Here is a 57,671-nt window from a genome sequence, read left to right on the forward strand (position 1 = left end):
GGTGTCGCCCTTAACGTCCGAAGGGGCGCACGCCGGCCCTCCGATCGTTCGGACGTTAGCGCGGTGTCGCCCTTAACGTCCGAAGGGGCGCACGCCGGCCCTCCGATCGTTCGGACGTTAGCGCGGTGTCGCCCTTAACGTCCGAAGGGGCGCACGCCCGCCCTCCGATCGTTCGGACGTTAGCGCGGCGTCGCCCTTAACGTCCGAAGGGGCGCACGCCGGCCCTCCGATCGTTCGGACGTTGTGGGCCGCAGTCCTCACATCGGCGACACAGTTCGGCAATCGGCGGGCAACGTGCGCGGGTGATCCTGGCGGCATGGAATCGTTGCGTACGGCGCTCGTGGGTGGGGAAGCGTGTGAGGTGTGCGGGCGGCTGCCGCATCCGCGGCGGTTGCGGTTGACGGTGGCCAAGCTGCTGGCCGTGTTCCCGGTGGAGTTCGCGTTGCATGCGGCCGTGCTGGCGCTGCATCCGCCGTACATCGTGGCTGTCGCTGTGCTCGTAGTCACGACGACAGTGCTGGTGATCTGGGTGGTGGAGCCTTCGGCGATGCGGTTCCTGCGGAGCTGGCTGCATGCGCCGCAGGTGCGGGCGACCAGCGGCGTTGATGGCTTGTGGCGGATTCGGGTGACCGTGCCGGACAAGGTGGGGTCGCTCGAGCGCGTGACCCATCAGTTGGCCGCGGTGGACGCGAACATCCTCGGCCTGCACGTTCACACGGTTGAGGATGGCGTCCGGGACGAGCTAGTGGTGTCGGCGCCCGACTCGGTCCGGTCGGGTGCGCTGACGGCCGCGGTCGAGGAGGCGGGCGGGTATGACGTCCAGGTCTGGTCGACGACAGCTCTCGCGCTGATGGATGGGCAGACCAAGGCGCTGAGCTTGGCCGCGCGAGTGGTCGGCGACCCGACAGAGCTGCCGCACGCGGTCGCCGAACTCCTCGGTGCGCAGCTGGTGACCGATCGTGTCCTGCTCGCCGGGCCGCTGCCGGCGGATGGAACACTCCTGAAGATCCCGTCGCCCTGGGCCGGCATGTTCGCCTTCACTCGCCCCGGCGAGCCCTTCACTCCAGCCGAGTCCGCGCGCGCCCACCGCCTCGCGCAGCTCGCCGAACTCGCCTCCCGCACCCCGGCCGCTCAGTAGCCAGCGGGCGGGCAGACTCCCAGCGCCGTGGTCTCCTGCCACCACTTGTGGCCGGAGACAGGAAGTCGGGGCTGGAGACCTCAAGCCACAGGTCTCCAGCCAACACAAGGTGTCTCGTGCCACCAGTGGTGGCGCGAGCGGTCAGTTGGCTAGCGTTTGCGCAGGGGGCGGCGGGAGCGTTTGGTGCGCGGGGTGTCGAAGGTGACTTCGATGGTTTCGGCGGCCTTGTGGCGCTGGGCCTTGGCGTACATGGCGTAGGCGCGATGGTCGGCAGGAGTCAGGTCGGCGACCGAGTCGTTGAAGAGGGCCAGCAGTGACCGCGGGTAGAGCTGGTGGGCGATCACCGAGTTGAGCTCGGCGCCGATCACGGCGATCACGGCCGCGGCGTAGATGAGCCCGATCAGTCCGAGGGTCAGCGCGAAGACGCTGTTCACCGCGCTGGCCTTGGCCAGTACGTCGGTGACGTAGACGCCACCCAGCCGCTCGAGCAGGTGCCAGCCGACCGCGGTGAAGAAGGCCCCCGGGACGATCTGCCGGAAGGCGGGCCGTGGCCTGGTCGCCGGGCGCAGGCACAGGGTCAGCATCGCGGTGAGCACCAGGATCGAGCCGATCGAGACCAGCCACGCCAGCTTGTCGGTGACGATCCCGGCCAGCGAGGCCTGGCTACCGGCGAGGACGGTCAACGTGGCGAAGCTGAGCACGGTGAGACCGGCTAGCGACAGCAGCGCCCCGGACCGCAACCGACCCCGGAACGGATTGGGCCGCCCGTTGCGGGGCGTGCCCCAGGTGACGTTGACCGCGTTCTGCACCGCCTGGCCGAGCCCGATGATGCCGTACAGGGCGGTGATCGTGCCGACGATCACGGCCGGCGTACTGCCTTGCAGTCCCTGCGGGGTCGCCAGCTGGGTGCCGACGATCGGGAACTCCTTGAGCGCCGACTGCAGGACGGCCTTCTGCAGCTCTTCGTTGCCCTGGAGGACGAACCCGAGCACGGACGAGGAGATCAGCAGCAGCGGGAAGATCGCGGCGAACGCGTAGTAGGTGATGATGACGGCGAGGTAGCTGCCCTGGTCGTCGAAGAACTTGTACACCACGGCGAGCGGGAACCCGAGCCGCCGATGCCGCCGCTGCGCAGCATCCAGCCGCCCCAAAGTGCTCACACCCCTACGGTACGGTCTCCGTCCGTGACCCTACGCGTCGGGCCCGACCGGCGACGCGCGGTAGGTAGGGTCTTGGGTGGAGGTGGACGACCTTGCCGAAACCCAACATTCTGCTCATCGTCTCCGACGATCACGGCTATGCGGACCGCTCGACGCTGGGCCTGCATCCCGAGGTGAGGACTCCGGCCCTCGATCGGCTCGCGGCCGAGGGGGTGAGTTGCACGGACGCCTACGTGACGGCGCCGATCTGCAGCCCCTCGCGCGCCGCGATCATCTCGGGGCGGTACCAACAGCGGTGGGGAGCCGAGTGGTTCGAGTCGTCGTCGTTCCCGCCGGACGACGTACCGTCGCTGGCCGAGCGGCTGAAGGACGAGGGGTATCGGACCGGGTACTTCGGCAAGGTGCACTACGGCGGTGAGGACATCGGGGACCGGGCCTGTCCGCCACATCATGGGTTCGAGACGACGCTCTACGGACTGGCCGGTCAGTCCTTCGGCCGGCTGAACTACCTGCACCACTCACAGGAGGCACAGGCCGAGTACGGCGATCCGGCGGCGGTCCACATGGCAGTCCAGCCGCTGTTGTCGGGTGACGAGCCGGTCGAGCATGAGGGCTTCCTCACCGCCGAGATCGGTCGCCGGGCTGCCGCCTTTATCAACGAGGAGGCGGAACGGCCGTACTTCTGCATGGTGGCGTTCAACGCGGTGCACAACTTCTGCTGGCAGTTGCCGGACGAGGAGCTCGAGGCCAGGAACCTGCCGAAGTTCACCGACTGGACTCCTGACACCGGACAGACCTTCGGCGACTGGTACGACGACGCGATCGTGCCGAACCTTCCGCACGGCCGCGAGTATTACCTCGCGCAACTGGAACTCATGGATGCGGAGATCGGGAAGCTGCTCGCCACGATCGACAACGGCGAGGATGCCGGGAACACGATCGTCGTCTACGTCACCGACAACGGTGGCTCGACCTGCAACTTCGGTGACAACACTCCCTTGCGCGGTACCAAGTACACGCTGTGGGAGGGCGGCATCCGGATCCCCATGCTGTGGCGGTGGCCCGACGTTCTCCCGGCCGGGCAGACCTGCGCCAGCCTGCTCAGCACCTTGGACTTGGTACCGACGCTCACGGCCGCGGCTGGCGCCGTACCGGGCATCACCGACGGCATCGACGCTCTGTCTGCGCTGCGCGGAGCCGGGCCGGGGCACTCGGCGTTGCATTGGGATTGCGGGTTCCAATGGGCAGTCCGCGACTCCGACTGGAAGCTGAGCTGGGTCGACGACACCGAGGAGGCTCGGCACCTGCAGGCCTACGAGCACGCACCGATGGGCAAGGGCCTGTTCCTCGCGAACCTTGCCGACGATGTCTCCGAGCAGCGTAACCTGCTCGACTCCGAACCGGAGATCGCCGCCCGCCTGTCGACGCTCCACCAGGAGTGGCGCGCGGAGATCGACGTACCGGAATGACGAACCGCTCCGACCTGCAGGTGCAGGTCGGAGCGGCCGGGTTTCAGGTCAGGAGGACGGGCCCCAGACGATGGGGCTCGTGCCGAACTGGCTGGGTGAGGTGAGTGGCAGGGTGACGGAGGATGCGGCTCCGGGGGAGCGGCTGATGGCGAACTGGCCGTAGTTCAGGTTGGCCTGCTGCTGCGGGGTAGGCGCCATCGGGATGTGGAAGTTCGACGGCGTCTGGCTGGACAGGACGACCTGCAGCCGGTAGCCGGCCGGGATCAGGGTGAAGTTCGGCAGGACCGAGATGTCGACCTTCACGGTCTCGGTCGGGGTCAGGAACTGCTGGCTGGCCTGGGTGAACGGGTGACTGGCTTTGATCAGGGCGTTGCCGTCGCCGTACCAGCTCTTGCTGGTGTCGAGCTGGCGGAGGCTGGCCAGTTGGGTGCCGTCGGCAAGCTTTGTCGCGAAGCCGTACGGGTTGACCAGGTTGACCGTCGCGGTCACCTGCGCGTCCTTCGTGGTGGATTTGAGGTACGTCGTCACGTTGATCGGACCGTCGAGCACCTTCGGTTCGGTGAAGGCGGGGCTGTTGTAGGTCGCCGGGAACCAGGGGGCCGACCAGTAGATGGTGTCAGCGCCGGCCACGGTGGGCTGGTTCGCGGTCAGGGTCCCGCCGGTGTTCAGGTAGTACGACTCGGTGCGCAGGGACGGGGGCCACGCAGCGGAGTCGACCCACTTGGCTTGCTGGTTCTGGAAGAGGTGCAGCGGCGTGGTCGTGTCGGCCATGCCGGTCGGCTTGCCCTTGAGCCAGGTGTCGAACCATTCCTTGCGGATGTTGGCCAGTACGTCGCCCGACACGTTCGCACCGTGGGTCCACGGGCCGACGATCGCCTGGTACCGGCCGGTGACCGGCTGCCCGGCCTTGATCGGCGCGGTCAGCGGCCGGCCGTAGTAGGCGTTCTGGCCGGCGACGTAAGCACCGATGTTGCCCGCCGGGAAGAGATCGTTCCAGCCGGACTCCGACAGTGCGGGGATGCCGTTGGCAACGATCTTCGGCATCAACTGCTCGATGCTGAGGCTGTTCCAGTAGTCGTTGTTGTAGGAGCGCGGTCCACCGGTCTTCAGGTCGTTGACCGTCTGCTGGATCGGCTCGTTCTGCGCGTTGGACTGCGGGCCACGCGGGATGACCGTGGCGACCTGCGGGACGAACTGGGACGGGATACCGCCGGCCGCCGCGAGGTCTTCGTAGGACGACGAGTCCGTGCAGAACGGCGCTATCGCCTTCAGTGCGGAGTTCGGGCCGACGGCCGCGGCGGTGTACCACTGGTTCACGCCGAGGTAGGAGCAGCCGTCCAGGCCGACGGTACCGGCCGAGCCGTCCAGGGTGCGGGCGGCCCAGTTCACCAGGACAGCACCGTCCTTACCCTGCCGCTCGCCGAACCAGTCCAGCTGGCCACCGGAGGTTCCGGTGCCACGGACGGCGGAGACGACGTAGATGTAGCCACGCTTGACGAAGTAGTCACCTGCCGTGGTCGGGTCCATCAGTTGGGTGCCGTACGGGTTCTGGCTCACCAGCACCGGGAAGGTCCCTGGTGCACGCTGTCCGGTGGCGGGGTTGGTCGGGTAGACGATCTGGACGGAGATGGCGACGCCGTCATCCATCGTGACGGTCGCGGTGACCGGCGTACTGCGGCCGTAGGTTTCGGGTTCCGGTTGCGGGGTCCAGGCGGTCGCCGCGGTCTGGCTTGCGACGGCGGGTGGTGCGACGACCGGTGCCAGTGCGAACACCAGCGCTCCGGTCAGTGCGAGCAGACGTTTCCTCACTTCGAACTCCCTTGCTCCAGCGGGGGCGGGACAACTAGCTACATTGCGCGGAATCGGCCGAGAGCCCAGGCACGGTCACCTGGTTCGGCGATGAGATCGACGGGTTTGCCGTCGACCAACAGCTCGAGCGGCTCGATCAGGCCGTCGGCGACGGCCTCGTCCCAGGCCTGCGTGGGGCCGACGCCCCACGGATACCAGGGGACGAGATCGTCGACGACGACCAGACCGTCGGGTTTGGCGAGCCGGGCGGCGTTGCGGATATCGGCGGTGGCGACCTCGTACTCATGGCCGCCGTCGACGAAGACCAGGTCGAACTTTCCGGCCTCGTACGCCGGAAGGGTGGTGAGCGAGTTGCCGATGATCAACTCGTGCCGGCCGGGGTAGTTCTGGTCGACGTACTCCTTGGCGAGCACGACCGCATGCCGCTGGTCCAGCTCGAAGGAGACCACGGTGACGTCGGGTGAACTCTCCAGGAAGGCGATGCTGGAGAAGCCGACATTGAACCCGACCTCGGCGATCCGCAGCGCTCCGGTCCGGACGGTGACCTCTTGCAGGTACGTCGCCTCCTCGACGCTGGCTCCACCTTCGTAGAGCCGACCGCCGTTGCTGCGGACGTGTTCGTACACGTCCCACATGAGCCGTTCGATGCGGCTCATCTCGACATCGGGTTGCATGGTTGTCCTTCCTGTGCCAAGAGCTGGGCGGCTTGGGCGGCACCGCCGGCAGCCAGGTACGACTGCTGGATCCGGGCCGCGTTGCGGGCGTACTGGGGACGGGTGAGCACCGATGTGATCGCTTCACGCAGGTCGTCGGCGCCGGCGCGGTCGAACCGGACGCGGACCCCCGCGCCCGCGGTGACGACTTGCTGGGCGAGCATCGACTGGTCGTCGCGGATCGGTGCGACCACCAGCGGTACGCCGGCGTGCAGGCTCTCGCTGACGGTGTTCTGACCGCCGTGACAGACCACGACCGCGGCCCGCTGCAGGAGTTCGACCTGCGGGATCCGTTCGACCACGACGACGTCGGCGTGCGGCAGGTGTCCGGCGACGACGCCTTGGACCTCGGGCATCGAGGCCAGCGCGGCGACGCCTTCGGCGAGGAATCGCCGTCCGGCCTCGGCATTCGCCGTACCGAGGGTGATCACGACTAGTGGTCGATCGTCGAGCCGGTCCCAGGGGAAGTCGACCTTGGGCGGCTCGGCCATCGGCGTACCGACGTACTGGACTGTGAGGTTTGGCGACGGTGGTCCGGCGAGTTCCTGAGTGGTGAAGGCGAGGATGAGATGCGGTGAGAACCTCAGGTCGAGCGCCGGTACGTCGTTCTGTCGGCACAGCTCGTGGAGGAGTTCGGTGATCCAGGCATCGATCTTGGGGAACGCGGGTTCCGCGAGTTCGGTCGAGGTCGACGCGGAAGTTGCCCACGGCAACCCCAGGCCGGCCGCCACCACTGCACCCGCGAAGGCTTGCTGGTCGGCAACCACCACATGTGGAGCGAACTTGTCGACTGCGGCGCGGACGCCCGGGACCATCTCGTGGGCCAGCGGGATCAGGTAGGTCTCCCAGAGGTACTTCAGCGCGGCGAACCCACGGAGGTTGGCCGGGCGCAGATCGACATCGAACGGACGCGCGTCGCCGGCCGGATAGACCGGGCCCGAACCGACGAGCTCCGAAGTGGTCGGCTCGGGACCGCACCAGGCGACCTCATGGCCGTCCGCGCGCAACGCCGTCGCCACTGCCCGCAAGGGGGTGACGTGGCCGGTGAGCGGCGGGACCACGAGCAGGAACCTCATGCGGCTTGCCGTCCGATCCAACGCAGTACCAGCTCGCGTACTTCGCGGTGCCGTTCGACCAGCACCGAGTGCCCCTGGCCGTCGAAGACGTGCAGCTCTCCGTTGGGCAGTGTTGTCGTCAGGGCCTCGAGATCGTCGGACTGGTAGCCGTGGCTACCCAGGATGTTCAGTACCGGGCACTCGATGGAGGCGAGGTCGTCGAGGCTGAGCAAGGGACCGAGCGGCACCTCCTGCGCCATGTTGGTGGACATGATCCGGTCGGCCGCCTGCCGGGCGAGCCGCCGGTGGTGGGCGCTGAAGTTCGCCTCGATCCAGTCGTAGCTCTCCTCCTGCGCGAGGAACTCGATCGTGTAGCCGAGGATCTGGGTCATCTTGTCCGCCCACAGCTCGGTGGCCGGCTCGGACTCGATACAGACGATGCTGCGCACCTTGCCCGGATAGGCGGCGGCGTAGCTGAAGGCGAGCGTGCCGCCGAAGCTGTTGCCGACCAGGTGCACCTGGTCGACGTCGAGCTGGCTGAGCAGGTCGTGCAGGTCGGCCACGAAGTCGGCGATCGTGTAGCCGCTGATCGGCCGCTCGGTCTTGCCATGGCCGCGCAGGTCGTAGCTGATCACGTTGATCCCCGCGGCCGCGACCGGCGGCGCCAGGGTCAGGTAGAAGCTCGCCAGGCTGTCCGTGCCCATGCCGTGCAGGAACACGACCGTCTGTTCGCCGTCGGCCTGGACGAGCTGGACGTTGGTGCTCAACCCGTTGACCATCATCGTGGGCATCGGCCTCAGCCCCGCTGCGCGAGCCGGTCGGAGACGAACGTCGCGATGGCGCCGACCGTCAGTTCGATGACCTCGTCGAGATCCTTCTGCGCCAGGTGCTCGGCGAGATTCACATCCGGGCCGAAGTGCTCGGCGAGGATGCCCGCGAACGTGACAAGGTCGATGCTCTGCAGCCCAAGCTCCTCGTGGAACGTGCTGTCCGGAGTGATCTCCAGGTCCAGCAGGTCGAGGTCGCCCACCAACGGGGCGAGCAGCTCGGCAACGGTGTCGAACACGATGAGGCTAGTGGTCATGCGGGGCTCCCGAGGGGTGTCGCCAGGGCGTGGGCGCTGTTGCTGTCGGAGGTGACAGTGATGGACAGGGGTGGCAGGGTCCGGCCCTGCAGGCCGGACACGTTCTTCTCGTCGTCGTGCACGTGGAGCTCGGCCGGATAGATCGGCTCGCCGATCAAGGCCCGTACGGCGTCTTTGATCGCGATGCGGCGGAGTAGCCAGCCGCGTTGTTCGCGGGGTGGGCAGGTCGCGTACGCCGTTCGTTCGGCTCGGTTCAGGTAGACACCCGCGTAGAACTCGCGGGCCGCGAGACTCGGCCAGCGGTCGGTGACTGACGCCGTACCGTCTGGATGCATTGTGGATAAGCGATTGCGGTCCGGGTACGTGTAGACGCGGTGGGCGGATCGGTCGCAGGGGAAGCGGACGTCGCGCCAGCTGTCAACCCGTGCCAGGACTTGGCCGTCCTGGATCAGGTGGGCGGTCATTTCTAGGAGGTCTGGTTCGGCGCGGATCTCGGCGACGCACTCGACCTCGACTCCGGGCTCTGGTTCGGGGGCGTACCAGGTGACCCGCTTGATGCCGCGAGGGAAGGCGAGCAGGTTGTCGGTCTCGTTCGCGAGCATCCAGCACCCAAGCAGCTGGCCGACGTTGTCGAGCAGGGCGCCGGGTGCCGGTGGGACGACCAGCCGGCCTCGGATGTGGTTGCGGCCGATGCCATGCAGTACGGCGAGACCCCGGTACGCCGGTCCGTGGAACATCTCGCGGTAGGTATAGATCTCGGCCGCTGTGTGGGGCGGTTGGGTCTCGGTCGCGGTGATGACGGGGGCGGGCGGAGCGACCGGGTAGGACGGCGCGATCTTGACGGTCATCTGGGCGTACGAGCCGAGGTCGACGCGGACTTGACCGTCCTCACGATTCATGGCGACCTTGACCGTCGTGGCGGGTTCGGCGAGTAGCCAGCGCGCGAAGGTGGCGTCTTGGATGCCGATGGCAACAGTTCCCGGCCAGGCCTTCTCGACCTGGCGGCAGGCGATGTCGACGAGCGCGGTCGCGGGAACGACCGGCCAGTAGTCGGATTCGTCCGGCCAGCCGTCACGCTGCCGGAAGAACCGGTGGTCGCGCAGGTAGGGCATCGCTGTCAGCGAGACCTCCACCGTGGTCTCGGCGGTGCGGTTGCCCGCGTACGCCGCGATGACGCTCGCGGCGCTGCGGCGAGTCTCAGCCAGGAGCGCGGTGAACTCGGCGACGATCTCGTCGGAGACCCCGGCGGGCAGATCCACCATGGGTTCGAGCAGCCCGCGCGCGTTCGCCGGCAACGACAGCAGGGCGTTTGAGGTGTTGAGGCGGACGGTCCGCGGCTCCAGTACGTCGAACTGGGGCTGGGCGCCCTCGACCCAGAGCGCTGTCGCGACTCGGCGGAGCTGACTCAGTCCGGAGCGGAAGCCGGAGGCGGCCCCGATGACGAGGTGTTCGGCCTCCTGCAGGGTGTCGCTGACGAACGACCCGAGCTGGCCGGCCCCGACCTGGACGAAGACGCGGAAGCTGTCGTCGTACAGGGTCTTGATGAGTTCGCGGAAGCGGACCTTGCGGACGAGGTGGGTGAGGTACAGGTCGCGGATCGCTTGCGGGTCGGTCGGGTACGGCGCGACAGTGGTGGCTGACCACACGGGGAGCTGGCCGGGGTGGAAGTCGAGGTCCTGGATGAGGCTGGCGAACGGCTTCAGGTGTGGGGTGAGGAACGGGGTATGGAAGCCGGATCGGAACGGCAGGGTTCTGGCGATCACGCCCGCGCCGCGGCAGGTCTCGGCGAGCTGCTGGATGGCGTCTGGGGTTCCGCACGCGATCGTCTGCTGGGGAGCGTTGTCGTGCGACAGGACGACGTTGAGGCCGGAGTAGAGCGGTTCGGCGATGTCGGGGGAGCAGCCGAGCACGAGGAACTCCGTGTTGGGCACGGTGAAGCCGTCTGGCCAGTAGCGGTCGACTAGGTCCTTGGCCGGGCCGCTGTCATACATGCCCGCGACCTGCATCGCGGTCCACTCGCCGACGCTGTGACCTGCTAGTGCACCGGGAGTGATGCCGAGGCGGTCGAGGGCGTCGTTGAGGAGCATGCCTACGTGGGTGACGCTCTCGGCGTGGTCGAGGAGTGTCTCGGTCGACCAGTGCGGTGCGGGTCGGCCGAACTGGCGAGCGACGTCCGCACAGTTCGGCGTACTGTCGCCTTCCAGTCCTGGGAACAGGAAGGCCGTCTTCGCGTCGGTTGCCTGGAGCAATGGCTCGGTGGTGCACCAGATGTCCTTGGCGCCGCGCCAGGGCTTGCCCTCGGCAACGACCTTCGCGGCGACCCGGCGGGCCAGGGCGAGGGTTGATTCGGTGGGTCCGACGATGCCGATCCGGAACCGGCCGCTGCCCTCGGTGGTGCGGGGGCGGTCGAGCAGGTCGAGGAGTTCGTCGCCGGTCTGTGCCGCGATCCGCAGGATGCGTTCGGGCTCGTGGACCTGCACGCGGCGCTTGGGTGCGTGATCGGCCTCCTCCAGTACGACGTGCGCGTTCACGCCACCGAACCCGAAGGCGTTCACCGCTGCGCGCCGCGGCCAGTCGGTCTCCCAGTCCTCGGCCGCACTGATGGTGCGGAACCGCGTGGTCTCGACGAGGGGATTGGGGTCCTCGCAGTGCAAGGTCGGCGGCAGCGTGCGGTGGTGCAAGGCGAGAGCGACCTTGACCAGTCCCGCGATCCCTGCGGTCGGCAGGGTGTGGCCGATCATCGACTTGACCGAACCGATCACCGGGCGCGGCCCGTCGTCGGCGGGTCCGAAGACCTCCGTCAGCGTGGCGAGTTCGGCGGCGTCACCGGCCTTGGTCGCGGTGCCGTGTGCTTCAAGCAGGCCGATTGAGGTGGGATCGAGGTCGGCCGCCGACCAGGCCCGCTGCAGGGCGAGGACCTGGCCGGCAACCGACGGACTGAGGAGGCTCGCACCCTTGCCGTCGCTGGAGGTGCCCGAGCCACGGAGAACGGCGTACACGCGGTCGCCGTTGGCGCGGGCGTCGTCGAGGCGCTTGAGCATGACGATCGCGGTGCCCTCCCCGATCAGGAGACCGTCGGCGTCCTTGGACAGCGGGCTGATCCGCTGGCTCGGCGACAGGGCACCGATCTGGGTGAACATCGACCAGAGGGTGTCGTCGTGCGTGTGGTGGACACCGCCCGCCAGTACGACGTCGCACCGGCGCCTGATGAGCTCGCTGATCGCCTGGTCGACGGCAACGAGTGAGGACGCGCAGGCGGCGTCGACTGTGTACGCCGGTCCGAACAGGTCGAGGCGGTTGGCGATCCGGGAGGCGGCGAGGTTGGGGACCAGGCCGATGGCGGTCTGGGCGCGGAACTCACCGAGCGGCTCGAGGAGCGCCGTACGCAACCGGTCGAGTACCTCGGGGCCGGCAGACGGGACGAGTTCCTGCACGGTGCGGGTGATCTGGCGGACCGTGCGGACTCGCTGGTCGAACCGCAGCAGGCCGGGGGAGAGGTAGCCGCCGCGGCCGAGGATGACGCCGACCTTCGACCGGTCGCCGAGGCGGTCGAACCCGCCCGCGTCCTCGATCGCGGCCACGGCGGTCGCGAGCGCGGCGAGCTGGTCGGGTTCCATCCCGTCGACATCGGTGGGTGGGATGCCGAAGCCGAGTGGATCGAAGTCGACGGTGTCCGAGACGAAGCCGCCCCGACGGCCGTGGGTCTGGTCGGGCGCCGTACCGGTGGTGCCGTGGAAGCTCGGGTCCCAGCGGGCAGCCGGTACGTCGGTGATGGCGTCGGTGCCGGTGATGATGTTCTGCCAGTACTGGCCGGTGTTGGCCGCGCCGGGGAGGAGAACGCCCATCCCGACGATGGCGACCGGCTCCTGGCTCACCACAGCGATGCCGTGTACAGCACGGCACTCACGTCGGGGGATCCGTAGGCGAGCTCCCGGAGCAGGGCGGCGGTGCCTTCCTCGGGATCGATCAGCGCGACATTGCGGCGCTCGTATTCGCGTGCCAGCTCTGGGGTGACCATGCCGCTGTGGTCGTCGGCCGGTGCCCACGGTCCCCAGTGCACGGTGAGGGCGCGGCCGTTCCAGCGGGTGGCGAGGTCTTCCAGAGCGTCGTTGGCGGCGGCGTAGTCGGTCTGACCGCGGTTGCCGAGGACCGCGGAGATACTGCCGAAGAAGGTGATGAAGGCCGGCTGGATCTTCTCCTCGGTGAGTGCCGTGAGCAACGTGTTCGCGCCGGTGACCTTGGTCTCGAAGACTGTGCGGAACGAGGTGTCGTCCTTGAGCGCCATCAGCTTGTCGTCGATGACACCCGCGGCGTAGACGACGCCGTCGATGCGGCCGTGCCGGGTGACGACGTCCTTGACCAGCTGGTGCACGGCTTCGCTGTCCTGTACGTCGACGCCCTGGTACCCGGCCTGGCCACCGGCCGCCTTGATCTGGTCAAGTGTGCGGCCGATCTCGCGTTGGGCCAGGACGGTTCTGACGTGGCGCTCGATGTCCGCGATGGAACCGCCGCGGGCGATCAGCGTCTCCCGGATGGCTTGCGGGTCGTCGGGGAGGGCGGCGTCGTCGTGGTCCATCGGCCAGGGGGTACGGCCGGCGAGCTCGATCCGGGATCCGTTGGCGGCGAGGGCGATCGCCGTACGGGCGGTGATGCCGCGGGCGCCACCGACGAGGAGTACGACGGAGTCCGCGTCGAGGCCGATCGCCTGGAGCTCGCCGCTGCCAGGGCCGGCGCCCGAGTGAGCCAGTGAGCCAAGCTCTTCGTTGACCGGTACGTCGGTCCATCGGCCGTCATCGTTGTGGTGGGCAACAACCACGTCGTCCGCGGTGCGAGCTTCCGCCAGAACGATCTCGGCAGGGTGGTCGAGGTTGTCGAGCAGGACGAGGCGGGTGATCGCGTCCCGTTCTAGCGCTGCCGCTCGGAACAGGCCGCGGAGTCCGTCGCTCGTGGTCGCAACCGCCAGGAAGGTTCCACGAGCGGCCTTCAGCTGGCTGAACAGTCGCGGTGCGGGTGACTCGCCGGTGTCGGTCAGCGCGTCGAGCGAGACGACGAGATCGGCGTCAGCCCCCTCAACCGCTGTTGCCCCAGCACCGGTCAGCCGTTCACGAATGGATTCGGCGAGGTCATCCGGCCCCAACACGGTGAACGTCGTACCGTGCAGGCTCGTCCCTTCAGCCGGTGGGCAAGCCTTCGCCCGCGAAACATACCGCCGCGGCGCACCCCCTCCCACAACGTCCGAAGACACGCGGGCGCCCGTCTCCGGTCCTTCGGACGTTGCGAGGGCGGGATCCACAGCGTCCGAAGACACGCGGGCGCCCGTCTCCGGTTCTTCGGACGTTGTGGGGGTGAGGAGGAGTTCGAGTTGGGTGACGAGGCCGTTGGCGGTGCGTTGGCGGACCAGGAGGTCGGTGCTGTCGACGGCGGTCAGGCCTAGCTTGGTGAGGCCTAGTTTTGTCAGGAGCGTGCCGGCGATTTCGGTGCGTTTGATGGAGTCGATGGAGAGATCGGCTTCGAGGTCGAGATCGCCTTGGATCATGCTGGCGGGGAAGCCTGTGCGATCACTGATCACGGCGAGGACCGTGGCGCGGACGTCGGTGGCGACGGCTTCCGCCACCGGTTCTTCGACGACTGTCAGTTCCTGCACCGGTACGACGACCACGGCCGGGGCGGGGATGGGTTCAGACGGGCGGGGTGCGGCGGGCGCCGTACCGAGGTAGCCGAGCATGACGTCGCGTTGGCCGGCGACGAATTCGCGGCTGGTGCGGAGGAACTCGACGATCACCTGATCGCGCTGGGCCGGCTCGTTCATGATGGACCTCGGGATCTGCTGGGCGGGAGTGAGTCCGTTGGTGGGGATCTGTCCGTTCGGCTGGCGGACGACGGCACCGTTGACCGTCCACACATCCGTGCGGGGTTCGGGTGGGGTCGGGCGGCCGCGGAAGAGGCGGTCGGTGTCGACCGGGACGCCGGCCTTGGCGAGTGCGCCGAGGGTGGTCAGGAATCCGTTCAGGCCGGGTTCGCAGGCCAGGACCTGGTGTGGGCGGTCGCCAAGGATCTCGCCGGTCAGCCGCGACAGCACCCGGCCGGGCCCGACCTCCAGGAAGATCCGGGCCCCGGCGGCGTACATGTCCTCGATCTGGTCGACGAAGCGCACCGCGGACGGGATCTGCAGCGCGAGCTCCTCGCGGACCGAGCCAGCCTCGTACTGCTTGCTTGTGCGGTTCGACCACACCGGCAACGCCGGATCCTGGATCGGCGCGTCCCGCAGCGTCTTCGCGAACAGGTCGCCGGCCTCGGCAACGAGCGGGCTATGGAAGGCACACGACACCGGGATCCGCTTGGCCGCGATGCCGCGCGTGCGGAGGTGAGCAACGCTGTGGTCGATGGCGGACACGCTGCCGGAGATGACGATCTGCTCGGGTGCGTTGTGGTTCGCCACCACAACATCCAGACCAGCAAGGGTTTCGGCCACGTCGTCATACCGAGCCCGTACGGCGGCCATCGCGCCGGAAGGCATTCCCGCGATCGCCTCGGCCCGGGCCCGGCTCAGCTCGACCAGCGTCGCGGTGTCGAACGCACCGGCCACTGACAACGCGACCAGTTCGCCATAGCTGTGCCCGGCCAGGAAGTCGGGCCTAACGCCAAGCTCGGCCAGCAGCCCGCACACCGCGGACTCGACCAACCCAAGCGCGGGCTGGGCCACGCGGGTATCGGTCACTGCCTCGTTCTGTGCCGTGATGCGCGCATCGTCGAATGCGCGCGGCGGGAACACCGCCGACACCAGGTCAGGGTGCGACCGCATGCTGTCCGCGAGATCCGGGAAGTGCACGAACAACTCGGCGAGCATGCCCGTGCGCTGACTCCCTTGACCGGGGAACAGAAACGCGAGTTTGCCCGGCGTCGTCTCGCCAACAGTGATCGCGGGTAGCTCAGCCTTCCAGTCCCGCAACGCATGCGCGCGGTCCGGCGAGATCGGTCCCGGCGCGAGGACAGCGTGGAAGTTCGTCCCACCGAACCCGAACGCGCTCACCCCAGCCAGACCGTGCAGGCCGGGCGCCGGTCGGGCCGTTGTAGAGAAGGTGAACGGACTGCGGTCGGCATCCCAGGCGGTGTTCGGCGAATCGAGGTGCAGCGTCGGCGGTACCACCTCGTGCCAGAGCGCGAGCGTCGCCTTGATCAGTCCGGCCAGCCCGGCCGCGCACTTCGTATGGCCGATCTGGCTCTTCACCGACCCCAGCGCGATCGACCCTGGTTGGGCGCCCGCGTCGGTGAAGAACTCGGTCAGCGTCCGCAGCTCGGTCGCGTCACCGACCACAGTCCCGGTTCCGTGCGCCTCGACCAGGCAGACCTCGGCAGGCGATACACCGGCGTCTTCGTACGCGCGTTCCAACGCCCGCCGCTGTCCTTCCGGCCGCGGTGCGGTCAGCCCGAGCGCTTTCCCATCACTCGCAGCCCCGACTCCCTTGATCACGCCGTACACGCGGTCGCCGTCGCGTTCCGCATCAGTACGGCGCTTAAGCACCAGACAGGCAACACCTTCGCCGAGCGCGATCCCGTCCGCCGAGGCGTCGAACGGCCGGCAGCGGCCGGTCGGCGACAACGCGCCGGCGGAGGTGAAGTTCAGGTAGTCGTTGATGCCGTTGTGCAGGTCGACCGCGCCGCACAGCACCATCGAACTGCTGCCGGACCGCAGTTCCTTGACCGCGATGTCCAGTGCAGCCAGCGACGAGGCGCAGGCCGCGTCCACCGTGTAGTTTGCGCCGCGGAGATCGAGGCGGTTGGCGATCCGGCCGGAGATGACGTTGGCGAGCGTGCCGGGGAAGGAGTCCTCGGTCAGCTCAGGCAGTTGGCCGAGCAACTCCGCGGGCACCTCACCCAAGTAGCTTGGCAGCAGGGCTCGCAGCACCTCAGCGTTGGCGAGGTCGCTGCCAGCCTCCGCACCGAAGAGCACGCTGGTGCGTTCACGGTCGAACGGACGCTCGTCGTACCCGGCATCGGCGAGTGCACGGCGCGCGGTCTCCAGCGACACCAGTTGCGCCGGGTCGATGCTGGCCATCGACGTGGGTGGGATGCCGTAGGCCAGCGGGTCGAACTCGACCGCCGGCAGGAACCCTCCCCAGCGCGATGTCGACTGGTCGGCATAGATGGTGGAGTCCCAGCGGTCCGTCGGGACCTCGGTGACCGAGTCCACGCCGTTCAGGATGTTCGACCAGAACGCGGGCAGGTCGGGTGCACCGGCGAACGTGCAGGCGATGCCGACGATCGCGATGTCCCGGCTCTCGGCAGCGACCGGTTGGCGCGGCACCCGAGTGCGCAGCAGCTCGGCGGCGCCGTCGGTGACCGCGGTATGGAGGTCGGCGATCGTCGTACGGGCGTCGCGCAGGACCGAGACCTGGCCGGCCATGTACAGGCCCTGGTCGAGCTGGGCGTCGGCGTCCACGCTGACCAGCTGGGCGCCTTCGCGAGTGAGGCCTTTGGAGGCGATCCGGAGCCGGCCGGTGTTGAGCTCCTCGAGCTGTTGCCAGGCTTCCTGCCGCGGTACGTCCGCGAGTTCACTCTTGAGCGCCTCGAACTGCGTGGTGTACGGACTGGGCAGGCAGCGTGTGCTGTGCCCCGGCGCGGTCTCCAGGGTCACCGTCGCCTCAGCCTGGATCGCCTGCTCCTGGAACAGTTCAGTGATCGCTCCAGTGGTGACCGCTTCGCGGGTGAACAGGTAGGCGGTCCCCATCAGTACGCCGATGCCTGCGCCGGCCGTCGCCAGATCCGCGGCGGCGGCCGCGACGATCGCGGCGGAGCGCGCGTCATGGATGCCGCCAGCGAACAGGATCTCCAGGCCAGGCCCATGTCCCTGCAGTACGTCGAGCTGCTGCTCCCACAGCGCGAAGCTGGACCGCGGACCCACATGCCCGCCACACTCAGCGCCCTCGAACACGAACCGCTTGATCCCCGCATCGAGGAACTGCTGCAGCAGGATCGGCGACGGCACGTGCATGTACGTCGCGATGCCCTGGGCCTCCAACGCCTTGGCCTGAGCCAGCTTCCCACCGGCGAGCAACGCACACCGCGGCTTCGCAGCCAGTACGGCGGACAGCTGCTCCCCACGCTTATTGGCGTCGATGAACCCGAGCAGCCCGGCGCCCCACGGCCGGTCGCCGAGCGCGTGAGCAGTCTTCGCGAGCAGGTCAGTGGTCTGTACGCCGTTCGAGGTCGCCACCGCGACAAACGGGAATCCGCCGTGTTCGGCAACTGCCGCGGCGAAGGCGGGCTGATCGCTGACCCGCGTCATCGGGCCCTGCGCGATCGGCAGCGCGCTACCCAGTGTGCGGCAGAGCGGTACGCCTTGGTCGGCCTGTATTGGGAGATCGTCGACCGCGGCACGCAGGGAGCGGATCGCGGATTCGGTGGTGCGGTAGCGCTGCGCGAAGAGGGGAGCGAGTGACGAGTCCGGCAGCGACTGACGCCGTACCGAAGTTGCCTCGGGCAACAGCGCGAGCTGTTCATCGATCAGTACGCCGGCCGCTCCGCCCGCGACGGCTCCGACCGCCGTGCGGGGGCCGATGCCGGTCGCCCAGACGGGGACCTGGTCGCCGTACAGGTCGAGGAGTTGTTGCAGCAGGACGAAGGCCGACAGCTCCGCAGCGACCGCGACCAGGCCGATCGCTCCAAGCTCGACAGCCTGCGCTGCCTGCTGCACCGAGGCCACCTCAGCCAGCATCGGCAGGCCCGTTGCAGGTGACGCAATCCCTTGCAGGGTTAGCGAAACGCCGCAGTCTCGGATGACCTCGGACGGGATCGCGCGGCCGGTCGGCACGCGGACGCCGTACGGAAATCCGCGCAGCCGGGCGGTCGCCCGGGTCAGTTCGGCGGCGGTGCCGGACCCGGGCAGGTCGAGCACGGGGAACCCGCCGCCACGGGCGATGGCGGTGAGCTGCTGGGGGCTTGGGCTGAGCCCCAGGATTCTCGCCGGAAAGATGTCCCTCACTGGGCGTACCTCCTTGTTCACCGGCAGCAACATCCGGTCGAGAGCAAGGAGAACGCAGAGGACCTGAGAAATGCAATAGGGGGAAGCGTTAATTTCTCGCACCCTCTCCATCTGGAGATATGGGTTCGGCGACGCTTTGGGTATACATGTCAACTACCTGTAACCGGCACCTGGAGCTACCTGGAGCGGCTGTGGATCTGGTAGGACGCGTTGTCGTGGTGACCGGCGCCGCGCGGGGGATCGGCGCCGCGTTGGCCTGCCGGTTCGCTGCCGAAGGAGCCGCCGGAGTGGTGGTCTCCGACCTGGATCTGGAGGCCGCCGAAGAGGTTGCCGCCGGCATCGTTGCCCAGGGCGGCGGTGCGGTCGCGGTCCGGGCCGACGTCTCCTCGAAGGATGATCTGAAGGGTCTCGTGCTGGCCGCCAAGGAGCACTTCGGCACGGTCGATCTCTTCTGCTCGAACGCGGGCGTTGCCTACGGCACCGGTGTGCATGCCTCCGGCGACCAATGGGCGCGATCGTGGGAAATCAACGTGCTGCAACACGTGTACGCCGCTCAGTTGGTGGTGCCCGCGATGGCGCGTCGCGGTGATGGCTATCTGCTGATCACCGCGTCCGCGGCGGGGCTGCTCGGTGCGCCGGGCGATGCGCCGTACTCGGTGAGCAAGCATGCGGTGGTCGGGCTGGCCGAGTGGCTCGCCCTGACGTATCGTCCGAAGGGCATCAAGGTCAGTGCGTTGTGCCCACTCGGGGTGCGGACCGCGCTGCTCGAACCTGCCGTGCTGGCTGGTCATCCGGCCGCACTGGCGATCGCTGCGCAGGCCCCGATGATCGAGCCGGCCGAGGTCGCGGAGGCCGCCGTACAAGGGATTCGGAACGAGGACTTCCTGATCCTGCCGCACGAGTCGGTCCGCGAGCGGTATGCGCGCAAGGCCCAGGATCCTGGCCAGTGGATCGACGAGATGATCGCAGAAGGGCACTGAGCATGGAGTTTCGCAGAGTGGGCGCGAGCGGGCTCGCGGTGAGTGAGGTTGCCTACGGCAACTGGCTGAACCACGATGCCGACTGCGTTCAGGCAGCGCTCGACGCCGGGATCACGACCTTCCACACCGCTGCGGCGTGGGGCGCGGGAGCCGCGGAGGAGAGTCTGGCGGCGGCCCTCGCGAGTGCGCCTCGCGATGATCTTGTCCTGTGTACAGGGGTTTTCTGGCCGGAAGGCGCCGGGCCGAACGGTGCCGGTCTGAGCCGGAAGCACTTGGTGAAGTCGTTGCATGGCTCGCTTCGCCGCCTCGACACCGACTACATCGACATCTATCAGTTGCTGCGGTTCGACTACCAGACACCGCTCGAGGAGACCTTCCTCGCGCTGTCCGACCTGGTCAGGCAAGGCAAGATCCTGTACGTCGGCACCTCGGAGTGGAACGCCGAACAGCTGCAACGTGCTGGGGCGCTGGCCGAGAAGTACGACGTACCGTTCGTGGTCAACGAGCCGCACTACTCGATGTTGTGGCGAGTGGCGGAGTCCCAGGTGATGCCGGTCTGCGATCGGCTGGGCATCGGGCAGTTCGCCTCGGTTCCGCTCGCGCAGGGCGTGCTCACCGGCAAGTACGGTGACGGTCAGATTCCGCCTGATTCACGGGCTGCGGGCAACTATGTTCAGCAGCTGATGATCCGCGGCCTGCTCGTGCCTGGCGTGGTGGATCGCGTTGAGTTGTTGCGTGGCGTGGCTGAAGACGTTGGGCTGACGATGGCGCAGCTTGCGGTCGCTTGGACGCTACAGCACGACAGCGTGGCCTCTGCTGTGGTCGGCGCGAGTTCGCCTGCCCAGGTGGCGGAGAACGCCAAGGCTGCTGGGGTCAAGCTCGATCTGGACGTGCTCACGCGCATCGACCAGTTGCTGGGCGGCGCGATTCAGACTGACCCGCGACTGACCTGGTCGCCGCCGGCCGGCCTCGGCTAACCCTCGCGGACCAAGCGATCCGCGAGCCGGAGCAGGATCGTCAGCTCCTCTTCGGTGGCAACCTCGAAGAGGTTCCGGCGGACCGATCGGGTGTGGACGGCATCGGTCGCCTCGAGCGCGTCACGCCCTTGCGTCGTGAGCATCACCAGCATCGACTTGTCATCGAGAAGCTGGCGCTGGATCAAGCCCTTGGCCTGCATCCGGGTGAGCTGCCGGGACAGCCGGCTCTTCGACCAGTACATGGTGTCGGCCAGCCGCTGCTGACCGATCGACGCGCCGGCCTCCTTGATGTGCATCAGCACGCTGTGCTCGGCCTGCGACACGTCGGAGACCTCTCGGACGTCCAGGGAAACCCGGTACCGCAACAGGTCGGCGATCTTGAGAGCAGAGCGCCAGATTTCCATTTCCTGGGCAGTCAGATGGTCGTCCACGACGACAACTCTGCGGGAAAGTGGCTTACATGTAAACCATTCAGTCATGTAAACCATCAGTCATGTAAACCACTCAGTCAGCTCAACGGATCAAGGGTCCGGAGTCCATGACGTCCTGGCCGGCATGAGCACATCGTTCCGTACGGCGCTGGCTGTCGTCGAGTACGTCCTGCTGCGCACCACGGGCCTGCAGTTCCGCGTCACCGACGAACCAGGCGAGACCTGGCTGCGGCCCGCCCTGGAACGCTCCGCCGTCTGGCCCGTCTGGCCCGAGTGCCCCGACCACCCCAATGCCCACCCACTCCGCCCAGTCGCGAAAGGCGATCAGGCGCTGTGGGTCTGCCACCACGCCGTGCAGACCACCGGAGACCTCGTACCCGCCGCCGCCGAATCGGGCCGGGCGGTCGCCGAGATCGGCCAGCTCCGGTGAACGCGTGCTGCCACCGGTCCGCTCGGCTCCCGTCGGTCGCGTACTCCAACTCCAGCACGCCGGACGGCCGCAGGTCAGTTGACGGAGGGCATGCCGGATGACTCGGACCCACGGTGGGCTCCGAGTCGTGACCTGGGACAGGTCGTGCGTGCGGATGCGACTGGCCGTTCCGCGCGGTCGTGGGCGGCCAACGACCGGGGCGGGTGGTGTCTACGGTTCGGCTGCTGGGGTGGCGTCGGTCGCCCAGGGATCGGTAAAGCCGGGCACCATCGCCCTCAAGTGGGCGCTGAAGGCCTCGCGAGCGGCGGCCAGTTCCGGACTGGGTAGGTGACTGGCGGCAGGAAGTCGAGCCGCCTGCTCGCGCATCAGGTTGCTGCTGGCACCGACAACCCCGCCCCTGCGGTCAACCCCGCCAGTGTCGGCAGACGTCAGCCCGCCAAGTCCTCCGACTCCGCCCCTGTGGTCAACCCCGCCAGTGTCGGCAGACGTCAGCCCGCCAAGTCCTCCGACTCCGCCCCTGTGGTCAACCACGCCAGTGTCGGCAGACGTCAGCCCGCCAAGTCCTCCGACTCCGGCGCTGTGGGCAGGCGTGAGCCCGTCAGCGCCTGTGCTCGGGGCAGGTGTGGCCCAGTTGATGATGGCGGCTAGGTCGGCGAGTGCTGTGGGGCTGGTGCGGGGTGGTGGGTCGGCCCAGTCGGGGCGGGTGACGTGGACTTCGCCGCCGGTGATGGAGATGGCCCATTGGCCGTTATGGACTGCGCGGTGGTGGGCGGCGCAGAGCAGGACGAGGTTGTGGAGGCTGGTGGGGCCGCCGTCGGCCCAATAGATGACGTGGTGGGCGTGACACATCCACGGTGGCGCCTTACACACGACGCAACCTTTGTCGCGCTTGTTGAGTGCGCGGCGGAGGTACCGGTTGACGAAGCGCTGTTCGGTGCCGACGTCCAGCGGTTGGGAATCGCCACCGAGCACGATGGGCAGGATCGCGGCGTCACAGGCGAGCAGCCGCACCGCTGAGGCTGACAGGTTGCCTCCGAACACCATTTCTCCGACCGCAGCAGACGACCCGGACCCATCAGGCGCGCTGTCGGCGCCGCGGAAGGCTTCCGGGGTGTTGGCGAGGACGGCGTTTTTGAGGTCGTTGAAGTCGATGGTGACGGTGATGTGCGGTACGCCGGGGTGGTCGGGGTTGCCTGCGGCGGCGTCCAGGATCCCTTTGAAGGCGTCGACCTGGCGAACGTCAAGCGGCCGCGGGTCGCGTTGTCCGTCGATCGTCTTGTGCGGTTTGGCTCCTGTGTGGATCTGGGTCAGCAACTGTTCGCCGCTGGCACCGGCTACGAACCCTGAGAACTTGACCCCGCCGTCGACCTGCCGCAGCCGCAGCGACTCCTTCGCGCGCGCCTCGTCCTCAGCCGGCTCAGCGCCATCGGTATCCAGCCGCGCCAGAACCTCCAGACCGAACTTGGCCAGTTCACGGGGATTGGAGATCCGGGCGGCCTCGACCATCTGCTCCTCGGCGACCTCCAGCACGTCGACCGGAACCGAGGCGGGTGCCTTCTCCAGGGTGGTGACGATCACCTTGGCCAGCGCCGGACCCAGAACCGCCGGATGTGACGGATCGGTGGGGTCGGGCAGCGCGTCCACCACTGCCGGGTACTTGCCGAGGGCGGCAGAATACTTGAGGTCTTTGCGGACGTCGCCGGGGTTGAGCCGGTATCGCTGTGACACGAGTTCGACGGTGTCGCGGGCGCCGAGTTCTTGGGCGGTGCCCGTCTCGTCCAGCCGCCCCGTGAGCTGCAGTTCGTAGGTGTTCAGCAGGGCCTTGGCGGCGTGCACGTTGTCGAGGTTGGTCAGCAGTTCGCTGCCACTCTGCATGCACACCGGGCGCATCGCCAAGATCTCCATACCGAAAAGCATAGCCACGCCCACCGACAGTTTCCGGCCCCAGAACCCCTTATTTACAACGGATGTGTGGGCTGTTGCTGTGGGCTGATTGCCCGTTCAACTTGCCCACACTTCTCGATGACGTTAGCCGGTACTTTTTCGTCACCTGGACCCGAAAAGTTTCCGGCTAGCGCAAGACCCCCTCGAACATCACTCACCTCGGCCACAGCCCGGAAGCCCAGGCAACGTGCACACTGGTCGCTGACCTCGCCATCCCCCTCAGCCATCTACCTGCGCGCCCGAAGGCTTCAGTGGCCGCCGCCAGGTGGCCGAACGCGCGCCCGCAACTGGGGGCTTGAACAAGAAATGGTGAGTGTGGACAGGTCATAGCTTGTTCACGCCCCCCACAGGGGGTGCACACCCCTCGACACGCGGTCAGTCATCCAGCCGAGCAGACGGGTTGGGCTGCCGGGCGCGTTACTTGGTGCTTTTTCGTCACCTGGTCCCGAAAGATCACCAATTAGCGCAAGACCCCCGAGCATCACGCACCTCAGCCACAGCCCGGAAACTCAGGCAACGTGCACCTCGGTCGCCGACCGCGCCATCCCCCTCAGCCATCTACTGGGCGCGCCCGAAGGTTCCAGTCGACCGCCGCCAGGTGGTCGAGTCCCCTGCAAGCCAGGTAGGCGACTCGGCCGGCTATGTCTCGCTGTGGCTGAGCATGTCTGCGGCCGATTAAAGACGGGGTGGCTGGGCGCGGCGGTGGCTGAGGGGGATGGCGAGGCCGCGACCGGGGCTCACCCTTGCCTGTGGCTGACGGGCTACGGTTGCGGTTCAGGAAAGGCGCCGCGACCGGGTTCACGTTGCCTGAGGTTGACGTGCCACTGCCACTATCGGCGCACCAGGGGTATCCGAACCGCACTGGCCGGTACTTACCTCACGTATGGCGCCGGGTGAACGACCTCGACGGGGTCGTGGCCGTGAGCAACGATCTCGCGCTGCTTCCTGTCGACCGGCGCCGGCGTCGTTCTCACGAGTACGGCGCCGGTCGCGGTCAGCACGGTTCTGCACACCTTGACGTTGGTGTGGTGCGGAACCTCAGTCGCAGGTGTCGCAGATGCCGCTGGCGGGCGTCTGCAGGTTGCACTTCGGGCAGGCCTTGATCGGCCGCTCGGCGATCGCCGCCTTGCGAGCGCGGGCCCGCGCGGCGCCGAGCTTGGCCGGGATCATCGCGCTGCCGCCGTCGGAGGGCAGGTTGGTGGCCTCGAAGTGGCGGTAGGCGGCGAGCCGCTCGTGGGAGGCGTGGGCGTCGGGGTCGGCCGGGGTCTCACCGGTGGCGGCGCCGACGATCGCGGCGTAGCCCTCGAAGACACTTTCGTCGGGGTTGACGGCGAGCGCCGGCAGCATCGGCTCACCGCGGCGCAGGTTCTCCGCGTACACCTCGGCGAGCGTGCCGCCGATCCACAGCTTGGGCAGCTGCTTCGTCCGGATACCGGTGAGCTCCTGCACGCCGACGGCGAGGTCCTTGAGCTGCACCACGGACTGGTACTTCTTCGCGGCGACCAGCAGCAGCTCACGCGCTGCGACAGCCCACTCGACCCGGGCGGCGGCGACTCCGATATCGGAAACCTCACGCCAAGCGCGCTCTTCTACATCCGGCAGTTCACGGTCTGATGTGGCGACATCGAAGATAGACACCTTCGAACCCTACGGGCCCGCGGCCAATAGGCGAAACCGCAGCGTGTGAGATCAGTCCTGCCGAGGCAGCAATTGGGCCTTCAGCGAGACGCGCGCCCGGCTGATCCTGGACTTCACAGTGCCCACCGGTACGCCGACCTGGTCGGCGATCTCGTCGTAACTGAGCTCGTAGATGTCCCGAAGAACGACCGAAGTGACAGTCTCGGGCAGATCGGTCTCCAGGTGCTCCAGCGCGTCGAGCAGATCCAGCCGGGTGCCCGCCACGACGCTCGTCGTACGGGGGTCGGGGCGGTCGTACTGCGCCGGGCGATCGTCGTCGTGCCAGGTCGCCGGGTTCTCGATGGCGCGGCGCTTGAGCCGTCGGTAGGTCTCGCGGGCGGCGTTCGACGCGACCACGTGGACCCAGGTGCTGAACCGGCTGCGGCCGGAGAAGGTATCAATCTTGGTGGCGATCGCCAGCAGCGCGTCCTGACACGCATCCTCGGCATCAGCGCGATGCGGCAATACGCGCTGGCAGATCCGCATCACCTGCGGCTGCACCTGCCGGATCAACTCGTCCAGCACGGTGGAGTCCTGGGCAGCGCGCCGAGCCAGTTCGTCGAGCGCGTCCGCATCGTTCGGCATGCCGTCGACGATAATGGTCGCCATGGTTCAGCCCTCTCATTTCGGTCGCTACGCCGTGATCCGGCGGTTGGGCGGTGGTGGTTTCGCCGCGGTCTGGCTGGTCCGGGACGAGGAGCTCGACGCTCAGGTCGCGGTCAAGGTGCTGGCCGAGCACTGGGTCGACGACCTCGACGTACGGCGTCGCTTCGTCGAGGAAGGGCGGTTCCTGCGGAAGGTGGAGTCGCCGTACGTGGTGGGTGTCCATGACATCGGCACCACGGATGACGACCGGCCCTACCTGGTGCTCACCTATGCCGACCGCGGCACGTTGGCCGACCGGATCAAGGCCGGACCGCTTCCGTTGGCCGACACCGTGAGCGTGATCGAGGACGTCAGCGCGGGATTGCAGGAGCTGCACGACCGCGGCGTACTGCATCGGGATGTGAAGCCGGAGAACGTGCTCTTCCGCAGTACGCCGACCGGTGAGCGGGCCATGCTCGGTGATCTCGGTCTGGGTAAGTCGCTCGAGGCGGTTTCGCGAGTGACCATGCCAGGCGGTACGCCGGCCTACGTCGCCCCCGAGCAGGTGCGTGGCGACGTACTCGACCCACGAGCCGACCTCTATGCGCTGGCCGCGGTCACCTACGCCGCGCTCGCCGGGAAGCCGCCGTACGGGGCGACGACTCTTGCTGCGGTCCTGGCCGTTGACGGGCCGCCGGAGCCGCTGCTGGCTGTTCCGGCGGCAGTGAACGAGGTCATTCGGCGTGGGCTGAGCAAGGACCGTGATCAGCGGTGGCCCGACGTACGGTCCTTTGCCGATGCACTGCGGTCGGCTGCGGAGACCGAGGAACCGAAGCGCCGGTTCACGCTCAACCCCTGGGTGGCGGCCACGGTCGCGGCCGCGCTGCTGGGTGGTGCCAGTGGCTACCTGGGGTGGCAGTACGGCGTCCAGCGCCAGTGGGTGCAGGTGGTGGATCAACAGCAGGGCCTCTCGGTGAAGCTTCCGCGGGACTGGACGGACAATCGGGCCGGAGGCGGTTGGCGGCCCGCTGGTGCGACCAGTGATCTGCCGGCGCTGCTGGTGAGTGCAGACAACACTGCTTGGAGCGACGCCGCTCAGAAGATCCCGGGCGTCTTCGTCGGGGTGCTGCCGCAGGGGGAGCGGCCCGCGGCGAGCACGCTCCCCGGCCCGGATGGCTGTACGGCGACTCCCGTGCGGGTCGAGGATGCCGAGACCGCCACCGCGACGTACGCCGGCTGCCCGGCCGGAATGACGACGTACGAGCGGGTGCGGCAGTTCAGCGGATCGCTGGTGCGGATCCAGGTGCGAGCCGAGGACGCGGCCCAGGCTCAGCAGGTCCTCGACTCGGTGAACTACCTGCCGAGGAAGTAGGGCCGGGTGTCGTCGGTGCCCTGCTTGAGCGGAGTGGCCAGCTCGCAGGTGCCGTCCTTCGGCGCGCAGCGGGCGATCGCGGTCTTGCCGCCTTGCTCGGCCAGCACCAGGACGTGGTCGGCGTCTTCCATCACGGTCGAGATGATCGCGACCTTGGAACCGCCCGACCACTCACGGATCGGCTTGCCGGTCCGCAGGTCGAGGCCGGCGAACAGGCCGTCGCCATACCCGTCCCGGTACGCCGGTCCGCCGAGCGCGAAGGTGCTCCCGCCGAGGATCTCGTCCACGCCGTAGTCACACGTGCCCCAGGTCTTGGCCGCGGACGCGAGGTCGACGAGCGTGGTGCAGCTGCCGTCGTTGGTGGTCGAGTCGATCGAGGCCGCGAGCTCAAGGTTCGAGGAGACCGCGGAGGGCGCCGAGACGCCGTTGATCGTCTTCGGCGCGTCGTCGCCGGCGATCCACTTGTACAGCGTCTGCTTGTTGTTCTTGTTCAGCGCGCTGAAGTAGATCTCGCTGCCCTGGACGGCGTGCACGATAGGTCCGTGCTCACCGGTGCGCGGCAGCGAGTACGTCTCGCCGCTGGAGTTCTCACGCCAGACCAGCGTGAAGCGCGGCAGCTCGGTGCCATCCGCTGCGGTGGGCTGGACGGCGTACGCGCTGGTGGTGCGATCGGTGCCGGAGCGCACTGACGCAACGTTCTTGACGGTCGCGCCGCGGGTGCCCTTGGTCCAGGTGGTCAGCGAGCCGATGCCGCTGTCGTTCGGGCTGTGCAGAACGAGCGCGTCGGCGGTGCTGGCGCGGGCGACGGTCCAAACCGGGCCGTCCGAGGCCGGCAGGGTGAACTTGGTCGAGCCGAAGTGCACGGTCCGGCCGTCGAGGTACGACGTCTTCGGTGCTGCACCCTGCTTGAGCTTCGTCAGGTCGAGGGTGAGCTTGACTGCGCTGCTGCTGGGCGTGGTCCCCGGGGGCTTGCTAGGCGTCGTGGACGATTTCGACGGCGTGCTGGTGGCGCTGTTGATCGGCTTGAGGGTGCCGTCGCCCGAGGCCGCCGCGAGCGTGGGCGTCTGCTGTGCGGCGACGATCGCTCCCGCCACGACAGCGGCGACCGAAACGCTCGCCACCAGGCCGGCCAGCTTGATACTCCGATTCATCATGTCCTCCGGAAATTCGTGCTCAGTGTGTCGTACTGGAGGGCTTAGATGGGCGGCCGACACGTTCGGTTCACGACGCTGGGAACTTTTCGCTGCGAGACTGGACGGATGCCAGCCAAATTGAAGTTGGGTAAGTCACTCGCCCTAGTGCTTATCGCCGCTGGTCTGTCGGCTGGTCAGTCGACCGCGTCCGCGGTGCCGGACGGACCGCGGGACGTGATCGTCCAGTTGTTCGAGTGGAACTGGAAGTCGGTCGGCCGCGAGTGCGGTGCATTCCTCGGGCCGCACGGGTACGGCGCCGTACAGGTCTCGCCGCCGCAGGAGCACGTCGTCCTGCCGGGGCAGGGGTATCCGTGGTGGCAGGACTATCAGCCGGTCAGCTACAAGATCGACAACACCCGGCGGGGGACGCGCGCTGAGTTCGTGGCGATGGTGAACAGCTGTCATGCGGCCGGAGTGAAGGTGTACGTCGACGCTGTCATCAACCATATGACCGGTGGCTCGTCGGGTGGAGCGGGGAGTGCGGGGTCGTCGTACACGCATTACAACTACCCGGGGCTGTACCAGACGCAGGACTTCCATCACTGCGGTCGCAACGGGAACGACGACATCGTCAACTACGGCGACCGCTACGAGGTGCAGAACTGTGAGCTCGTCGATCTCGCGGACCTGGCCACCGACACGGACTACGTGCGCGGCCGGATCGCGGCGTACCTGAACGATCTGCAGTCCATCGGGGTCGACGGCTTCCGGCTGGATGCGTCGAAGCACATGCCGGCCGCGGACATCGCCGCGATCAAGGCGCGGCTGTCGCGACCGGCGTACCTGTATCAAGAGGTGATCTACGGTGCGGGGGAGCCGGTCACGCCGGACGAGTACGTCGGGAACGGTGACGTGCACGAGTTCCGTTACGGCCAGGATCTGGCCAAGATCTTCAACAACGAGCGACTCGCGTATCTGAAGACCTTCGGGTCACCACTGCCGTCGGACAAGGCCGTCGTCTTCACCGACAACCACGACACCCAACGCGGCACCGGCGTCCTTACCTTCCGCGACAACGGCCGGTACGCGCTCGCCAATGCCTTCATGTTGGCCTGGACCTACGGAACCCCCACGGTCATGTCGAGCTACGAGTACACCTCGAACGACCAGGGCCCGCCGTCCGCCGCCGACGGCCGCACCACCGACACCACCTGCTTCACCAACCGCTGGCGCTGCGAACACGAATGGCGCGTCATCGCCAACATGGTTGCCTTCCGCAACGTTGCCCGCGGCACCGCCGTCACCGAATGGTGGGACAACGGCAACGACGCGATCGCCTTCGGTCGCGGTACCAAGGGCTACCTCGTGCTGAACGACGAAGGCTCGGCCCTGACCGGTCGGAGCTTCCACACCAACCTCGCGGCGGGCGTCTACTGCGACGTCTTCCACGGCGACTTCACGCCCGGCAGTTGCACCGGCCCGACGTACACGGTTGACGCCAACGGCTGGTTCCGCGCCGACGTCGCGGCCGGGGACGGTCTGGCGCTGCATGCGGCCGCCAAAGTCAGCTGAGTACATGAGGAACCCGGTAGTGGGTACTGTCCTGCGGTGATGCGTGCAGGTGAGGTGGTCGGCGGCCGGTACCGGATCGTCGCGGCGATCGGTCGTGGCGGGATGGGCGACGTCTACCGCGCTGTCGACGAGGTCCTGCAGCGTGAAGTGGCGTTGAAGTTGGTCCGTCCCGTGCCGATGACACTGATGGCGGTCGAGCGCTTCCGGCGAGAGGCGCGGGCGATCGCACAGATCCGCGATCCACACGTCGTCGCGGCGTACGACTTCGGCGACGACGGTGAGTCGTCGTACCTGGCCATGGAGCTGAGCTGTGGTTGCTCAGTGGGGGAGGAGCTCCGAGAGAGCGGCCCCTTCGAACCGGCTCGAGCCCTGTACGTCGTACGGCAGGCTGCGGCTGGTCTGGCCGCGGCACATCGCGAGGGCGTCGTCCACCGCGACATCAAGCCCGACAATCTCCTCCTGGCCGACAACGACCTGGTCAAGATCGCCGACTTCGGCATCGCCCGCTTCCTCACCGACGCCACCACAACCATGACGTCGAGCGGCCAGATCGTCGGCACCAGCCACTTCCTGTCGCCCGAAGCAGCCCTCGGCCGTCCAGTCGGACCGCCCTCCGACATCTACGCCCTCGGCTGCGTCCTCTACCAACTGGTCACCGGCCGCCCACCCTTCACGGCCGACGAACCAGCCGCCGTCATGTACCAACACGTAGAGCGCGACCCAGTACCACCGAGCGACCTCCGCCCCGAGTTAGCGGGCCCCGTCGAAGACCTGATCCTCTGGATGCTCACCAAGGACCCCGCCGCCCGCCCCACCGCCGTACAGGTCGCCTCCGGAACCGCGCCCGCCTCCAGCCGCACGACAACAGTCCTCCCGGTGCGCAGGCGCACCCGCAAGGTCCTCATCCCCGCTGCTCTCGCAGTGTTAGCTGCCTCGGTCGGGATCGGGTTTGCTCTGCACGCTCAAGACGTCCAGGCCCCGGCCACCGACAACCTCGTTCCCTCGCAGGCGCCGTCGACTCCTGCGCACCCCAGAACGTCCCAGCCGCCGACCGCGGTCGTCGCCCGACCATCGAGCACCGTCAAGGTCGCCGCCACCGCACCCCCGCGATCCACGCCGAAGACGACCGCCGCCAAGCCGGGCAAAACCCCGAAACCCGCCAAAACCCCCAAGCCCAAAAATCCCAAGAAACCCAAGCCCTGAGAGCTACTCGCGCCAGCCCGTGAGGTGTACGGCCTTCGCGGTTTCGACGCGGAAGCCCAGGTGGATGGTGGTTTGCTGACCGGCCTCGAGGTCCAGTTGCCAGGTGAGGAGGCCTAGGTCGGTGGTTTCGGTGGGGTCGGGGGTGGCGGTGAGGGGTTTGACGGTGATGTCGTGGTCGCGGGGGACGGGGAGCTGGTCGAGGACGGTGATGTGGGCTGTGCGGGGGGTGTGGTTCTCGATCTTGGTCTCGTACTCGACTTCGCGGCGGCGGGTGGAACCGAGGGTCGCTTTGGTGGCGGTGCGGCGGGTTAGTTCGCGTTCGACGCGGATGCGGTCGTCGAGGCCGAGGGCGAGTTCTACTTCTTCGCCGGGGGCCCAGAGGGGGAGGGCGGCGGAGCCTACGAAGTCGGCGTCGTGGAAGACGGCGGCTTTGCCGGCGGGGAGGGTGTGGGTGCCGGAGTTCACGACGGTGGCTCGGAGGTGGACGTCGGTGGAGCGGACCGGAGCGGTGATGTAGTCGAGCTTGGTCTCGAGCTCGATGGCGGCGATCGTCGCGCGGTGGGCGGCGCCGTCGGCGGGTACGGCGACTGGGCGGGGCGGGGTGTAGGTGGCGGCGGTGAGGCCTTGCTCGACAGTTGCGGCGACCTCTCGGAAGGAGGCGCCGGGGGCCGGCATGCCGCCGTAGGCGGCTTCGGCGCGTCCGCCTGCCATCGCGAAGGCGGCCGGAGCGGCCGGGGCGACGGGGACCGGCGGGTGGTAACGGTCGAGGTACCAGGGATCGAGCTCGGGCACCTTCGCGTTCACCGCGGGGCGGGCGGTCGAGAGCGTGAGCTCGCACTCGGGCCAGTCCTCGCCGGTGTGCTGCGTGATCACGCCGAACCAGTTCAGCGTCAGCCGGTCCTCCGCGACGCGGACGTCGTACGTGCTCGTCCACCCGGCACCGGGGACGACATAGGAGAGCTCGATCTCCACCTCTGCCTCGTCGTCGACCGCGAGGTCGACGCCCACCGAGCGGCGATCCGGCACCCGCTGCTGGGAGACCTCGGCAAGCCGTCGCTCGACTGCAGCAAGCCGCTCCGAGGCTTCCTCCTGCTGAGCTGCGAGCTCGCGTCGCTTCGCCCGTACGGCGGTCAGCCGCACCGCCAGCGAATCCGTGAACTCGCCCAAGTCGGCGGCCTCCGAACCGGACGCGAGTGACCGGGCGAAGGTCCCACCGGCCCGCTGTCCCAACCGGCTCAGGAACGCGTCGAGCTGCGCCTGGACCTCATCGGCATCGGCGAGCTCCGCCACCTCGTTCTCGGCCGCGCGGCGCTCGCGCTCCAGCTCAGCCACCGCCGCGTCCGGCGCCTGCGCGTGATGCCGCATCGCGACGTCAACGCCCAGCACCGTGGCCGGTCCACGACCGGACACCCGGACGGAGTCCTCCTGCAACCCCAGCGGCAGCGAGTCGACGTACACGGTCTGATCGCCGGCAGGCAGCGTGAGCCGACCGCGGCGGGTGACCCGCGCGCGGTCGGGGTAGACGGCGACGGCGACGATCGGAGCATCCAGGACCAGCACAGTGAGTTCGGTCATGCCCCGACAGTAGTCCGGGCCGGATCCACGAGGACCCGGCCCGGACGCACTAGTTGACGGTGATCTTGTCGACCTCGATCGTGAGGCCCTTGACGAGTGGCGTGGAGGTCCCGGTCGTCACCGAGCCGGTTCCCTTCTGCACACCCTTGATGTTCATCGAGTACGTCATCGAACCGCCCGGCGCACCCGGCGTACTGGCGACCCGGTAGTCCTCGACCGGCGCACCGGTGATCTGGCTACCCGCCGTACCGTCCGCGTTCTCGGCGCCGACAGTCAGCCCGTACGACGGACCTGGGTCGCCCGGCAGATTCGCCTGATCGTAGGCGTAGGTGATGTCCTCGGTACCATCGACGCCGATCCATTGCTGGAACACCTTCTGGCTGGTCGTCCCGAACAGGTTCACCCGCCACTCGACGACGAGCCACGTGCTCACCCCGTCGGTCAGGGTCCCTACGTAGACACCGGGAGTTCCGTTGCCGTCCAGGTCGGTCCAGTACGGCGCGAGCACGTTGTTCGGCCGTGCCGGGTCGGGCAGGGTCTGCGGCGCGAACTGGACGTCGTCGTTGCTCGACGTTCCACCCGCGACCGTGTACCCGTTGGAGACCACGCCGAGCCGGTTGTAGGTCTGCCCGGCGAACACGTACGGCGGAACGTTGAAGTTCAGCGCCTGTTCGTCGCCGATCGGTGTCGCTGGGATGCCGAGCGAGTCCAGCGGGATGTAGCCGGCCAGCGATCCCGGCCCGATCACCGGTTTGTCGGGCTGGCGGGCGGCCAGCGTCGCTGTCTTGGTCGCGATCTGGGTACCGATCTTGGTCGCACCCGTCACGCTGTTGAGCCGCAGCTGCGAGCTCAGCGTGCTGAGCGCAGTCACGTCCGTGGTCTGCAGACTGTTGTTCTGCACGGTCACGGTGCAGGTCGACTGACCGGTGTTCCGGGCGATCGTGCTCGGCGTACAGGTCTGGTCGATCGGCACGATGCCTTCCTGGCGGAAGAACGCGACCGGCAGGTGCAGGGCACGGTTGCCGCCGGCCTGCTTCAGGTTGACCTGGCCGAAGTACTGGCCGTCGGGCAGGTCAGGTGCGGTGATCGCAATCGTCAGCTTCTGCGTCTTACCGGGCTTCACAGAGAACCCGCCCGGTATCACGGTGATGTTCGCGCCGGCGACGGTCGTCCCGCTGGCGGTGAAGTTGAGCGTCTGGTTCGTGACGTTCTTGACGATCCGCGTGGCCGTGATCAGGCCCGGCATGGTGGGTGCGTTGACCGACGGCAGGTTGAGGTCGATCCGGTTCAAGGAATCCGCTGCTGCGGCTGCGTAGTTCGCAGCGGTCTCATCCATCGTCAGACCGGGGTCGCCGGCCTTGGTCAGGTCGATGCGGCCGCCGCCGTAGTCGAACGGGTCGGCCTGCGTGGTCCGGTCGGGCTTCTTGACCGTCGTCTTGCCGGTGGTCTCCAGCGCGGACTTGACCTGGCCGGGTGTCCACGACGGGTGCAGCGCGAACAGGAGTGCGGCCGCGCCGGCGACGTGCGGCGAAGACATCGACGTACCGGCGATCACCTGGTACAGATTCCCAGGCGGTCCTTCGGTCGGGGACTCGGGAGTCGGCGTCTGGCCGGCAAGGATGTGCAGACCGGGCGCGGTGACGTCCGGCTTGAGGAAGTCACCACCAGGACCACGCGACGAGAACGACGTCATCACGTCGCCCTGCCAGGTGGTCTTCGTGCCCTGCGTGAACGTCGCGGTGGTCCCCGGGTGCGCCGCGAGGAACGCAAGCAGCACGTCCGCATCGGGCTTCTCGAGCTGCGCGGCCGGCAGCCAGTGGTTGTCGGTGAAGGTGTCGGACGGGAACGTCGCGTTGTACATCAGCATGCCGACAGCGCCGCCCTGCTTGACGTTGAAGCCCTTCATCACCCGGCCCGGCGTGAACCGACAGGCCACGATCTTGCCGGCGAAGACGCCCGCAGGCGCCGGAGTGTTGCACGTCGCGTCGCTGTAACCAGGCGAAGACCCAGCCAGTACGACGGGAGTCGGCGTACTGATTCCCGGCGTGATCGAGATGCCGGAGACCGTGGCAGTCGCACCACCATCGGCCAACGTGATCGTCGAACGGAAGGTCCGGCTCTGGGTCGAGGCCGCAACCGTGGTCACCCACGGGCTGCGGTGATCAGTGGTGTTCGCACCCGGACCGGAGTTGCCGGCCGAGGCGGCGACGAACACGCCAGCCGCATACGCGTCGAGGAACGCGAGCTCGACCGGGTCGCTGTACGGATCGCTACCGCCGGAGATCGAGAAGTTGATCACCCGGACGCCATCCAGGATGGCGCGCGCAACGGCCGCCGCCGAGTCGGACGGGAAGCAGCCCCCGGCGCCACAGACCTTGTAGACCGAGATCGCCGCGGCCGGAGCAATGCCGCGGATCGCGCCGCGATCGATACCCAGCGGGTTCGCGTGCGCGACCGGTCCACCGGCCGACGTCGTCGACGTGTGCGTGCCGTGACCGTTGGAGTCGCGGGCGGAGTTGGGGTAGGTGTCGCCGCCGATGACCGCGTTGTAGGTGTCGAGGAACGGCCGGCCGCCGATCAGCTTGCGGTTACACACGAACGGATCGCTCGCCGGGGTCAGCGGGTTGTCGCCGAAGTTGCACACGCGCGGCGTGCCGTCGGCGGTCGCCGGAGGCGCGGGCAGAGTGCCAGGATCGGCGTACGACGGATGCTCCGGCCACGAGCCGGTGTCGAGGATGCCGACGATCACGCCCTTCCCCGACGACGCCGAGCCGCCGAGCTGGTTGTAGATCGTCGGGGCGCCGATGAACTCGCCGCTCGAATCCGTCAGCAGTTGCTGGGGATTGTCCTGCTGGACCGCGGCCACGCCGGGGAGCTTCAGCAGATCACGGGCCTGGTTCGCCGGCACGCTGAGCGCGAGACCGCCGTACACGGTGCGCAGTCTCTGGCCGGCCCGGGCGCTCGGAAGCTTGCTCTGCAAGGCGTTGAGGAAGTCGTTCTCGATCGTGGTGACATGCTTGAGGTACTTGGTGGCGTTCGCGCCCTTGGGATCCAGGCGCTTGCCGGTGACCGCCGGGCTGGTGCCGGGCAGGCCCTTCAGGCCGCCGCGGTACGCGGCGAGCGAGTCGTAGTCGAGCTTGACGACCACGCGGACCTGTTTGGCCGACGTACTGTTGATCAGCGCGGGATCGCTCTTGGCGAGCTGACCGCTCGGCGACTTGGCCCCGTTGACCGTGCTGGCGACCTGCAGCGGAGTCGCGGTCCAGGTCCGGCCGCCAGGTGGTGGGTCGGCCGCTACGGCTCCGGATGGTGACAACGTGGCGGCGAACAACAGACCGGCGGACAATCCGGCCGTGACGGTGCGTCTTCTGTGAACTGGTGACCTCATGCGGTGGCCTCCCGTGAATGACGCCGACACCGCGGGCAATGCACAGCGGACCCCCAGGCCGCCGCGCCCCGAGCCCCCCTCGGTACGGCGTACCGGCCGGCACCCCCACGGTGCCTGCCTGAGCCGAATCTAAGCCCTAACGCAGTCATCGGGAAGTGCAGGCCGGCGCTGACCTTTCAGCCGGTCATCAGGGTCAGGGGATGCTGACGCCGAAGTCGCGGTTGGCGGTGGCGAAGTCCTGGAAGCCGATGCGGGCACCGGCGGTGCGGGTGGTGGTGCCGTTGGCGATCAGGCCGGCGTCACCGTAGGAGTACATCGGACCGCCGGAGTCGCCGCCGCGGGCAGCGGGCTGGCCGTCCATCTGCTCGCCCTCGACGAGGTCTTCGCGGTCGTTGTAGAAGAACAGGACCTTGATGTTGCAGACCGGTCCGCCGATCTCGCCGGCGCTGGTCTGGCCGCCCTGGCAGAGGAACTGGCCGACGTAGACGTGACCCCAGTAGGGGGCGTTCTGGACAAGGTTGTCAGTGCTGTTGCCGACGTACAGCTGGAAGTCGACGGCGTTGGTCGGGATCAGCGCGATGTCGTGGTCGGCGTTCTTGGCGCCCATGGTGCCGATGAACTCACCTTGCCGGTCGGCGAACACCTGACCCGGCGAACCACAGTGGCCGGCCGTGAGGATGTACGGGCGGCCCTGGGCATCCTTCACGCCGAAGCCCGTCGTACAGATGGCACCGGCGGACTGGTTCCACAGCCCAGCACCACCGATCCACGGCGACCAGTCGTCATCGCGTGATGTCGGCTTCAGCGGCGCTTCCGCCACAACCCGCACCGGTACGCCGGTGCGCTGCTGCAGCGTCTGCCCCAGCGCGCCGGCCGCCTTCTGGTACGACGGGCTGACGCCCAGCACCAGGCCGCTGCCGTCGCCCGGGTTCTTGATCGCGTCGATGCCATTGCTGGGGTTCTGTTGCTGCCACGCCTCGATCGACTTGGCAGCCTGATCGAGTTCGGCTTGAGAATGGACGGCGCTGGCGATCCGCACGGGCGCAGTGCGTCCGGCGGACACGACCGCCTGCCGGATCCGGTCCGGCGGCGTCCCTTTCCACCAGAGCACCACGGAGTCCTCGGTCAGCACGAGACCGGCGAACCCGGGCAGCCCGGCCTTCTCGGCGACGGCGGCCACTTGGTCAGCGGCCTCGACCAGCGGCCGTTGCGCCAGCATCTGGCGCTCGGCCGGAGTCATCGTCTGGGCGACGGTTCTCGCCGGCGACGGGGTGTACTCGGCGGCTTGGGACGGCCCGGTGGTCAAGGCGGTCAGGAGGGCGACAGCGGTGATGGCGATACCCGCTGCACGAACACGATCAGGTGATCTGCGCATAGCAAGTCCTCACACTTGGGGCGGTGTGCGGCCCACTGTGATCAGTCCGCTACAGACTGTCAATACATCGTTGTCATCCTGCCCTGGCCGGTACCGGCCGTTGCCCTTTTTGCCTAGTTCTTGACGACTTCGCGCGAGAATTGCCCCATGGACCTCACTAACTGGCTGACCGCTTGATGCGCGTTCTGTTGCGGGTCAAGCCGGGCGCTTCCCGGACTGCTGTCGGCGGCCGGTACGACGGTCCGTCGGGTCCGGCATTGGTTGTCGCGGTGGCCGCTCGCGCGGTCGAGGGGCAGGCGACGAAGGCCGTGCTCGAAGCGGTCGCCACCGCCTTCGACGTACGGCGCTCGGCCGTCACCCTCGTGCGCGGCGCGACCAGCCGGGACAAGCTGGTCGAGCTCGACGGTGACGATGTGGCACTGCAGGCGAGGCTGGCCGAACTACTCGGCTGATCCGTGGAACTCTTCGGGTGTTTGTGCCAGAAATCCCTGTCTGTGCTGGGCGAACTCCGCTTGGCGATGGACCTTCAGAGGGTGGAGTTCCATCCCCGGGATCGCCCCAGTAAGCGTTTGCCGAAAACTCTTCCCAGCCAGAGATCGGAGGTGTTAGCGTCCCCTCGCTGTGCGTGAGGACGCGCTCTGACTGGGGAGGACGCCATGGGCTGGATTCAGGATTATCAGCCGGCCGGACCGTTGTGGCTGTCGGCGTTGCTGGCCGCGTTGCCGGTGTTCGTCCTGCTGATCGCCCTCGGCATCGTCCGGCTCTCGGCGCCGGTCTCGGCCGCCTTGTCGTTGCTCACGGCACTGATTGTTGCTCTGGTCATCTACGGGATGCCGGTCAAGCTGGCCTTCGATTCGGCCGCGATGGGTGTCGTGTTCGGAGTGTGGTCGGTGGCCTGGATCGCCTTCCATGCCGTGTACTTCCACAACGTCACCGTGGCGACCGGCCGGTTCGAACAGATCAAGGCCGTGCTGGCCGGGTTCAGCGAGGACCGCAGACTCCAGGCGTTGCTGATCGCCTTCGGATTCGGTGCATTGCTGGAAGGCGTTGCTGGTGGCGGATCGCCGATCGCGATCACCGCCGCGATGATGGCGGCGCTCGGGTTCCCGCCGATCCGCGCAGTGGTGCTGGCGCTGCTGGCCAACACTGCACCGGTGGCCTTCGGTGGTCTCGGCAACCCGCTCATCGTGCTCGGCCGACTGACCGCGCCGATCCTTGGCATGGAGCAGGGACAGGCCACTGACTTGTACTCCGCCATGGTGGGTCGGCAGGTTCCCTTCCTCGCGCTGATCGTGCCTGCGTTCCTGGTGATCGTCATGGCTGGTTGGAAGCGGATGCTCGAGGTGTGGCCCGCCGTACTGACGACAGGCTTCACATTCGCCCTCATGCAGTACGTGACATCGAACTTCATCAGCCCGAGCCTCGTCGACGTGATCGCGGCACTCGCGGCGATGGGTTCACTCTGGGCCCTCACGCGCTTCTGGCAGCCTGCCACCGTCTGGCGCTTCGACAACGAGTCTGAGCCCACCCAGGAAACAGTCACCCCGCAAACCGGCGCGCTGCACGCATGGACGCCGTACGTGATCCTGATCGTCGCGATCTTCCTGTCCCGGATCGGCTCGATCATCAAGGGCCTGCCGACCTGGCTCGACCTCAGCGCCGTGCTGCACAAGGCCGACTGGAAGTTCAACTGGCCAGGCCTGCACAACCACGTCATCCAACACGCGCCGATCACCCCCAAAGACACCCCGTACGCCGCGACTCTGACCATCGACTGGCTGTTCTCACCAGGCACGGTCGCCCTGATCGCCGCGATCATCGCCGGCCTCGCCATGAGCGCCGGCCCCGGACTCCTGGTCGCCACCTACCGCAAAACGCTGTACCAGATGCGCTGGGCCTTGCTGACGATCTTCATGATCCTCGGCATCGCCTTCGTCATGAACTACTCCGGCGCCACCCAAACCCTCGGCCTCGCCCTGGCCACGACCGGCGTACTGTTCCCGCTCTTCTCGGCGTACATCGGCTGGCTCGGCGTCTTCCTGACCGGCTCCGACGCCTCAGCCAACAGCCTCTTCGGCCCCATGCAGGTCATCTCCGCCCAGCAACTGCACATCAGCCCGATCCTCGCCGGCGCCACCAACACCGCCGGCGGCGTCATGGCCAAAATGATCTCCCCCCAGAACCTGGCCATCGGCGCCACCGCCATCGGCCAAGGCGGCAAAGAAGGCCAGCTCCTCCGCATGACCTTCTGGTGGTCAGTCATCCTCGCCTTCGTCGTAGGCCTGATAGCCCTCCTCCAAGCCACCGTCCTCACCTGGATGATCCCCGGCTGACCGCCGGTCGAGGCTGTGTAGGTGATGCCCGAGGTTTGCGCTACGGGTGAGATTTTCGGGTCCAGGCGACGAAAAACTCACCACTAACGCGCCCAGCAGCCACCCGTCTGCTCGGGGTGGATGACTGGCCGCGTGTCGGGGGTGTGCACCCCCTGTGGTGGGCGTGAACAAGCTATGACCTGTCCACACTCACCATTTCTTGTTCAAGCCCCCGGTGGTTGGCGCGGCTCGGCCGCCTGGCGGCGGTCGACTGAAGCCTTCGGGCGCGGCGGGTAGCTGGCTGAGGGGGATGGTGCGGTCGGCGACCAGGCTGGGCGTTGCCTGAGCTTCCGGGCTGTGGCTAAGGCACGGGACGCTCAGACCTTTGCGCTACGGGTGAGTTCTTCAGGTCCAGGCGACGAAAAACTCACCAGTAACGCACCCAGCAGCCACCCGTCTGTTCGGCTGGACGACTGGCCGCGTGTCGAGGGGTGCACCCCCTGTGGGGGGCGTGAACAAGCTATGACCTGTCCACACTCACCATTTCTTGTTCAAGCCCCCGGTGGTTGGCGCGGCTCGGCCGCCGATGGCGGCGGCCACTGAAGCCTTCGGGCGCGGCAGGTAGCTGGCTGAGGGGGATGGTGCGGTCGGCGACCTGGCTGGGCGTTGCCTGGGCTTCCGGGCTGTGGCTGAGGTACGTGATGTTCGAGGGGTCTTGCGCTAATTGGTGACTTTTCGGGTCCAGGTGACGAAAAAGTACCGGATAACGTCATGGGCAGGTGTGGGCAAGTTGAACGGGCAATCAGCCCACAAAACTGCCCACACATCCGTTGTAAATAAGGGCTTCTCGGCTCGGAAACTGTCGGTGGGCGTGGCTATGCTTTTCGGTATGGAGATCTTGGCGATGCGCCCGGTGTGCATGCAGAGTGGCAGCGAACTGCTGACCAACCTCGACAACGTGCACGCCGCCAAGGCCCTGCTGAACACCTATGAACTGCAGCTCACGGGGCGGCTGGACGAGATGGGCACCGCCCAAGAACTCGGCGCCCGCGACACCGTCGAACTCGTGTCACAGCGGTACCGGCTCAACCCCGGCGACGTCCGCAAAGACCTCAAGTTCTCTGGCGCCCTCGGCAAGTACCCGGCCGTGGTGGACGCGCTGCCCGACCCCACCGACCCGGCCCATCCGGCGGTCCTGGATCCTGCGCTGGCCAAGGTGATCGTCACGACCCTGGAGAAGGCACCCGCCTCGGTCCCGGTCGACGTACTCGAGGTCGCCGAACAGCAGATGGTCAATGCTGCCCGGATCTCCAACCCGCGCGAACTCACCAAGTTCGGTCAGGAGGTCCTGGCGCGACTGGACACCGACGGTGCTGAACCCGCCGAGGACGAGGCCCGTGCGAAAGAATCGCTGCGGGTGCGGCAGGTCGACGGCGGGGTCAAGTTCTCGGGGTTCGTGGCCGGTGCCAGCGGCGAACAGTTGCTCACCCAGATCCACGCCGGCGCCAAACCGCACAAGACGATCGACGGAGAACGCGACCCGCGGCCGCTGGAGGTTCGCCAGGTCGACTCCTTCAAGGGGATCCTGGACGCCGCCGCAGGCAACCCGGACCATCCGGGAGTACCCCACATCACCGTCACCATCGACTTCAACGACCTCAAAACCCACCTCGGCACAGTCACCGAAGCCGCCGCCACCAACACCCCCGCACCCACCCCGACCGGCGGGACCGGGTCGACAAGTGCGCCCGGTCCGACTGGTACACCCAGCACAACCGACAGCGCGAACGCGGCCGGTACGTCGCATAGGCCCGGCACGCCCAACACGACAGCTGAGGCGGGCGCGACCGGTACGACGGACCCGGTCGGCATGGCCGGCACGACGGGCGCAGTCGGTTCACCGGATGGTGTGGGTGCGCTCGGATCGTCGGGTGCGGTCGGTGAAATGGTGTTCGGAGGCAACCTGTCCGCCTCAGCGGTGCGGCTGCTGGCCTGTGACGCCGCGATCCTGCCCATCGTTCTCGGCGGCGACTCCCAGCCGCTGGATGTCGGCACCGAGCAACGGTTCGTGAACAGATACCTCCGCCGGGCCTTGAACAAACGCGACAAAGGCTGCGTCGTGTGCAAGGCACCACCGTGGATGTGCCACGCCCACCACCTGATCCACTGGGCCGACGGCGGCCCCACCAGCCTCCACAACCTCGCCCTGCTCTGCGCCGCCCACCACCGCGCCGTCCACAACGGCCAATGGGCCATCTCCATCACCAGCGACGGGGTAGTCGAGGTGACACGTCCAGCCTGGGCCGACCCACCCCTAACCGCCCCCGCTGACCTGGCCGCGGTCTTTGCCTGGGCCACCCCTGCCCACAGTCACAACAACAACGACCCCACCGCGAACAGCGCGAGCGCCAGCACGGGCAGCGCCGATGCCCGTGTGGGCAGGCCCGGTGTTAGTAGCAACCCGGTGCACTGGCCGCCCGACCGGCTCCCCACCGCCAGTACCGTGCCCGACCCGGAGTTGGCCGCTGCCCGCGAAGCCTTCCGAGAGCGGCTGATCTCGCTGACTCCCAATTACCGTGATCCCTGGGCCGATGCCAGTCCCGCAGCGGCAACGTAAACCACACCCGCCCCGGTCACTGCCCGCCCACCACCTCGCGGAACCCTCAGCCACGCCCGCGTGGCTGACCCCTGTAGGTCACGACCCGGAACCCACTGCGGGGCCGGGTCAGGCGGCGACTGCGACTGCAGTGGCCACCGGCTGCGGACGCGGGCTGCGGCGTACGGGAGTTGGAGCGCGCGACCGACGGGAGCTGGCGGACCAGTCCGTGTACAGGTGGACCTGGGTGTACTGGACCGAAGCGCGCCGGGGTGGAGAGATGTCCGCTGGCTCGTGGGGTGCCCCGCAGAGGCGGGGTGGTTAGGGGCCGCCGTCGGCGTCACTGGGGCGGACACCGCGCTAACGTCCGAAAACTCGCCGGGCGTCGTCGCCGATTCCTCGGACGTTGATGGTCAGTACGGGGTTGTAGGCGAGCGCTGTTGCAAGGCGGCGTCTGTCCCGAGGCGCAACCACAGCCCGCGAGCCCGAGGCAACGCGAAGCCGGTCGCCGACCGCACCGCCCACCTCAGCCACGGCGTCGCCCAGCCATCCGTCTTTGATCGGCCGCAGCAGACCTCAGCCACAAGCAGACGTTGCTGGCCGAGTCGCTTACCCCAGCGGTCGTGCCACCCGACCGCCAAACGGCCTCGACTGAACCTCCGAGCCAAGCCGGTGAAGGTGGTGGCGCCTCAGGCAGGTTGAGTGCTTGGGGGAATTCGGGCGGATGTCGCGTTAGCGTCCGAAGACTCGCGGGGCGTGGTCGGCGATTCCTCGGACGTTAGTCGGTCAGCAAGCCGTGGGGGCAGCGCCTCAACTTGCAGGTTGTTGCAGGTTCTCCGACTGGCAGCTGGGGGTATCGACCTGGCAAGCTGCACCGGTCGGAGGGGGAGAGATGCAGAAGTTCCTGTTGCGTGCGCCGAGTTGGGTGATCGCGCTGCTGTTCGGTGGGCTGTTCGCCCTGATGTGCGTCGTCGTCGGCGCGTTCGATGACGAGTCTTGGCGCTTCATGACAATCATGGCGGTCGCTGGTGGGGTGATCCTGGGTCCGTTGATTGCGTTGGCGACCCGGAAGCAGCGTCGCGAGCAGTTGCAGGCTTTCGAGCAGGTGCCGGAGGAGGAGTGGAAGCAGGTACGGCGGGCCGCGTGGAAGGGGCCGGTGCCGAGCGATCCGCGGATCCGGGCGGCCGCGCTCGAGCTCACGACGAAGTTCTACACCCGGGCGCACCGCCTCCGGTGGCTGTTCTTCATCGTGTTCGGTCTGAACCTCGTGCTCCAGATCGTGTCGTTGGCGTTCGGAGGCAGTCGCTGGACCATCGTCACGATCGTCTGCTTCGCGATCGTGATCGTCCTGCAGTGGTACAACCTTCGCCGCGCGAAAGCGCGGATCGAGCTGCTGCGATGATGGGGGCATGGTTGCCGAGAAGCAGGCAGGGACCGCGTCCGTCGGGCGGCGGGTGGTGCAGGGGCTGATCGACCGGTTGTTGTCGGTGGCAACGGGATTCGTGCTGGCCATCCCGGTGGTGATCGTGTTGCAGAAGCTGGGTGTGGCGGCGGATCCGGTCGCTCAGGCGGCTGCGGGGACGTGGGTCGGCGGGCTTGTGGTGGCGGCAGTCCTGAACGAGGTCGTCCTGCCATCGCGGACCGGCGGTTCCACGCTGGGGATGCGGATGACGCGGTTGAAGGTGATCCGGCTCGACGGGTCGGCACCGGGCGTCACGCACTACCTGATCCGGTATGTGCTCTGGGTGGTGGACGGGCTGGTCTGGGCCGTCGTCGCGCTCGTGGTGATCTTGTGTACGCCGCACCGGCAGCGGGTGGGTGATCTCGCGGCCGGCACGATTGTGGTGTCAGCCGACGAGGTGGTTCTCCCAGGCCCAGATGGCGAGCTCGGTGCGGTTGCGCAGACCGAGCTTGCGCTGGGCGCTCGCGAGGTGCGACTTGACGGTCGAGAGTGAGACGACCAGTTCGTCGCTGATCTCGTTGTTGGTGCGACCGCGGGCTACAGCCCGTACGACGTCGGCCTCCCGCTCGGTGAGCGGATGGGCGGCCGGTTCGATCGGTGCCGAGCGGGTGAAGTGTTCGAGCAGCCGGGTCGTGACCGACGGTGAGACCAGGGACTCTCCGTGCGCCGCTGCCTCGACCGCCTCGATGAGCAGGCCGGGGCCGGCGTCCTTGACCAGGAATCCACAGGCGCCGGCGCGCAGAGCGGCGTACACGTTCTCGTCGATGTCGTAGGTGGTGACGACTACCACGCGCAGCGGCTCGACGACCTCGGGACCGGCGAGCAGCCTGGTCGCCTGCAGGCCGTCGATGAGCGGCATCCGGATGTCCATCAGTACGACGTCCGGCCGCAGCTCCCGGGCGACCCGGACGGCCTCCTCGCCGTCGGCTGCCTCGCCCACGACCTCGTTGCCCGCCGACTCGAGGATCAGCCGGAATCCCCGCCGTACCATCGCCTGGTCGTCGGCCAAGACCACCCGCACCATCAGCTCTCCCATCCAACCTGCACGACTATCCGACCGGCTCGACTAGCCAACCGGCTCGACTATCCGACCGGCTCAACTATCCGACCGGCAGGGAAGCGACGACCTGCCACTGATCGCCGTCGACCGGACCGGCTGTCAACGTACCGCCGATCCGCTCCGCGCGTTCGGTCATGCCGGTCAAGCCGTACCCGTTTCCGCGCACAGCATCCGCCATCAGCTGGTTGACGACCCGAACCACCAACACGCGAAGCACTCCACGAGTCTCGACGGCCGCCTCGATGACGATCGCCGACTCCGGTACGGCGTACCGGCGGGCGTTGGTGACCGCCTCGACCACGATCCGGTGTGCGGCGTCGACGACCGGCTTCGGCAGCCGGAGATCCGCGGCGTGGATGCGGATCCGCGGGTCGACCCCACGTGCGTCGACCAGCCGCGGGACGAGCGCGACGCCGTCCGTAGCGTCGGCCTCCGGGTCGGTGCGCAGCATGCCGACGACCCGGCGCATCTCGGTCAGCGCCTCGAGACCCGCCTGCTCGATCTCGGCGTACACCTCGGTGTCGACATCCTTGCCCGCGGCAACTCGTGCACCTTGGGCGAGGACCGTCATACCGGTCACGTGGTGGGCGACGAAGTCGTGGAGTTCGCGCGCGAGCGCCAGCCGTTCGGAGCTGCGCGCGGTCTCGGCGGCAGCCTCGGCCCGGCCGGTCGCGTCGCGCAACACGAGCCCGGTGCCGACACTGCCACCCCACAACAGCGCAGCCGGTACGGCGAGCAGCGCCCACGAGGTGGTCGGTCCGAACCGAAGCAGGGGAGCGGTGGTCATCGCAACCCCGCTGAGCAGGACGAGCGGAACGATCGTGCGTGCCGCCGCGCGATGGCAGGCTGCACCGCAGAGGATCGCGAGCGCGAGCACTTCGGTCACCGGCGGCTGGGCCCGAATCGATTCGCCGAGCTGATCCGCCAGCACAGTGAGCGCGGTGACGAGCAACGACGCCCCGGCGACAATTGCCGTCAGCAACTTCACCCGATCGAAGCGACGACGCAGTACGGCGAGTGCTGCCGCGCCGAGCCCGATCGCCGGCGTGAGCGCGGTGAACAACCCCGCCAGCAGGCCGGGCTGCGCCGGCGGCGTCACCAGCACGATCACTGTGTCCGCCGCGATGGCCAGTGCCAAGGCGACGATCTCCAGGATCATCGGAGTCCGCGGGTTCACGAACACCAGCATGCCTGCTCCCCCCAGGCCCCGGCGAACGCCACCACGCACCGCCGGGGCCGTTCCGGACATCAGCCCTGCTGGTTGCGCCGACGGAGCAACTTCTTCAGCCCGAACGCCGACTGGAACAGCATCACCAGCCCGCAGACCGCGATGATGGCGAACAACACCGTCTGGCCGGTGCCGAGCCCGCCCCGCGTCAGCTCCACCCCGCTCCAGACCAGCAGCAGCCCAGCCGCCGCCAGGGTGAGATATCCCGTGCCGAGGTTCCTCGGCGTGAATTGGTACCAGGGCTCGTCGGCGGGCCAGGTCGGTTTCTCGTTCATGGTTCCTCCTTGTCGTTACTCACGACGCTAAGCGTGCTCAGCGCCGCGCGACTCGACCACCAGAACGAACCTGCCCGACCCACCTAGTACTTCTGGCCACCCTCCTAGGTCAGCCCCAGCACGGTTCAGCGGAAGGCGGGCGGCCCGCCGTACAAGGCTCTGCGGGCGGCATCGGGATCGGCGAAGAAGTTCGGGACCTGATCCTCCGTGTCGTAGTGGCGATGGAAGACCGGTGTCTGTGAGCCGGAGACCGGCGGCACGATCCAGGTCCAGTCGGCCGGACATTTCCGGCCTGCTCGCTCCTCCCGCTCGAGGTGGACCAGGAACCGGCGGGACTCGGTGTGGTGATCAGTGATGCTCACACCGTTTGCCTGGAAGGAGTGCAGCACAGCGCGGTTGAGCTCGATCAAGGCCCGGTCCCGCCACAGCGTTGCTTCGCTCGAGGTGTCGAGACCCATGCGCGCTGCGACCTCAGGGACCAACGCATAGCGGTCGCTGTCGCCAAGGTTGCGGGCGCCGATCTCGGTTCCCATGTACCAACCGTTGAAGGGCGCAGCCGGGTAAGAGACACCGCCGATGTCGAGGCGGTTGTTGCTGATCACCGGTACGGCGTGCCACCGCAGCCCGAGGTCGGCGAACCACGCAAGCTCGGGATGCTCGAGCGCAACCTCGTGCACGGCGGACCCGGGCAACTGGAACAGCCGTGGTCCCTCCTCGACCGTCTCCACCACGAGGGGGAGTACGTCGAACGATCCCGGCCGATCGGGCGGTTGCCAGCCGCGCTGGATGAGCTCGCTGGTGAACTCCCGATAGCGCGGGTCGCCGACGACATGACCGTCCGGAAGGTCATAACCGGCGTACCGGATCAGTTGCTCGTTCCAGATCCGGGGGGCCGGCCGCGTCGGCGTCTCGGGAGCGAACACGCTGATCATCGGCCGGATCTTCCCGCCGTTGTGGGCGGTGCGCAGATGGTCGAAGCAGTGCGCGGCGACGGTCCCGGCATCGGAGACCGCCCGCAGGTCGCGGACCTGCAGGCTTTGCCAGTAGAGCCTGCCGATACAGCGCGCGTTGTTGCGCCAGGCGACCCGTGCGCCGAAGACCAGCTCTTCCGGCGTCTGCCAGTAGGTCCCGGTTCGCTCGATCTCGCGCATCACCGCGACGATCCGCGGTCCCAGTGACTCGGCCGGGTGCGTCTCGGCCTGGAAGAGCAGCAGGAACTCTTCGGCCGCGGCCTGAACCAGTGCGATGTCGGCGCTGTCGAGGCGTGGTTCGGGAGCGGGCCGGGGCACGGCGTGATCGCGCCTCGCCCGGACCCGTCCCGGACCTGCTGAAGCCAGTCGGCCGGTGCGCGGGGCCTTCCGCCAAGCCAGGCTCATGGCTCAGGCCGAGCCGGGGGAAGTCGGCGTGCTGCCGAGCTGTTCGACCTCACTGGCGAACGAGGCGACGATCGACTGCATCTGTGCCTGGGCATGCTGCGCGTACGTCCGGACCTCTTCGCCGGCCGTGTCCATGGCCGCCGCGACAATCTTGCGCTCGTGTTCGCGGGCATGACCGATCCGCTCGCGGGCATCCCGGCTGACGTCCTGCACCATCTCCTCGACCACGAGCTGGGCCTGGCTGAACATCTGCACGACCTGCTCGTTCACCCGGCTGCCGGCCTGCTCGTGGTGCTCGATCTCCGCCCGCAGCCGCTGTGCCTCCGCGCGCCCGCGCTGCAGCTCGGCCAGCAGCCGTTCGTTGCGTGCCTGCGCTTCCCTGAGGTCGTGCTCGGCGGTCTGCACCTGATCAGCCAGCAGATCGAGGTATCCGTAGACTTTGGCGGCGTCGAGCCCGCGCATCTTCCGCCGAAAGGCTTCGGACCGGATCGATTGCGGTGTTTGGTACGGCGAGCTGTGGTGGCGGTGCTTGATCGTCACTGGATGTCTCCTGACCTGGCCCGTCGGCATGCTCGCCCGCGGCCGCGTAGTAGAAGTGCTCGTACCTGATGTGCTCGGGCTGCATACCGGCCGCGGCCAGTTGCTCCAGCGTGTGCGCGACCATCTGCGGGCCGCCGCACACCATCGCCGTCCGCCCGAACAGATGCTGCCGGGCCGCGACCGTGCCGACCTTCCCGCGGGTGCCGGGATAGGACATGTCGTCGGACACGACCTCGGTGTAGTCGAACCACGGTCGCGTCCGAGCGACCTCGCGCAACCGCGGGCGATCGTAGAGATGCCACGGCATCCGGACCCCGTGCAGCAGGTGGACCATCGGCCCGATTCCCTCCCGCTGCCACTCCAGATCGATCTCTTCCAGTACGGCGAGCAGTGGCGCGAGACCGGTTCCTCCCGCGACCAGCAGGAGATCCTTCGGGTCCCCATCCCGCCGCGTGAGCCGCTCGCCGACCGGTGCGCCCAGCTTCACGACGTCACCGGCCTTCAGCGACCGCACCACCGCCGGACTCACCTGGCCGCCGTCGATCTGCTGGACGTGCAGATCGATCGAGCCGTCCGGACGCGGAGCGTTGGCCGGACTGAAGTACCGCCACTGCCGTGGTCGTTGCGGGATCTCCATCGAGATCGACTGGCCGGGCCGGTACCGGAACGGGCTCCGGGGCCGCACGGTGAGCAGCGTGAGGTCCATCGTCCGCCGCTCGGCCACGAGCACCTCGGCGTCCCACCAGTCCGGGCTGGTCTCCGACGACGTCTCCGCGGCCTCGACCATCAACCGCGCGACGACCTGGTACGCCGCCGTCCAGTCCGCGGCCAGGTCCGCGTCCCAGGCGTTTCCGAGGAAGTGCATCAGCGTCGCGCACAGGGATGCCCCCACCGCGTCGTAGTGCGCAGCCTGTACGGCGTACTTGCGGTGGTCGCGCCCGAGGTGACGCAGGAACGGTGCGTCCTTGTCGAGCTGGTCGGCGTGACTGACGATCCGGCCGAGCGCACCGACGAACTTGTCGCGCTGGTGCGACATCGAGAGCGGAAACATCGGCCGCACCTCGGGATGCGAGACGAACAGATGCGAGTAGAAGTAGAGCGGTACCTGCTCTCCGTGCTTGGTGACCTGGTCCCAACTGTCTTGCAGGGCGTGCGCATCCATCGGGTGCAGGTTCCCTCCCGATCCAATCCCCGAGTCTTGCGGTCCTTCGATCCCTCCGAGATACCCCCGGCCCAGCAGGCCGAAACCGGTGAATCGGACCCAATAGTCTCGAAAATCACCACGGGGCGAAACCCTTTGCACACAATAAAAACGCTTGTTCGAACACCGCCGTCCCAGCTGCGGCGGCCCCGATCGTAGACCCGTCCGTGCTGTACTGGCTACCCTTCGTACCCATCGTTGCTGGTAGCAACTAAATTCGCCGCTGCCCCCTGCCAGTCCGGAAACTCGAACGTGAAGCCTGCCTCCAGAAGCCGGCCCGGTACGACGTGCCGGCTCTTGAGCAGCAGCTCGGTGTCCGAGCGTAGGGCGAATGCCCCTAGCTCTGTCATCCATTTGGCCGACGGCAGTCCGATCGGCATCCCGACTGCTCGCCGGAGCGCGCGAACGAAGTCGCGCTGGGGGAGCGGATGGGGTGCCGCCAGATTCACTGGACCGCTAAGCTCGTTGTCCAGAAGGAAAGTCAGCGCACGGGCCATGTCGGTCTCGTGTAGCCAGGATATGTATTGACGCCCGCCCGCGATCGGCCCGCCCAGTCCGAGCTTCGCCATCCGTCGCAAGATGTCGAACGCCCCGCCGCGATCCGGCGACATCACGATCGCCGTCCGCAGCGCCACCTTCCGAGTGTTCGGCGTACGGGCCTGTTCTTGTGCTGCCTCCCACGCGGTGGCGATGTCGACGCTGTATTTCCAGTACGCCGGTACGCCGGGCTCGGCGCCTCCGAGTGTGCCCGTTTCGTCGTGGGCGGCGCCGTACGTGTGGGCGTAGATCGTGGCCGTGCTCATCTGCATCCAGACACGCGGAGGCGCACTCGCGGCTGCGATCGCCTCGCCGACGACGCGGGCCGAGTCGACTCGCGAATCCATCATCTCCTGCAGATTCGCCGGGGTGTAACGGCAACTGACGCTCCGGCCGGCGAGGTTGATCACCGCGTCAGCGCCGTCGAGTTCTGCTGCCCACGGGCCGAGCGTCCGCCCGTCCCAACGCACCTCTGAGGATCGGCCGATCACCACGACCTCATGACCTTGGCCTGCGAAGTACCGGCTCAGAAACGATCCGATGTGGCCGGTCCCACCGGGCAGCACGATTTTCACAAGTCGACGGTAACAGCAGAGTTGAACACGTTCAAATCTGCTGGAGCAGCTGGTCGCGGACCGCCATGGTGGTGGCGGAGGGATCGGGGCCGGTGGTGAGGAAGAGTGTGTTGAGCGGCGGCAGTTCGGGTTCGGCGAGCAGCACGAGCTCGCCGGTCCGCAGGGGCTCGGCGCAGAGGTAGGTGGGCAGGACCGTTGCCCCGGCGCCCGCCAGAGCGGTGGCCAGTGCGCCACGGAGATCGGGAACCACGACATCCGGCGTACGGGTGAGTCGGGTGTTGAAGACCGTGCGCCAGTAGCGGCGGATGATCGGCGCCTCGTCCGCATACGCGATGAGCGGGATGGTGTTCAGGCGGTCTGCAGAGTTGGCCCAGCGGGGCACGGCGACCAGTGCGAAGGTCTCGTCGTAGAACGGAACCGCACGCAGGCCGGGTAGGCGTGGCCGGGTTGAACTGATGACGAGGTCGAGGCTGCGGGCCTGGAGGCGGTCGAGCAGGCCGTCAGGTAGTCCGAATGTCGTCCGCACCTGGAGACCAGCGGCGATCTGCCCGGCGAGTGCTGGGAGTACCTGGTGGGAGAGGAAATCCGAGGGGCCGCCGAGGTGAACAGTGGTCTCGGCGGGATCGTCGAGCTCGGCGCGCAGCAAACCCTGCAGGGTGTCGATCGGGTCGGCGATGCGGCGGGCGAGCTCGTTGCCGGCGCTGGTCGGGCGGACGCCGCGAGGCAACCGGTCGAAGAGCGGATGGCCGAGTTGGCGTTCGAGACTCTTGAGCTGCGCAGTCACCGTCGGCTGGGACAGGCCGAGGGACTGCGCGCCGCCGGTGATCGAGCCGGCCCGGTGGACGGCGAGGAAGGTGCGGAGCAGGTCGAGCGACACATCAGCAATCTTATGCCTTCCTCCAGGCATGCCTATTGGTCTTTGATGCCTGGTAGCGGCAGGATCGAGACATGACACGCGTACTGATTGCTCTCACCAGCCACTCCGAGCTGGGCGATACCGGCCGGGCGACCGGCTTCTACGTTTCCGAGGCGGCCGAGCCCTGGGAGGTCTTCACGGAGGCCGGCTTCGACGTCGACCTCGTCTCGGTCAAGGGCGGCCGCCCGCCGGCTGACGGCGTGGACGAGGCCGACCCGACCCAGCAGAAGTTCCTGGCGAACGTCGACCTCGACCACACCCCGGTTGCGGCCGACCTGGATGCCTCGGCGTACGACGCCGTCCTCTTCGCAGGTGGTCACGGGACGATGTGGGACTTCCCGCACGCCGACGACCTCCTGAAGCTCGCCGCCGACATCTACGAGCGCGGCGGTGTCGTCGCGGCCGTTTGCCACGGTCCGTCTGCCCTGGTCAACCTCAAGCTGTCCGACGGCACCTACCTCGTCGACGGCAAGAACGTGGCCGGTTTCACCAACGCCGAAGAAGAGGCCGTTGGCCTGACCGACGTCGTGCCGTTCCTGCTGGCAGACAAGCTCACGTCACGCGGCGCCATCCACCACGCAGCGGAGAACTGGTCCGCCCAGTCAGTCGTCGACGGCCGTCTGGTCACCGGCCAGAACCCCCAGTCGGCTCAGCTCACCGGCCAGAACGTCGCCGCACTGCTGGCCACCAAGTAAGCAGCTAGCTCAGAGCTTCTTGTCAGCGGGGCGGCCAGGCGGTGGGGTCGAAGATGCCTAGCGAGTAGGCGCGGGCGATCAGGGCGACGCGGTTCGGTACGCGGAAGCGATCGAGCAGGCGGTTGAGGTGGTAGTTGACGCCGTCCGCGGTAAGGCCGAGCTGGTGTGCTGCTTGCGCCGAGGTGGCGCCGCCGGCGGTGAGGCGGAGGACGGCGAGCTCGCGTTCGGACAGCTCCGGTACGTCGGCGCTCTCGATCGGTGTGGTCACCAGCGTCAGCAGCAGCACCGTCGGGCTCTGGTTGGTCAGCACCTGAATCGTCAGGATGCCGGTGCCGCCCGACCAGCGAACCGCGAGATCACCGCGGCGGCGGCGACGGGTGCGCAGGCTGCCGAGAACGCGTTCGTACTCGTGCACGTCCTTCGGCTCCAGCAGGTCGTCGACCACACGCGACCGGAGCTTCATCGGCGTCGTACCGAGCAGTTGGGCGAAAGCTGGGTTGACGTCGACCAGTACGCCGTCGCCCAGGCAGAGGCCGGTCGGCGTCGGGAGCCGGTCCAGCAGGGTCATGAATCTGTTGCGCCACGCGGCTGCATCGTCCATTTGCTACTAAATCTAGTAGCTCCATTCGCTCACTGTGCGTCGGGGTGGGTCGACGCTGGAGGTAGGACATCGAGCGAAGGAGCCTGTGATGACGAACACCGCCGACACGATCGATACGACCGGGATGCCGCACCCACCCGGCCGGGTCCCGGTCGTCGGTGATCTCGTCGCGGCGACCAGCCAGACCCCGATCCAGGACAACACCCGGCTCGCGCGCGAGCTCGGGCCGATCTTCAGCAAGCGGTTCTTCGGTCGCGACGTGGTGATCGTCTCCGGTGCGGACCTGGTCGCCGAGCTGTCGGACGACACCCGTTTCGCCAAGCACGTCGCGCCGGCCCTGGACCGGATCCGCGGCGTCGCGGGCGACGGTCTGTTCACGGCGTACAACGACGAGCCGAACTGGCAGCTCGCTCACGACATCCTGCTGCCGGCCTTCGCGCTACAGTCGATCCGCAGTTACCACCCCGCGATGCTGGAGGTGGCGAACCGCCTGATCGCGGCCTGGGACGGCGCCGCGGCGGACAGCCGATCCGTTGGGGTCACCGACGACATGACCCGGTTGACGCTGGACACGATCGGCCTGACCGGGTTCAACTACGACTTCGGATCATTCGAGACCGCAGAGCCGCACCCGTTCGTGGAGGCGATGGTTCGGGCGCTGGCGCATGCGCAGGCCAAGAGCCGCGAGGTGCCGTGGATCGGCCCGGTACTGAACCGCGGCGCCGACGCGCAGTTCGCCAAGGACTCCGAGTTCATGGCGAGCGTGGTCGATGAGGTGGTGCGCGCACGGAAGGACAGCGGCGACACCTCGACCGGCGACCTGCTCGGGCTGATGCTGAACGCGCCGCACCCGGAGTCGGGGGAGCGGCTCGACGAGATCAACATCCGCAACCAGGTCATCACGTTCCTGATCGCCGGTCACGAGACGACGTCCGGCGCCTTGTCGTTCGCGCTGTACTACCTGGCGAAGAACCCAGCCGTCCTGCAGTTGGCCCAGGCCGAGGTCGACGCGCTCTGGGGTGCTGACACCGATCCGCAGCCGACGTTCGAGGACATCGGCAAGCTTCGCTACGTCCGCCAGATCCTGAACGAGGCCCTGCGGTTGTGGCCGACCGCCGGTGCCTTTGTGCGCGAGGCCGTCGTCGACACGACGCTCGGCGGGAAGTACCCCATGCGGAAGGGACAGTGGCTCGTCGTACTGGCTCCGGCTCTGCACCGCGACCCGGTGTGGGGTGACAACGTCGAGGCGTTCGACCCGTCGCGCTTCAGCCCCGAGCAGGTCAAGGCGCGGCCGGTGCACGCCTTCAAGCCGTTCGGCACCGGCGAGCGCGCCTGCATCGGGCGCCAGTTCGCGCTGCACGAGGCGACGCTGTTGCTCGGTCTGCTCATCCACCGCTACCGGCTGCGCGACGACGCCGACTACCAGCTCAAGGTCAAGGAGACGCTGACTCTCAAGCCAGAAGGCTTCGAGCTCAAGCTGGTACGGCGTACTGCCGCGGAGCGCGTGGTCGTCGAGGCACCCGCTGTGGTTGAGGCGGCCGGTCGCGTGGCCGGTCGGGCGAAGGCCGGGACTGGGCTGACGGTGTTGCATGGGTCTAACCTCGGCACCTGCCGGGCGCTCGCGCGGCAACTCGGTGACGAGAGTGAAGACCGCGGCTTCACCGCTAGCACCGGATCGCTGGACAGCGCGGTTGGCGCGTTGCCGACCGACCGGCCCGTGCTGATCGTGGCGGCGTCGTACAACGGCAAGCCGACCGATGACGCCGCGGCGTTCGTCGACTGGCTCGAGACCGGTCCGGATCTGACCGGCGTCCGGTACGGCGTTCTCGGCATCGGCGACCGGAACTGGGCGGCGACGTACCAGGTTGTTCCCACGCTGATCGACGACCGGATGGCCGAGCTTGGCGCGGTCCGCTTCGTCGACCGTGGTGAGTCAGACGCCTCCGGTGATCTCGACGGGGACATCGAGACCTGGACGACCTCCTGGTGGAACCAGGTGCTGGCCGAGTACGGCGACGGCGGAGCGCGTCCCGAGGAGCCGACCGATCGCCTGTACGACGTTCGCGTGCTGACCGGTCCGATCACGGCGGCCCTGGATGCGCGGTACGAGGTGGAGCCGATGACCGTGCTCGCCAACTCCGAATTGGTTGCCGTTGACAACCCACTGGGCCGCTCGAAGCGGTACCTGCGGATTCGGTTGCCGGAGGGAACGACGTACCGGACTGGCGACCACCTGACCGTCGTACCGGACAACCCGGCCGATCTCGTCGACCGGGTCGCGGCGCGGTTCGGGCTCGACCTCGATCTCGTGGTGGCGGTCAGTGCACGACACAAGACCCGCCGAGCGCTCCCGGTCGACCGACCGGTGACGATCCGGCAGCTGCTCACGCACTTCACCGAGCTGCAGAACCCGGCCACCGCGGCCCAGGTCGCGATCCTTGCCGAGAGCAACCCTTGCCCGCCCGAACGGCACGCTCTCGAAGCGCTGTCGCCGGAGGACGTTGCCGGTCGCAGTGTGCTCGACCTGCTGGAGGAATACCGAGCCTGCGGTCTGTCGGCGGCCGACTTCCTGGAGCTGCTGCTTCCGATCCAGCCCCGGCACTACTCGATCTCCTCGTCGTCGATCAGCAGCCCGGGCGAGGTCGAGCTGATCGTCGGCGTACTGTCCGGACCGGCGACCAGCGGGCGCGGAACCTTCCGCGGCATCTCGTCGTACTACCTGGCCGAGATCGAGCCGGGGGATCAGATCCGCGCTCGGGTCGAGCCGGCCCGCGAGGCGTTCCGGGCGCCGGCGGCCGACGTACCGGTGATCATGGTCGGAGCCGGGACCGGGATCGCGCCGTTCCGCGGGTTCATCGGCGACCGGTTGGCGCGCGGTGGTGAGCAGGCCGAGGCACTGTGCTTCTTCGGTGCTCGGCACCCGGAGGTGGACTACGTGCACCGAGACGAGTTCGAAGCGGCCGAACGCGCCGGAGCCGTCTCGATGCGACCGGCCTTCTCCCGAGCCGACGGACAGTATGTCCAGGACCGGATCCGGGCCGATGGCAACGATGTGTGGCGGCTGCTCGACCAGGGCGCGCGGATCTACGTCTGCGGCGACGGCCGGGGGATGGCGCCGGCCGTCCGCGCAGCCTTCATCGCGATCTACCAGGAGCAGACCGGTGCCGACTTAGCCGCCGCCGATGCCTGGCTGCAGGACCTGCTCAGCACCGATCGCTACCTCGAAGACGTCTGGGCAGGCTGAGGCCGGGCTCAGGTAGTCCTGGCGATATGGCGCCACGAAGGTTCGCGTCAGCTGGCACCTGACCGGCGGCAATAACGGCTACTGGGCCATCGACGGAACGAAGCTGAGCACCCTCTGATCAGGAGGTTCGCTGGGCGATGACGACGGCGTTGCTGAGATAGACCTTGCCATTCCAGTCTTCGCAGGTGATGAGGACCAAGCGGCCCTGGACCGTCTGATCGAAGACGCGTGCCGCGCTCTTCGCCAGGGCCTGCTTGCGGTACGTCGTGACGGTCGTGACGCGATAGCTGAGGTCGCCGCGACTCGTGGTCACGCTGACGGTGTCGCCCGGCTGGAGCTGTTCGAGGTTGTCGAACGCGCCGCCGCCGGTGTGCACGGTGTGGCCTGTGATGACCGCAGAACCGAGGCGTGCTCCCGGTTGAGCCCCACCGGACCACCAGCCCAGCTTCCGCGGGTTCGACGGCGGGATCAGCGCCCCTTGTTCAGTGGCGATTCCCAGTACGGCGGCTGATACCTGCAAGCGTGGAATGGTCAGCCGCACGGGCTTACCCGGTCGGGCAACTGGCTGGCGGGTCGGCGTTGGGCGGACGGTCCGAGTGGTAGCTGGTGGCGCGTGGTGTGGGACCGGTGGGGTTGTCGTCGCGGTGATGTCGGGAGCGGTCGTGGCGGGAGCGGCGGCGCCGGCTCGGTCGCCGAACTGCAGGTAGCCGCCGACGACAGCGAGGGCGACACCGGCCAGAGCGATCGACCCTCCCCACCGAAGTGGGGCGGGTCGACCGCGGCGCCGGGCTTTCCTCACCTCAGCTACTGTGCCGTCCTCGTCGCCTGAGGACAATCGCGGCTCCTGCAGCGAGGAGCAGACCGCCGGCCACGAGCAGACCGCCACCGAGGAGCGATGAGGGACCGCTGTCGGCTGGGCGACTAGCTGGATCGCCGCCGAGGCCTGCATCGACCGCCGTCGGCACACCCGGTGACGGCGAGTCCGTCGTCACGCGCGTAGTGGTCGGACTGGTCGACGTGCTGTGCCCGCCGGTGGTCGTCGGAACTGAACTGGTCGGGGTGGTCGCAGGGGTCGTGACCGGCGTACTGGGGGGAGTCGAGGGTGGGGTGCTCGGCGGGGTGCTCGGGGGAGTGCTCGGGGGAGTGCTGGGCGGGGTCGACGGGGGAGTGCTGGGCGGGGTTGTGGGCGGGGTGGTCGGCGGGGTGCAACCCTCGACCCAGAAGACCTTGTGCTTGGTGTCGGCGCCGATGGAACCCTCGGCGTGCACGGTGATCTTCACGTGGTAGCCCTGCTGCGGATGCGGCTGACCGGTGAACGACAAGGTGTAGGTCACCTTGGCATCCAGGTCATTCCCGCCGCCGGCGGGATCCTCGCCGATGAAGGGAGTCAGGTCACCGGAATCCACGTGCAGACCGCCGTTCGCGGTCGGTGCCTGGTCCGCGAACTGCACGGTCGCGTGCAGGTCGCCCTCGTCGTAGTTGTAGAACTCGACCACGAACGTGCAGCCCTGATGCGGGTTGTTGTCCGGCGGGCCGCTCTGGATGTCGGCGCCCTCGATCTTGATCGTGCCGTTGTTGCCGGGGGCTTGGGGGCCTGCGGCAACCATCGGGGGATCGGCCGACGCGAACGCGGGCACGGTCAGCGCGGCCGCGCCGGACAACAACGACAACGCCCCGGCCGCAGCGGTGAGACCGCCCAGCCGGGACCGGCGACCTGCCAAAGCGACCATGCTGGGCCTCGATTCGGAAAGAAGTCTCAGCAGCAGTATGCGCGCTTCGTTGCCATAGACAACAACTCAGAGTAACGATTTGGGGAGCGAATAGGGGGAAATCGCTCACTGTTCGTGAATGACAGCAGCCGCTCCGTGACTGCCGGAGCGGCTGCCGCTCACCGGGGTCAGGCGCGGTAGGCCGTCCACATGTTGCTGATCCGGGTGCTCTGACCCGGGGTGAACTGGGTGTAGCAGGAGTCGTAGGAGTAGTCCATGTAGTTGTGGATCG

At 67.9% G+C, this 57,671-nt stretch carries 43 protein-coding genes (1 of these 43 only partly in view); 15 read left to right on the forward strand and 28 right to left on the reverse strand.

All coding sequences use genetic code 11. The features are described 5' to 3' along the window. Window positions 1-316 precede the first annotated feature (316 nt). Complete coding sequence (locus ACFVWG_RS39110; protein ID WP_391548572.1) at window positions 317-1,138, forward strand: amino acid-binding protein; 822 nt, start codon at window positions 317-319, stop codon at window positions 1,136-1,138. A gap of 149 nt (window positions 1,139-1,287) precedes the next feature. Here the strand turns inward: ACFVWG_RS39110 and ACFVWG_RS39115 are convergent, their stop codons facing one another. Continuing rightward, on the reverse strand, window positions 1,288-2,298 hold the full coding sequence (locus tag ACFVWG_RS39115; RefSeq protein ID WP_391548573.1) for a YihY/virulence factor BrkB family protein: 1,011 nt from the start codon (window positions 2,296-2,298) through the stop codon (window positions 1,288-1,290). 92 nt (window positions 2,299-2,390) lie between these two features. Between ACFVWG_RS39115 and ACFVWG_RS39120 the strand changes: the two genes are divergently transcribed. Further along, window positions 2,391-3,767, forward strand: a complete 1,377-nt coding sequence (locus ACFVWG_RS39120; RefSeq protein ID WP_391548574.1) for a sulfatase — start codon at window positions 2,391-2,393, stop codon at window positions 3,765-3,767. Between the two features lie 48 nt (window positions 3,768-3,815). On the opposite strand, the gene ACFVWG_RS39125 is transcribed toward ACFVWG_RS39120, so the two are convergent. Genes ACFVWG_RS39125 through ACFVWG_RS39155 form a run of 7 tightly spaced genes read right to left on the reverse strand, consistent with a single transcriptional unit; the run spans window position 3,816 to window position 18,410 of the window. Further along, entirely contained in the window at window positions 3,816-5,576 is a 1,761-nt protein-coding gene (locus ACFVWG_RS39125; RefSeq protein WP_391548575.1) for a CocE/NonD family hydrolase, read from the reverse strand. A 38-nt stretch (window positions 5,577-5,614) separates the two neighbouring features. After that, on the reverse strand, window positions 5,615-6,232 hold the full coding sequence (locus ACFVWG_RS39130) for an O-methyltransferase (protein WP_391548576.1): 618 nt from the start codon (window positions 6,230-6,232) through the stop codon (window positions 5,615-5,617). Continuing rightward, a complete protein-coding gene (locus tag ACFVWG_RS39135; RefSeq protein ID WP_391548577.1) occupies window positions 6,229-7,365 on the reverse strand; it encodes a glycosyltransferase in 1,137 nt (378 codons plus the stop codon). Before ACFVWG_RS39135 ends, ACFVWG_RS39130 begins: the two co-directional genes overlap by 4 nt. Then, a complete protein-coding gene (locus ACFVWG_RS39140; RefSeq protein ID WP_391548578.1) occupies window positions 7,362-8,135 on the reverse strand; it encodes an alpha/beta fold hydrolase in 774 nt (257 codons plus the stop codon). The genes ACFVWG_RS39135 and ACFVWG_RS39140 overlap by 4 nt, the downstream gene beginning before the upstream one ends. Window positions 8,136-8,140: 5 nt before the next feature. After that, complete coding sequence (locus ACFVWG_RS39145; protein ID WP_391548579.1) at window positions 8,141-8,428, reverse strand: acyl carrier protein; 288 nt, start codon at window positions 8,426-8,428, stop codon at window positions 8,141-8,143. Continuing rightward, on the reverse strand, window positions 8,425-12,303 hold the full coding sequence (locus ACFVWG_RS39150; protein WP_391548580.1) for a beta-ketoacyl synthase N-terminal-like domain-containing protein: 3,879 nt from the start codon (window positions 12,301-12,303) through the stop codon (window positions 8,425-8,427). The genes ACFVWG_RS39145 and ACFVWG_RS39150 overlap by 4 nt, the downstream gene beginning before the upstream one ends. Next, the gene (locus ACFVWG_RS39155) at window positions 12,300-18,410 is read right to left on the reverse strand and encodes an SDR family NAD(P)-dependent oxidoreductase (RefSeq protein WP_391548581.1); all 6,111 of its coding nucleotides are present in this window, start codon (window positions 18,408-18,410) and stop codon (window positions 12,300-12,302) included. The genes ACFVWG_RS39150 and ACFVWG_RS39155 overlap by 4 nt, the downstream gene beginning before the upstream one ends. Before the next feature lie 191 nt (window positions 18,411-18,601). On the opposite strand from ACFVWG_RS39155, the gene ACFVWG_RS39160 reads away from it, so the two are divergent. Continuing rightward, complete coding sequence (locus ACFVWG_RS39160) at window positions 18,602-19,390, forward strand: SDR family oxidoreductase (RefSeq protein WP_391548582.1); 789 nt, start codon at window positions 18,602-18,604, stop codon at window positions 19,388-19,390. 2 nt (window positions 19,391-19,392) lie between these two features. Further along, window positions 19,393-20,367, forward strand: coding sequence for an aldo/keto reductase (locus ACFVWG_RS39165; RefSeq protein ID WP_391548583.1), 975 nt, complete (start codon window positions 19,393-19,395; stop codon window positions 20,365-20,367). Here ACFVWG_RS39165 and ACFVWG_RS39170 read toward each other — a convergent pair. Continuing rightward, complete coding sequence (locus ACFVWG_RS39170; protein WP_391548584.1) at window positions 20,364-20,798, reverse strand: MarR family winged helix-turn-helix transcriptional regulator; 435 nt, start codon at window positions 20,796-20,798, stop codon at window positions 20,364-20,366. The two genes, ACFVWG_RS39165 and ACFVWG_RS39170, sit on opposite strands and share 4 nt — an antisense overlap. A 124-nt stretch (window positions 20,799-20,922) precedes the next feature. Between ACFVWG_RS39170 and ACFVWG_RS39175 the strand changes: the two genes are divergently transcribed. Then, entirely contained in the window at window positions 20,923-21,228 is a 306-nt protein-coding gene (locus tag ACFVWG_RS39175; RefSeq protein WP_391548585.1) for a hypothetical protein, read from the forward strand. A gap of 210 nt (window positions 21,229-21,438) precedes the next feature. On the opposite strand, the gene ACFVWG_RS39180 is transcribed toward ACFVWG_RS39175, so the two are convergent. From ACFVWG_RS39180 to ACFVWG_RS39190, 3 genes are all read right to left on the reverse strand, one after another. Beyond that, on the reverse strand, window positions 21,439-23,133 hold the full coding sequence (locus tag ACFVWG_RS39180) for a DUF222 domain-containing protein (protein ID WP_391548586.1): 1,695 nt from the start codon (window positions 23,131-23,133) through the stop codon (window positions 21,439-21,441). 1,077 nt (window positions 23,134-24,210) lie between these two features. After that, entirely contained in the window at window positions 24,211-24,810 is a 600-nt protein-coding gene (locus ACFVWG_RS39185; RefSeq protein WP_391548587.1) for a hypothetical protein, read from the reverse strand. 51 nt (window positions 24,811-24,861) lie between these two features. Further along, complete coding sequence (locus tag ACFVWG_RS39190) at window positions 24,862-25,458, reverse strand: RNA polymerase sigma factor (RefSeq protein ID WP_391548588.1); 597 nt, start codon at window positions 25,456-25,458, stop codon at window positions 24,862-24,864. Here ACFVWG_RS39190 and ACFVWG_RS39195 point away from each other — a divergent pair. Further along, window positions 25,457-26,806, forward strand: a complete 1,350-nt coding sequence (locus tag ACFVWG_RS39195; RefSeq protein WP_391548589.1) for a serine/threonine-protein kinase — start codon at window positions 25,457-25,459, stop codon at window positions 26,804-26,806. The two genes, ACFVWG_RS39190 and ACFVWG_RS39195, sit on opposite strands and share 2 nt — an antisense overlap. On the opposite strand, the gene ACFVWG_RS39200 is transcribed toward ACFVWG_RS39195, so the two are convergent. Next, the gene (locus ACFVWG_RS39200; RefSeq protein ID WP_391548590.1) at window positions 26,788-27,957 is read right to left on the reverse strand and encodes a hypothetical protein; all 1,170 of its coding nucleotides are present in this window, start codon (window positions 27,955-27,957) and stop codon (window positions 26,788-26,790) included. The genes ACFVWG_RS39195 and ACFVWG_RS39200 overlap by 19 nt on opposite strands. A 108-nt stretch (window positions 27,958-28,065) precedes the next feature. Between ACFVWG_RS39200 and ACFVWG_RS39205 the strand changes: the two genes are divergently transcribed. Together ACFVWG_RS39205 and ACFVWG_RS39210 are read left to right on the forward strand one after the other, a co-directional pair. Then, window positions 28,066-29,511, forward strand: a complete 1,446-nt coding sequence (locus ACFVWG_RS39205; RefSeq protein ID WP_391548591.1) for an alpha-amylase family protein — start codon at window positions 28,066-28,068, stop codon at window positions 29,509-29,511. A gap of 39 nt (window positions 29,512-29,550) precedes the next feature. Continuing rightward, a complete protein-coding gene (locus ACFVWG_RS39210; protein ID WP_391548623.1) occupies window positions 29,551-30,714 on the forward strand; it encodes a serine/threonine-protein kinase in 1,164 nt (387 codons plus the stop codon). Window positions 30,715-30,717: 3 nt separating this feature from the next. Here ACFVWG_RS39210 and ACFVWG_RS39215 read toward each other — a convergent pair whose 3' ends face one another. The 3 genes from ACFVWG_RS39215 to ACFVWG_RS39225 form a co-directional block, all read right to left on the reverse strand. Beyond that, entirely contained in the window at window positions 30,718-32,289 is a 1,572-nt protein-coding gene (locus tag ACFVWG_RS39215) for a mucoidy inhibitor MuiA family protein (protein ID WP_391548592.1), read from the reverse strand. A gap of 49 nt (window positions 32,290-32,338) precedes the next feature. Further along, window positions 32,339-35,677 (reverse strand): S8 family serine peptidase, encoded by a 3,339-nt coding sequence (locus ACFVWG_RS39220; protein ID WP_391548593.1) that lies wholly within the window; start codon window positions 35,675-35,677, stop codon window positions 32,339-32,341. 193 nt (window positions 35,678-35,870) lie between these two features. Then, window positions 35,871-37,052 carry a hypothetical protein gene (locus ACFVWG_RS39225; protein WP_391548594.1) on the reverse strand — a complete coding sequence of 394 codons (1,182 nt, stop codon included), beginning with the start codon at window positions 37,050-37,052 and terminating at the stop codon, window positions 35,871-35,873. A 176-nt stretch (window positions 37,053-37,228) separates the two neighbouring features. Here ACFVWG_RS39225 and ACFVWG_RS39230 point away from each other — a divergent pair, with 176 nt between their 5' ends. From ACFVWG_RS39230 to ACFVWG_RS39250, 5 genes are all read left to right on the forward strand, one after another. Further along, window positions 37,229-37,504: a DUF167 domain-containing protein gene (locus ACFVWG_RS39230; protein WP_391548595.1), complete on the forward strand. Its 276-nt coding sequence runs from the start codon at window positions 37,229-37,231 to the stop codon at window positions 37,502-37,504. Window positions 37,505-37,708: 204 nt separating this feature from the next. Continuing rightward, complete coding sequence (locus tag ACFVWG_RS39235; RefSeq protein WP_391548596.1) at window positions 37,709-39,385, forward strand: L-lactate permease; 1,677 nt, start codon at window positions 37,709-37,711, stop codon at window positions 39,383-39,385. An 868-nt stretch (window positions 39,386-40,253) separates the two neighbouring features. After that, entirely contained in the window at window positions 40,254-41,981 is a 1,728-nt protein-coding gene (locus ACFVWG_RS39240) for a DUF222 domain-containing protein (protein ID WP_391548597.1), read from the forward strand. An 871-nt stretch (window positions 41,982-42,852) separates the two neighbouring features. Further along, window positions 42,853-43,362, forward strand: a complete 510-nt coding sequence (locus tag ACFVWG_RS39245; RefSeq protein ID WP_391548598.1) for a hypothetical protein — start codon at window positions 42,853-42,855, stop codon at window positions 43,360-43,362. A gap of 7 nt (window positions 43,363-43,369) precedes the next feature. Continuing rightward, the gene (locus ACFVWG_RS39250) at window positions 43,370-43,915 is read left to right on the forward strand and encodes an RDD family protein (RefSeq protein WP_391548599.1); all 546 of its coding nucleotides are present in this window, start codon (window positions 43,370-43,372) and stop codon (window positions 43,913-43,915) included. On the opposite strand, the gene ACFVWG_RS39255 is transcribed toward ACFVWG_RS39250, so the two are convergent. The 8 genes from ACFVWG_RS39255 to ACFVWG_RS39290 form a co-directional block, all read right to left on the reverse strand. Beyond that, window positions 43,808-44,449 carry a response regulator gene (locus ACFVWG_RS39255; protein ID WP_391548624.1) on the reverse strand — a complete coding sequence of 214 codons (642 nt, stop codon included), beginning with the start codon at window positions 44,447-44,449 and terminating at the stop codon, window positions 43,808-43,810. The genes ACFVWG_RS39250 and ACFVWG_RS39255 overlap by 108 nt on opposite strands. A 73-nt stretch (window positions 44,450-44,522) precedes the next feature. Next, window positions 44,523-45,671, reverse strand: coding sequence for a sensor histidine kinase (locus tag ACFVWG_RS39260; protein WP_391548600.1), 1,149 nt, complete (start codon window positions 45,669-45,671; stop codon window positions 44,523-44,525). Window positions 45,672-45,730: 59 nt separating this feature from the next. Then, window positions 45,731-45,985 (reverse strand): hypothetical protein, encoded by a 255-nt coding sequence (locus tag ACFVWG_RS39265; RefSeq protein WP_391548601.1) that lies wholly within the window; start codon window positions 45,983-45,985, stop codon window positions 45,731-45,733. A 125-nt stretch (window positions 45,986-46,110) separates the two neighbouring features. Further along, on the reverse strand, window positions 46,111-47,274 hold the full coding sequence (locus ACFVWG_RS39270) for a nitric oxide synthase oxygenase (protein ID WP_391548602.1): 1,164 nt from the start codon (window positions 47,272-47,274) through the stop codon (window positions 46,111-46,113). 90 nt (window positions 47,275-47,364) lie between these two features. Further along, on the reverse strand, window positions 47,365-47,823 hold the full coding sequence (locus tag ACFVWG_RS39275) for a hypothetical protein (RefSeq protein ID WP_391548603.1): 459 nt from the start codon (window positions 47,821-47,823) through the stop codon (window positions 47,365-47,367). Next, window positions 47,771-49,063, reverse strand: coding sequence for a globin domain-containing protein (locus tag ACFVWG_RS39280; RefSeq protein WP_391548604.1), 1,293 nt, complete (start codon window positions 49,061-49,063; stop codon window positions 47,771-47,773). The genes ACFVWG_RS39275 and ACFVWG_RS39280 overlap by 53 nt, the downstream gene beginning before the upstream one ends. A gap of 218 nt (window positions 49,064-49,281) precedes the next feature. Then, window positions 49,282-50,214, reverse strand: coding sequence for a TIGR01777 family oxidoreductase (locus ACFVWG_RS39285; RefSeq protein ID WP_391548605.1), 933 nt, complete (start codon window positions 50,212-50,214; stop codon window positions 49,282-49,284). A 31-nt stretch (window positions 50,215-50,245) separates the two neighbouring features. Further along, window positions 50,246-51,091, reverse strand: a complete 846-nt coding sequence (locus ACFVWG_RS39290) for a LysR family transcriptional regulator (protein WP_391548606.1) — start codon at window positions 51,089-51,091, stop codon at window positions 50,246-50,248. Window positions 51,092-51,162: 71 nt separating this feature from the next. On the opposite strand from ACFVWG_RS39290, the gene ACFVWG_RS39295 reads away from it, so the two are divergent. Continuing rightward, window positions 51,163-51,825 carry a type 1 glutamine amidotransferase domain-containing protein gene (locus ACFVWG_RS39295; protein ID WP_391548607.1) on the forward strand — a complete coding sequence of 221 codons (663 nt, stop codon included), beginning with the start codon at window positions 51,163-51,165 and terminating at the stop codon, window positions 51,823-51,825. Window positions 51,826-51,847: 22 nt separating this feature from the next. Here the strand turns inward: ACFVWG_RS39295 and ACFVWG_RS39300 are convergent, their stop codons facing one another. Next, window positions 51,848-52,426 (reverse strand): LuxR C-terminal-related transcriptional regulator, encoded by a 579-nt coding sequence (locus ACFVWG_RS39300; protein WP_391548608.1) that lies wholly within the window; start codon window positions 52,424-52,426, stop codon window positions 51,848-51,850. An 88-nt stretch (window positions 52,427-52,514) separates the two neighbouring features. Between ACFVWG_RS39300 and ACFVWG_RS39305 the strand changes: the two genes are divergently transcribed. Further along, on the forward strand, window positions 52,515-55,670 hold the full coding sequence (locus ACFVWG_RS39305; RefSeq protein ID WP_391548609.1) for a bifunctional cytochrome P450/NADPH--P450 reductase: 3,156 nt from the start codon (window positions 52,515-52,517) through the stop codon (window positions 55,668-55,670). Window positions 55,671-55,788: 118 nt separating this feature from the next. Here ACFVWG_RS39305 and ACFVWG_RS39310 read toward each other — a convergent pair whose 3' ends face one another. The 3 genes from ACFVWG_RS39310 to ACFVWG_RS39320 all read right to left on the reverse strand — a co-directional run. Next, window positions 55,789-56,469: a class F sortase gene (locus ACFVWG_RS39310; protein ID WP_391548610.1), complete on the reverse strand. Its 681-nt coding sequence runs from the start codon at window positions 56,467-56,469 to the stop codon at window positions 55,789-55,791. A 1-nt stretch (window position 56,470) separates the two neighbouring features. Further along, the gene (locus ACFVWG_RS39315; protein ID WP_391548611.1) at window positions 56,471-57,400 is read right to left on the reverse strand and encodes a hypothetical protein; all 930 of its coding nucleotides are present in this window, start codon (window positions 57,398-57,400) and stop codon (window positions 56,471-56,473) included. 167 nt (window positions 57,401-57,567) lie between these two features. Further along, window positions 57,568-57,671, reverse strand: the 3' portion of a protein-coding gene (locus ACFVWG_RS39320) for a zinc metalloprotease (protein WP_391548612.1). It continues 835 nt past the right edge of the window; 104 of the gene's 939 nt are visible here — the last part of the coding sequence; the start codon falls outside the window, past its right edge; the stop codon is at window positions 57,568-57,570.

Source organism: Kribbella sp. NPDC058245, from assembly GCF_042882005.1.
GTDB lineage: Bacteria > Actinomycetota > Actinomycetes > Propionibacteriales > Kribbellaceae > Kribbella.

What these genes read in the sequence shown, in the direction of transcription:
- ACFVWG_RS39110 (WP_391548572.1), top strand. Translation starts at nt 317, where the DNA reads ATGGAATCGTTGCGTACGGCGCTCGTGGGTGGGGAAGCGTGTGAGGTG.
- ACFVWG_RS39130 (WP_391548576.1), bottom strand. Translation starts at nt 6,232, where the DNA reads ATGAGCCGCATCGAACGGCTCATGTGGGACGTGTACGAACACGTCCGC.
- ACFVWG_RS39135 (WP_391548577.1), bottom strand. Translation starts at nt 7,365, where the DNA reads ATGAGGTTCCTGCTCGTGGTCCCGCCGCTCACCGGCCACGTCACCCCC.
- ACFVWG_RS39140 (WP_391548578.1), bottom strand. Translation starts at nt 8,135, where the DNA reads ATGCCCACGATGATGGTCAACGGGTTGAGCACCAACGTCCAGCTCGTC.
- ACFVWG_RS39145 (WP_391548579.1), bottom strand. Translation starts at nt 8,428, where the DNA reads ATGACCACTAGCCTCATCGTGTTCGACACCGTTGCCGAGCTGCTCGCC.
- ACFVWG_RS39165 (WP_391548583.1), top strand. Translation starts at nt 19,393, where the DNA reads ATGGAGTTTCGCAGAGTGGGCGCGAGCGGGCTCGCGGTGAGTGAGGTT.
- ACFVWG_RS39175 (WP_391548585.1), top strand. Translation starts at nt 20,923, where the DNA reads ATGAGCACATCGTTCCGTACGGCGCTGGCTGTCGTCGAGTACGTCCTG.
- ACFVWG_RS39180 (WP_391548586.1), bottom strand. Translation starts at nt 23,133, where the DNA reads ATGGAGATCTTGGCGATGCGCCCGGTGTGCATGCAGAGTGGCAGCGAA.
- ACFVWG_RS39195 (WP_391548589.1), top strand. Translation starts at nt 25,457, where the DNA reads ATGGTTCAGCCCTCTCATTTCGGTCGCTACGCCGTGATCCGGCGGTTG.
- ACFVWG_RS39190 (WP_391548588.1), bottom strand. Translation starts at nt 25,458, where the DNA reads ATGGCGACCATTATCGTCGACGGCATGCCGAACGATGCGGACGCGCTC.
- ACFVWG_RS39200 (WP_391548590.1), bottom strand. Translation starts at nt 27,957, where the DNA reads ATGAATCGGAGTATCAAGCTGGCCGGCCTGGTGGCGAGCGTTTCGGTC.
- ACFVWG_RS39205 (WP_391548591.1), top strand. Translation starts at nt 28,066, where the DNA reads ATGCCAGCCAAATTGAAGTTGGGTAAGTCACTCGCCCTAGTGCTTATC.
- ACFVWG_RS39210 (WP_391548623.1), top strand. Translation starts at nt 29,551, where the DNA reads ATGCGTGCAGGTGAGGTGGTCGGCGGCCGGTACCGGATCGTCGCGGCG.
- ACFVWG_RS39215 (WP_391548592.1), bottom strand. Translation starts at nt 32,289, where the DNA reads ATGACCGAACTCACTGTGCTGGTCCTGGATGCTCCGATCGTCGCCGTC.
- ACFVWG_RS39220 (WP_391548593.1), bottom strand. Translation starts at nt 35,677, where the DNA reads ATGAGGTCACCAGTTCACAGAAGACGCACCGTCACGGCCGGATTGTCC.
- ACFVWG_RS39225 (WP_391548594.1), bottom strand. Translation starts at nt 37,052, where the DNA reads ATGCGCAGATCACCTGATCGTGTTCGTGCAGCGGGTATCGCCATCACC.
- ACFVWG_RS39230 (WP_391548595.1), top strand. Translation starts at nt 37,229, where the DNA reads ATGCGCGTTCTGTTGCGGGTCAAGCCGGGCGCTTCCCGGACTGCTGTC.
- ACFVWG_RS39235 (WP_391548596.1), top strand. Translation starts at nt 37,709, where the DNA reads ATGGGCTGGATTCAGGATTATCAGCCGGCCGGACCGTTGTGGCTGTCG.
- ACFVWG_RS39240 (WP_391548597.1), top strand. Translation starts at nt 40,254, where the DNA reads ATGGAGATCTTGGCGATGCGCCCGGTGTGCATGCAGAGTGGCAGCGAA.
- ACFVWG_RS39245 (WP_391548598.1), top strand. Translation starts at nt 42,853, where the DNA reads ATGCAGAAGTTCCTGTTGCGTGCGCCGAGTTGGGTGATCGCGCTGCTG.
- ACFVWG_RS39250 (WP_391548599.1), top strand. Translation starts at nt 43,370, where the DNA reads ATGGTTGCCGAGAAGCAGGCAGGGACCGCGTCCGTCGGGCGGCGGGTG.
- ACFVWG_RS39260 (WP_391548600.1), bottom strand. Translation starts at nt 45,671, where the DNA reads ATGCTGGTGTTCGTGAACCCGCGGACTCCGATGATCCTGGAGATCGTC.
- ACFVWG_RS39265 (WP_391548601.1), bottom strand. Translation starts at nt 45,985, where the DNA reads ATGAACGAGAAACCGACCTGGCCCGCCGACGAGCCCTGGTACCAATTC.
- ACFVWG_RS39275 (WP_391548603.1), bottom strand. Translation starts at nt 47,823, where the DNA reads ATGCGCGGGCTCGACGCCGCCAAAGTCTACGGATACCTCGATCTGCTG.
- ACFVWG_RS39280 (WP_391548604.1), bottom strand. Translation starts at nt 49,063, where the DNA reads ATGGATGCGCACGCCCTGCAAGACAGTTGGGACCAGGTCACCAAGCAC.
- ACFVWG_RS39295 (WP_391548607.1), top strand. Translation starts at nt 51,163, where the DNA reads ATGACACGCGTACTGATTGCTCTCACCAGCCACTCCGAGCTGGGCGAT.
- ACFVWG_RS39300 (WP_391548608.1), bottom strand. Translation starts at nt 52,426, where the DNA reads ATGGACGATGCAGCCGCGTGGCGCAACAGATTCATGACCCTGCTGGAC.
- ACFVWG_RS39305 (WP_391548609.1), top strand. Translation starts at nt 52,515, where the DNA reads ATGACGAACACCGCCGACACGATCGATACGACCGGGATGCCGCACCCA.
- ACFVWG_RS39315 (WP_391548611.1), bottom strand. Translation starts at nt 57,400, where the DNA reads ATGGTCGCTTTGGCAGGTCGCCGGTCCCGGCTGGGCGGTCTCACCGCT.